This window comes from Streptomyces sp. SAJ15 (genome assembly GCF_007595705.1).
Classification (GTDB): Bacteria; Actinomycetota; Actinomycetes; order Streptomycetales; family Streptomycetaceae; genus Streptomyces.
This window is the reverse complement of sequence record NZ_NISY01000002.1, coordinates 1028961-1079809: the sequence shown is the minus strand read 5'-3', so window position 1 is coordinate 1079809 and position 50849 is coordinate 1028961. Positions and strand designations below refer to the sequence as shown.

General features: G+C 75.0%; 31 protein-coding genes and 2 pseudogenes (1 of these 33 only partly in view). 17 read left to right on the top strand and 16 right to left on the bottom strand.

What is annotated here, in order from left to right; translation table 11 throughout:
• The first annotated feature begins 412 nt into the window (after positions 1 to 412).
• Entirely contained in the window at positions 413 to 862 is a 450-nt protein-coding gene (locus tag CD790_RS10095) for a PTS glucose transporter subunit IIA (RefSeq protein WP_144382680.1), read from the top strand.
• 83 nt (positions 863 to 945) lie between these two features.
• Positions 946 to 2616 (top strand): phosphoenolpyruvate--protein phosphotransferase, encoded by a 1671-nt coding sequence (ptsP, locus tag CD790_RS10090; protein WP_144382679.1) that lies wholly within the window; start codon positions 946 to 948, stop codon positions 2614 to 2616.
• An 84-nt stretch (positions 2617 to 2700) separates the two neighbouring features.
• On the opposite strand, the gene CD790_RS10080 is transcribed toward ptsP, so the two are convergent.
• Positions 2701 to 3750 (bottom strand): hypothetical protein, encoded by a 1050-nt coding sequence (locus CD790_RS10080; RefSeq protein ID WP_260867452.1) that lies wholly within the window; start codon positions 3748 to 3750, stop codon positions 2701 to 2703.
• Between the two features lie 151 nt (positions 3751 to 3901).
• Positions 3902 to 5977 carry an acetoacetate--CoA ligase gene (locus CD790_RS10075; RefSeq protein WP_144382678.1) on the bottom strand — a complete coding sequence of 692 codons (2076 nt, stop codon included), beginning with the start codon at positions 5975 to 5977 and terminating at the stop codon, positions 3902 to 3904.
• 282 nt (positions 5978 to 6259) lie between these two features.
• Here CD790_RS10075 and CD790_RS10065 point away from each other — a divergent pair, with 282 nt between their 5' ends.
• Together CD790_RS10065 and CD790_RS10060 are read left to right on the top strand one after the other, a co-directional pair.
• Positions 6260 to 9271 (top strand): TIM-barrel domain-containing protein, encoded by a 3012-nt coding sequence (locus tag CD790_RS10065; protein ID WP_399217225.1) that lies wholly within the window; start codon positions 6260 to 6262, stop codon positions 9269 to 9271.
• 98 nt (positions 9272 to 9369) lie between these two features.
• Entirely contained in the window at positions 9370 to 9951 is a 582-nt protein-coding gene (locus CD790_RS10060) for a hypothetical protein (RefSeq protein WP_144382677.1), read from the top strand.
• Here the strand turns inward: CD790_RS10060 and CD790_RS10055 are convergent.
• Positions 9948 to 10817, bottom strand: coding sequence for a M15 family metallopeptidase (locus tag CD790_RS10055; protein WP_399217252.1), 870 nt, complete (start codon positions 10815 to 10817; stop codon positions 9948 to 9950). The genes CD790_RS10060 and CD790_RS10055 overlap by 4 nt on opposite strands.
• Positions 10818 to 11199: 382 nt before the next feature.
• Between CD790_RS10055 and CD790_RS35160 the strand changes: the two are divergent.
• The 4 genes and pseudogenes from CD790_RS35160 to glpK all read left to right on the top strand — a co-directional run.
• Positions 11200 to 11607: pseudogene (locus tag CD790_RS35160) on the top strand (Zn-ribbon domain-containing OB-fold protein); the annotation flags it as partial.
• 351 nt (positions 11608 to 11958) lie between these two features.
• Positions 11959 to 13272: a lipid-transfer protein gene (locus tag CD790_RS35155; RefSeq protein ID WP_313956492.1), complete on the top strand. Its 1314-nt coding sequence runs from the start codon at positions 11959 to 11961 to the stop codon at positions 13270 to 13272.
• Positions 13273 to 13925: 653 nt separating this feature from the next.
• Positions 13926 to 15440 (top strand): EAL domain-containing protein, encoded by a 1515-nt coding sequence (locus CD790_RS10040; protein WP_399217222.1) that lies wholly within the window; start codon positions 13926 to 13928, stop codon positions 15438 to 15440.
• A 444-nt stretch (positions 15441 to 15884) separates the two neighbouring features.
• Complete coding sequence (gene glpK, locus CD790_RS10035) at positions 15885 to 17417, top strand: glycerol kinase GlpK (protein ID WP_144382676.1); 1533 nt, start codon at positions 15885 to 15887, stop codon at positions 17415 to 17417.
• A 250-nt stretch (positions 17418 to 17667) separates the two neighbouring features.
• On the opposite strand, the gene CD790_RS10030 is transcribed toward glpK, so the two are convergent.
• From CD790_RS10030 to CD790_RS10015, 4 genes are read right to left on the bottom strand one after another with little or no spacing between them, the layout of a single operon-like run.
• Positions 17668 to 18264 (bottom strand): ATP/GTP-binding protein, encoded by a 597-nt coding sequence (locus CD790_RS10030; RefSeq protein ID WP_144382675.1) that lies wholly within the window; start codon positions 18262 to 18264, stop codon positions 17668 to 17670.
• Positions 18245 to 18631: a DUF742 domain-containing protein gene (locus tag CD790_RS10025; protein ID WP_144382674.1), complete on the bottom strand. Its 387-nt coding sequence runs from the start codon at positions 18629 to 18631 to the stop codon at positions 18245 to 18247. Before CD790_RS10025 ends, CD790_RS10030 begins: the two co-directional genes overlap by 20 nt.
• Before the next feature lie 9 nt (positions 18632 to 18640).
• Positions 18641 to 19066, bottom strand: coding sequence for a roadblock/LC7 domain-containing protein (locus CD790_RS10020; RefSeq protein ID WP_144382673.1), 426 nt, complete (start codon positions 19064 to 19066; stop codon positions 18641 to 18643).
• Positions 19063 to 22356 (bottom strand): nitrate- and nitrite sensing domain-containing protein, encoded by a 3294-nt coding sequence (locus tag CD790_RS10015; protein WP_144382672.1) that lies wholly within the window; start codon positions 22354 to 22356, stop codon positions 19063 to 19065. The genes CD790_RS10020 and CD790_RS10015 overlap by 4 nt, the downstream gene beginning before the upstream one ends.
• Before the next feature lie 368 nt (positions 22357 to 22724).
• On the opposite strand from CD790_RS10015, the gene CD790_RS10010 reads away from it, so the two are divergent.
• From CD790_RS10010 to CD790_RS09990, 5 genes are all read left to right on the top strand, one after another.
• Complete coding sequence (locus CD790_RS10010; protein ID WP_260867450.1) at positions 22725 to 23249, top strand: hypothetical protein; 525 nt, start codon at positions 22725 to 22727, stop codon at positions 23247 to 23249.
• 110 nt (positions 23250 to 23359) lie between these two features.
• Positions 23360 to 25840 (top strand): FAD-dependent oxidoreductase, encoded by a 2481-nt coding sequence (locus tag CD790_RS10005; protein ID WP_144382671.1) that lies wholly within the window; start codon positions 23360 to 23362, stop codon positions 25838 to 25840.
• Between the two features lie 96 nt (positions 25841 to 25936).
• Complete coding sequence (gene solA, locus CD790_RS10000; RefSeq protein WP_144382670.1) at positions 25937 to 27100, top strand: N-methyl-L-tryptophan oxidase; 1164 nt, start codon at positions 25937 to 25939, stop codon at positions 27098 to 27100.
• A gap of 16 nt (positions 27101 to 27116) precedes the next feature.
• Positions 27117 to 28403 carry an aromatic ring-hydroxylating dioxygenase subunit alpha gene (locus CD790_RS09995; protein WP_144382669.1) on the top strand — a complete coding sequence of 429 codons (1287 nt, stop codon included), beginning with the start codon at positions 27117 to 27119 and terminating at the stop codon, positions 28401 to 28403.
• Positions 28396 to 29970: an APC family permease gene (locus CD790_RS09990; RefSeq protein WP_144382668.1), complete on the top strand. Its 1575-nt coding sequence runs from the start codon at positions 28396 to 28398 to the stop codon at positions 29968 to 29970. Before CD790_RS09995 ends, CD790_RS09990 begins: the two co-directional genes overlap by 8 nt.
• Positions 29971 to 30061: 91 nt before the next feature.
• On the opposite strand, the gene CD790_RS09985 is transcribed toward CD790_RS09990, so the two are convergent.
• The 7 genes and pseudogenes from CD790_RS09985 to CD790_RS09955 form a co-directional block, all read right to left on the bottom strand.
• Positions 30062 to 35200: a hypothetical protein gene (locus CD790_RS09985; RefSeq protein WP_144382667.1), complete on the bottom strand. Its 5139-nt coding sequence runs from the start codon at positions 35198 to 35200 to the stop codon at positions 30062 to 30064.
• A 107-nt stretch (positions 35201 to 35307) separates the two neighbouring features.
• The gene (locus CD790_RS09980; protein ID WP_144382666.1) at positions 35308 to 36210 is read right to left on the bottom strand and encodes a hypothetical protein; all 903 of its coding nucleotides are present in this window, start codon (positions 36208 to 36210) and stop codon (positions 35308 to 35310) included.
• Positions 36211 to 36355: 145 nt separating this feature from the next.
• Positions 36356 to 37879 carry a hypothetical protein gene (locus tag CD790_RS09975; RefSeq protein ID WP_144382665.1) on the bottom strand — a complete coding sequence of 508 codons (1524 nt, stop codon included), beginning with the start codon at positions 37877 to 37879 and terminating at the stop codon, positions 36356 to 36358.
• A gap of 68 nt (positions 37880 to 37947) precedes the next feature.
• Entirely contained in the window at positions 37948 to 38592 is a 645-nt protein-coding gene (gene pcp / locus CD790_RS09970; protein WP_144382664.1) for a pyroglutamyl-peptidase I, read from the bottom strand.
• A 32-nt stretch (positions 38593 to 38624) separates the two neighbouring features.
• A complete protein-coding gene (locus CD790_RS09965) occupies positions 38625 to 39593 on the bottom strand; it encodes a DUF979 domain-containing protein (RefSeq protein ID WP_144382663.1) in 969 nt (322 codons plus the stop codon).
• A pseudogene (locus CD790_RS09960) lies at positions 39590 to 40310 on the bottom strand (DUF969 domain-containing protein). The gene CD790_RS09965 and the pseudogene CD790_RS09960 overlap by 4 nt, the downstream one beginning before the upstream one ends.
• Before the next feature lie 156 nt (positions 40311 to 40466).
• Entirely contained in the window at positions 40467 to 41186 is a 720-nt protein-coding gene (locus tag CD790_RS09955; protein ID WP_260867449.1) for a GntR family transcriptional regulator, read from the bottom strand.
• Positions 41187 to 41351: 165 nt separating this feature from the next.
• Here CD790_RS09955 and CD790_RS09950 point away from each other — a divergent pair, with 165 nt between their 5' ends.
• The 3 genes from CD790_RS09950 to CD790_RS09940 all read left to right on the top strand — a co-directional run bounded on the left by CD790_RS09950 (position 41352) and on the right by CD790_RS09940 (position 44094).
• Positions 41352 to 42152, top strand: coding sequence for a LamB/YcsF family protein (locus CD790_RS09950; RefSeq protein ID WP_144382662.1), 801 nt, complete (start codon positions 41352 to 41354; stop codon positions 42150 to 42152).
• A 314-nt stretch (positions 42153 to 42466) separates the two neighbouring features.
• Positions 42467 to 43222, top strand: coding sequence for a 5-oxoprolinase subunit PxpB (gene pxpB / locus CD790_RS09945; protein WP_313956491.1), 756 nt, complete (start codon positions 42467 to 42469; stop codon positions 43220 to 43222).
• The gene (locus tag CD790_RS09940) at positions 43219 to 44094 is read left to right on the top strand and encodes a biotin-dependent carboxyltransferase family protein (RefSeq protein ID WP_144382661.1); all 876 of its coding nucleotides are present in this window, start codon (positions 43219 to 43221) and stop codon (positions 44092 to 44094) included. Before pxpB ends, CD790_RS09940 begins: the two co-directional genes overlap by 4 nt.
• A gap of 326 nt (positions 44095 to 44420) precedes the next feature.
• On the opposite strand, the gene CD790_RS09935 is transcribed toward CD790_RS09940, so the two are convergent.
• Together CD790_RS09935 and CD790_RS09930 are read right to left on the bottom strand one after the other, a co-directional pair.
• Positions 44421 to 48059, bottom strand: a complete 3639-nt coding sequence (locus CD790_RS09935) for a hydantoinase B/oxoprolinase family protein (RefSeq protein WP_144382660.1) — start codon at positions 48057 to 48059, stop codon at positions 44421 to 44423.
• 603 nt (positions 48060 to 48662) lie between these two features.
• Positions 48663 to 50213: a HEAT repeat domain-containing protein gene (locus CD790_RS09930; RefSeq protein WP_144382659.1), complete on the bottom strand. Its 1551-nt coding sequence runs from the start codon at positions 50211 to 50213 to the stop codon at positions 48663 to 48665.
• A 311-nt stretch (positions 50214 to 50524) separates the two neighbouring features.
• Between CD790_RS09930 and CD790_RS09925 the strand changes: the two genes are divergently transcribed.
• Positions 50525 to 50849, top strand: partial view of a PP2C family protein-serine/threonine phosphatase gene (locus CD790_RS09925; protein ID WP_144382658.1) — the start only. It continues 1160 nt past the right edge of the window; 325 of the gene's 1485 nt are visible here — the first part of the coding sequence; it begins with the start codon at positions 50525 to 50527; its stop codon lies beyond the right edge, outside the window.

Below are 50849 nucleotides of genomic sequence, written 5' to 3'. Positions count from 1 at the left end.
ACTTTTGGCACGCTGTTGAGTTCTCAAGGAACGGACGCTTCCTTCGGCCCCGTTTCACCGGGCCCTCCGGGCGCTTCCCTTCGGTGTTTCACACTCTATCAGGGCTTTTCCCTCGCTCTGAACCACTCTCATCTGCAGGCATGCAGAAGTGGATCTGAGATTCGGATCTTGCATCTGAATGAGCGCCGCTCCCGTAGCCACCGCATCGAGTGCGGTGTCTCTTCCGGGGCAGGCATCCGACAGTACAGCTCTCGCTCAGCCGAGGCAAATCGAATCCGCCCCTTGCGGGCTGTCGAGAGACGACAGTTCATGCGGAATCCCCAGTTCCTATGACTTACGCTTCTGGACAGTACGCCGTCCGGGACACGGAGTGACGGCCACGAGATCGATCTCCACGCCTGGGAGGCCTCCCATGACCACCGTGACGTCCCCGATCGCCGGACGCGCCATCGGACTCGCGGCAGTGCCCGACCCGGTGTTCTCCGGCGCGATGGTGGGCCCCGGCACCGCGATCGACCCGGTGCGCGAGCCGTCCGATGTGGTGGCCCCCGTCGACGGCATCGTGGTCTCGCTCCACGCGCACGCGTTCGTCGTCGTCGACCCGGAGGGCCACGGCGTTCTGACGCACCTGGGCATCGACACCGTGCAGCTCAACGGTGAGGGCTTCGAGCTGTTGGTGAACAAGGGCGACACGGTGACCCGGGGCCAGGCCCTCATCCGCTGGAACCCGGCCGCGGTCGAGGCGGCCGGCAAGTCCCCGATCTCCCCGGTCGTCGCGCTGGAGGCCACCGCCGAGGTCCTCGGCGAGCTCCGTGAGGACGGCGACGTGAAGCCCGGGGACACCCTCTTCACCTGGCGTTGAGCCGCACGCCGGGCTGACGGCGAGTACGACATCCACCGCGGCGGCGCGGGCGCGATCCGCCGCAACGACCGGAGACGGGTGACATGGAGACAACGCTGCGGGGCGTCGGCGTCAGCCACGGTGTGGCGATCGGCGAGGTGCGGCACGTGGGGACGGCCGTCCTGGAGCCGCCCGCGAAGCAGATTCCGGCGGATGAGGCGCCGCGCGAGCAGGGGCGGGCGCGTAAGGCCGTCGAAGCGGTCGCGGCCGACCTCATCGCCCGTGGCAACCTGGCGGGCGGCGAGGCGCAGCACGTCCTGGAGGCCCAGGCGATGATGGCCCAGGACCCGGAGCTGATGGCCGACGTCGAGCGTCGCGTCACCGTGGGCAGCACCGCCGAGCGCGCGGTGTACGACGCCTTCGCCGCGTACCGGGCGCTGCTGGCCGGCGCCGGGGAGTACCTGGCGGGGCGGGTCGCGGACCTGGACGATGTGCGGAACCGGATCGTGGCGCGGCTGCTGGGTGTGCCGATGCCGGGTGTGCCGGACAGCGACGAGCCGTATGTGCTGATCGCGCGGGATCTGGCGCCCGCGGACACCGCCCTGCTGGACCCGACGCTGGTGCTGGGCTTCGTCACCGAGGAGGGCGGGCCGACCAGCCACAGCGCCATCCTCGCCCGCGCCCTGGGCGTCCCCGCCGTCGTCGCCCTGCCGGGCGCCAGTGAGATCGCCGAGGGCACCGTCGTCGCCGTCGACGGCAGCACCGGCGACCTCTTCGTGGAGCCGAGCAAAGCCAAGCGCGCCGAGCTGGCCAGGGCCGCCGAGGAGCGTAAGGCGGCGTTGGCGGCCTCCAGTGGTCCCGGTGCCACGTCCGACGGGCACAAGGTGCCGTTGCTGGCCAACATCGGCGGCCCGGGGGACGTGCCGGCCGCCGTGGAGGCCGGGGCGGAGGGCGTGGGCCTGTTCCGCACCGAGTTCCTCTTCCTCGACGACAGCCGCAACGCCCCCTCCGAGGCCAAGCAGATCCACGCCTACCGCAGCGTCCTGGAAGCCTTCCCCGAGGGCCGCGTGGTGGTACGCGTTCTGGACGCCGGCGCCGACAAACCGCTGGACTTCCTCACCCCCGCCGACGAACCCAACCCCGCCCTCGGCGTCCGCGGCCTGCGCACCCTCCTGGACCACCCCGACATCCTGGCCACCCAACTCTCCGCCCTGGCCAAAGCCGCCGAAGGACTCCCCGTCCACCTCGACGTCATGGCCCCCATGGTCGCCGACCGCCACGACGCCCGCGCCTTCGCCGACGCCTGCCGCACCGCCGGACTCAACGCCAAGTTCGGCGCCATGGTCGAGATCCCCTCCGCCGCCCTCCGCGCCCGCTCCCTCCTCCAAGAGGTCGAGTTCCTCTCCCTGGGCACCAACGACCTCGCCCAGTACACCTTCGCCGCCGACCGCCAGGTCGGCACCCTCGCCCGCCTCCAGGACCCCTGGCAACCCGCCCTCCTGGACCTCATCGCCCTGGCCGCCGACGCCGCCCGCGCCGAAGGCAAAAGCTGCGGAGTCTGCGGCGAAGCCGCCTCCGACCCCCTCCTGGCCTGCGTCCTGACCGGCCTCGGCGTCACCAGCCTCTCCATGGGCGCCACCGCCATCCCCTACGTCCGCGCCACCCTCGCCAAACACACCCTCGCCCAGTGCGAACGCGCCGCGGCCGCCGCCCGCGCCACCGACACCCCCGACGAAGCACGCCGCGCCGCACAAGCAGTCCTCTCCGGGGAGTGAGCCCGGCCGTCTGACGGGTTCACGGCCGCGGTCGTCCGGGGGCGTGTCCCGCACCAGGGGTGCGGGACACGCCCCCGCGTCGTCTCACTCCTCTCCCCCCGGCTCCCGCTCCTCCCGCTCCTCTTCCTCTTCCTCTTCCTCTTCCTCTTCTGCTTCCGCTTCCTCTTCTGCTTCCGCTTCCGCTTCCGGTGCCGGGTCCGGCTCGGCGCGCTCCTCCGGCCGGGGCAGGAGGAAGCCCGCGGCGTACTCCACCCCGTGCTCGGGCGGGATGGGCTCTCCGGTGTCGGCGTCCGTGCAGTAGGCCGTGAAGACCTCGCCCTCGGAGAGGGGGCGCAGCCAGCCGGCGTGCAGCACCCAGCCGCGGACCCGGTCGGGCTCGCCGGGGACGGTGGAGCGCAGCACGATGCCGCCGGGGCTGTCGGCGGCGATGGCCACCGACAGCACGGTGCTGAAGACGGCGGCCTCGGCCTCGACCAGTCGCGGCGAGTCGTCCGCCGGGTGTTCGACGTGGAGGACGGCGTTGAGCGGGCCGCCGGCCGCGGGGACGCTGCACACGTAGTGGTGCACGCCCGGCCCCGCCGCCGCGAGGAGCTCGCGCAGGGCCGCGGAGGCGCGGCGGAAGGCGGCGTCGGCGACGTCCGCCCCGCAGTCGGCGCAGTCGCCGAGGCGGGACAGCAGTGCCGTGGCGTACTCCGCGGTGCTCTGCTGCTCCGCCGCCTCGATGAGTCGCGGGACGAGGAGCTCGACGGGCTGGCCGGTGTAGGGCACGGTGGGCCCGGCGGCGGCGAGCTCGGCGACATAGCGGGTGCGGCTGTGGGGGTGGTCCGGTTCGAGCCCGGCGTCCTCGCAGAACTCCTCGTACTCGACGGGGTCGAACAGGGCGACGGTGATGTGCGGCTGCCGGGCGGCGAGCTCCCGGAGCAGCCCGTCCATCTGGTGGAGGTAGGCGGCGTGGTCGGTGAAGCCGAACGTCGCGTACCGCCGCATGGCGGCGAAGTCCTCGGCGTCGGTCAGCAGGCCCACGGTGCTGGGCACCTCGCGACGCAGCGCGCGCCGCGAGGTGCCCGGCCTTCGGGACCGGCCGGGTGGTTGCGGACCGTGATGACGTTCGCCGCCGTTTCTGGTGTGTGCCATGGCTCCCCCTCAGCGTCGGTCGACCAATGCTCACTCACCGTAACCGAGGGCACTGACAACGCAGGGTGACCGTGGCACGGCGCCGGTGTCCGGCGGCCGGGTGGGGCCGGTCGTCGGGGCCCGGTCGCCGGGCCCCGGTCGAACGGCGGGGTCAGTCGGCGGCGCGCTCCCGGGCGATGCGCTCGTAGAAGCGCACCAGCTCCATGTCGTCGACGGAGCCGGGGTTGACGGCCTTGTCCAGCGGAGTGCCCTGCATCAGCCGCTTGACGGGCACCTCGATGCGCTTGCCGGTGAGGGTGTGCGGCACGCCCGGCACCTCGATGATCTCGTCGGGGACGTGCCGTGGGGAGAGCTGCTCGCGGATGGTGCGCTTGATGCGGTCGCGCAGTTCGTCGTCGAGGGAGACGCCCGGGGCGAGGTGGACGAAGAGCGGCATCCAGTAGCCCCCGTCGGGCTGTTCGACGCCCAGGACGAGGGATTCGCGGACCTCGGGGAGGCGCTCGACGGCCTCGTAGATGTCGGCGGAGCCCATGCGGACGCCCTGCCGGTTGAGGGTGGAGTCGGAGCGACCGTGGATGACGACGCTGCCGCGCGAGGTGAGGGTGATCCAGTCGCCGTGCCGCCAGACGCCCGGGAACATCTCGAAGTAGCTGTCGCGGTAGCGGCTGCCGTCGGGGTCGTTCCAGAAGTGGATGGGCATGGAGGGCATGGGTCGGGTGACGACCAGCTCGCCGACCTCGTCGACGAGCGGCTTTCCCTGGGGGTCCCAGGCCTGGAGGTCGACGCCCAGCGCGGGCGCCTGGAGCTCGCCGATGTGGACCGGGAGGGTGGGCACGGCGCCGGCGAAGCAGCTGCACACGTCGGTGCCGCCGCTGACGGAGGCGATCCACATGTCTCCGCTGGTCGCCACGAACTCGTCGTGGAGCCAGCGGAACCCGTCGGGCGGGAGCGGCGAGCCGGTGGTGGCGACGCATCGCACGCGGGAGAGGTCGAAGTCGCGCCCCGGGTGCACGCCGGCCTTGCGGCAGGCCATCACATAGGCGGCGGAGGTGCCGTAGAGGGTCGCGCCGGTGCGCTCGGCGATCCGCCACTGGGCACCGGTGTCGGGGTGGCCGGGGCTGCCGTCGTAGAGCACGACGGTGGCGCCGACGAGCAGGCCGGAGACGAGGAAGTTCCACATCATCCAGCCGGTGGACGTGTACCAGAAGAAGCGGTCGCCCGGCGCGAGGTCGCAGTGGAGGCCCAGCTGCTTGAGGTGTTCCAGCAGGATGCCGCCCTGCGACTGGACGATGGCCTTCGGGAGCCCGGTGGTGCCGGAGGAGTAGAGCACCCACAGCGGGTGGTCGAAGGGCACCTGCTCGTAGACCGGCGCCGCCTTCTCGGCCGTCACCGCGGCCCAGTCGAGCGCGCCGTCGGGGGTGGGGGTGCCCAGCAGCGGGATGTGGACGACGGCGCGCAGCGTGGGCAGCTCGCGGCGCAGCTCGGCGACGGTCTCCGTGCGGTCGTGCTCCTTGCCGCCGTAGCGGTAGCCGTCGACGGTGAACAGCACGACGGGCTCGACCTGCTGGAAGCGGTCCAGAACGCTGCGTGCGCCGAAGTCGGGGGCACAGGAGGTCCACACGGCGCCGACGGCCGCGGTGGCCAGCAGCGCGACGGTGGCCTGGGGGATGTTGGGGAGGTAGCCGCTGACCCGGTCGCCGGGGCGCACCCCGAGGCGGCGCAGCTGTGCGGCGACCGCGCCGACCTGGTCGCGCAGCTCGGCCCAGCTGACCGGCACCGGCTCATGGGTCTCGTCGACGCACAGCAGCGCCGGGGTGTCCGCGCGGTCCGGGTCGTCGGCGGTGCGCAGCGCGTGCTCGGCGTAGTTGAGGGTGGCGCCGGGGAACCAGGTCGCCCCCGGCATGTCGGCACCGGCCAGCACCGTCTCGTACGGATGGGTGAGGCGCACCTCGAACCACTCCGCGACGGCCTGCCAGAACCGGCCGAGTTCCTCCACCGACCAGCGGTGCAGCGCGGCGTAGTCCGCGGCCGGGCCCTCCAGGCCGGTGAGACCGCCCAGGGTGCCCGGCCCGCCCTGCCCGCTCGCCCCGGACCCCGCGGCCGGGGCGCCGTGCCGCTCGGCCGCCCACTGCTGGAAGCGGGTGAGCTGGGCGCGGGCGATCCGGTCCGGGCCGGGCTGCCAGAGAGGCTCCGGTTGCTGGGCGGGCTGGGGTGCGGCGGTCGTCATCTTCGGCTCCCGGGCTGGACGGCGGTACGCGTCGTGGGCGACACCGCGCCCTGTGCGGGGTGTGCTGCTGACGCGGCTCAGCCAGACGATGCCATGTGATCACCGCACACACCAGGGCCGCCGCCACACAGGGAGACATGGCGCGATGTGCGCTACCCGTGAGTGAACGGGAGTTGAACGGTGCACGGTCCGCCCTTCGGCAATGGCAGGCTGAGCAGCATGGATGCGCGTGACCTGGTTCGGACGGTGAGGTCTGTTGGGACGGCTCAAGGACTGCGTTCGGTGCGCTCGGCGTGGCGGCGCAGCCGCGCCGACGCGGTCGGACTACCGCCTCGCGGCCCGGAGCGCGCCCGGGTCCCGGGGGTGGCGTTGACGGCGGAGCCCGAGCCGGGTGGCGGGGTGGTGCGGTTCGCACGGTCGACGCTGCGGGTGCGGGTGGCGGCGGGCGGCGCCGTCTTCTGCGGCTGGGACGGCGCCGGCCCCGAACCCTCGTACGCCCTCGCGGGTCCCTGCCCGGATGCGGACGAGCGGGCCGTTCTGGAGCCCGACACCGACGGGGGCTGGCGGGTCGTCTCCGAGCGGGTCACGGTGGTCGTCTCCCGGCTCGGCGCGGTCGAGGTCCGGACTCCCGGCGGCGTCGTGCTCCGCCGCGACCTGCCGCCGCGGTGGTGGGAGCCGGCCGAGGACGTCCCGGTGGGCCGGACGGGTCGATCCGTCGGGCGGGCGAACCGGCCGACCGACCGGGCGGAGGCGGCGACCGGGCGCGGGGGCGTCTCCTCCGGCCGCGCGGAGGGCACGACGGCCGGCGCGGACCGCGCGGTCGGGTCCGCCGACGGCGCGACGGAACAGGCGCCGGTGCGCCGCCGCCGTCCGGTCGCGGCCGACTTCCCGGGGCGCGCCCACGCCGCCGTCGCCCGGGTCCTCGGCCCGGCACGGGGCGAGGACCCGGCCGGCGACAAGGGCGGCGCGGGCGACGCGCGGGCGAGCGACCGCCCCGGGGCCGTGGCGAGCGACGCGGCGGACGGCCTGAGGGACCCCTTGGCGGACGCCGTGGGGGACGCGGTGGGGAACGCCGTGGGGGCCGGCCGCCGCGCGGGAGAGGCGCGCGTGGGGAAGGCCATAGAGAGCCGCGACCGCGCGGAAGGCGACGGGACACGGAGGCACCGCGCGGGAGCGGACGAGGCGCGGGGCGACCACGCGGGGGCCGTCGCGCGTACGGCTGTCGTCCATGACGACCGCGCGGGGAGCGCCGCGAACCCCGGTGCCCTGCCCGACGACCGCGCGGGGGCGGCCGCCGGGTCCGGCGCCGGTCCCGCCCCGACGTCCGCCGAAGCCGGTGACGCCGCCGGAGCCGGTGAGGCCGCCGGCGCGAGGTCCGAAGCCGGCGCGACCGCCGAAGTCGGGGTTGCCGTCGAGGGCGGGGCCGGGCGGGCGCGTTGGGTGCAGCGGTCCGAGGTGGCGGCGGACGCGCGGTTCTTCGGGCTGGGCGGACGGTCGCGGGGGCCGCGGCTGCGCGACGGCTCCTACCGGCTCTGGAACACGGACCCGGGCGGCAGCTTCGAGCCGGGTGACGATCCGCTGTACCTGACGATGCCGGTGCAGCTGGTGGTGGCGGACGCGGGCACCCATCTGGTCTTCCACGACAACAGCTGGGACGGCGTGGTCACCCTGCGCGAGGGTGAGGAGGGCGCGGGTTCGGGCCACGACCGTCCGGGCGCCTGTCAGGTGCGCATGGACGGCGGGCCGCTGCGCTACTGGGTGATCGTGGGCACCCCGGCGCGGGTGCTGCACGGCTGGACGGCGCTGACCGGCGCGCCGGCGGTCCCTCCGAGCTGGGCGCTGGGCTACCACCACGCGCGCTGGGGGTTCGGCGACGAGCGCGAGGTGCGGCGGGTGGTGGCGGGCTATCGGGAGCGCGACCTGCCGCTGTCGGCGCTGCACCTGGACATCGACCACTACCGCGGTCACCGCGTGTTCACCGTCGACACCGAGCGGTTCCCGGACTTGCCGGGGCTGGCGGCGGAGCTGCGCGCCGAGGGGGTGCGGCTGGTGTCGATCATCGACCCGGCGGTGAAGGTGGAGCCGGGCAACGAGACCTACGACGCCGGAGTGGCGGCGGACGCGTTCGTGCGGGACGCGCGCGGCCGCGCGGTGCGCGGCGTGGTGTGGCCGGGTGAGGCGGTCTTCCCCGACTTCACCGATCCACGGGTGCGCACGTGGTGGGGCGGGCTGTACCCGGAGCGACTGGCCCAGGGGTTCTCCGGCTTCTGGCACGACATGAACGAGCCGGTGTCGTTCGCGGCCTTCGGCGACCCCACGCTGCCCCGCTCGGCCCGGCACGCGCTGGAGGGGCACGGCGGCGACCACCGCGAGGCGCACAACGTGTACGCGTTGGCGATGGCCCGCGCCGGGTACGAGGCGCTGCGCGAGCTGCGCCCGGCGGAGCGCCCGTTCCTGTTCTCCCGCTCCGGTTGGGCGGGCATGCAGCGCTACGGCGGCAGTTGGTCCGGTGACGTGGCGACCGGCTGGGCGGGGTTGCGTGCCTCGCTGGCGCTGGCGCTGGGGCTGGGACTGTGCGGAGTGCCGTACTCCGGGCCGGATGTCGGCGGGTTCACCGGTTCGCCCTCCCCCGAGCTGTATCTGCGCTGGTTCCAGATGGCCTCGTACCTGCCGCTGTTCCGTACCCACTCGGCGGTCTTCGCGGGGCGGCGCGAGCCGTGGGAGTTCGGTCCGCGGGTGCTGGAGCACGCGACCGCGGCGCTGCGCGAGCGCCGACGGCTGCTGCCGTACTTCGTCACCCTCGCGCACGTGGCGCGGCGCACCGGGGCGCCGTACGCCCGCCCGGTGTGGTGGCGGTGGCCGCAGGACCGCGCGTTGCGCGACTGCGAGGACGCGTTCCTGCTCGGCGACTCGCTGTTGGTGGCGCCGGTGCTGGAGGAGGGCGTGGAGCGGCGTGCGGTGCGGTTGCCGCGCGGCCGCTGGTACGACACGGCGACCGGCCGCGCGTACGAGGGTCCGGGCCGGGTGTGGCTGGACGCCCCGCTGGCACGGGTCCCGGTGCTGGCCCGCGCCGGTTCCGTGGTGCCGGTGGCGGGGGCGGACGGCGGAGTCGAGCTGGAGGTGTGGACGCCTGCCCCGGGGCGCACCGGCGGCGGGATGCTGATCACGGATTCCGGCGACGGCTGGGAGCCGCCGACCGTGGCCCGCTTCACCACCCGGCTGCGGGGCGGTGGCGTGGTGGTGGAGCAGCAGGGGTCGCAGGAGGTGACGTACCCCTTCCGTGTGCGCGGCTAGCCGGTGCCCCGCGCGGAGCGAGGTCTCGGGGCCGGGTGAGGTGAGGGCGGCGGACGTGTCGGGCGGCGATGTCGGTGCCCCGTGCTATCCAGGTTCGTATGACGGAGACGACCCACCGCGACTACCCGGAACTGCTGGATGACATCGACGAGTTCGCCGGTCACCTGGACCCGCGGGAGCGGGTCGGCGCCCTCTACGGCCTGATCGCCCCACTGCTGGATCGCGCGGAGCAGGAGGACGAGGAGATCAGCGACGATCCCGCGTTGTCGAGCGCGGGGGTGGTGCGGGCGCTCCGCGCGGCGGCCGCCGGCGAGCCGACCGACGCCGACGCGCTCCATGAGGCCCTGATCATTCTGGGCCTGGCGTTCTCCGAGGACCAGGACCGGGAGCGAGGGCCGGTGGCCCAGTCGGCGTTCTCGGCGGCGGGTTGGCTGCGCCTGCGGGCGGGACGGGACCTGCGTGCGGGCGACCTCGCGGACGACGAGGATCCGGTTCCGCCGTACGCTTCGTCGCCGTTCACGCGGATCGTCGATCTCCTGGCCTGGACTCGATCGGGGCAGCTGTACGCGTGCTGGGAGGACGCCCCCGCCCATCCCGAGCTGGGCGACCTGCCGGCCGCGACCCGCGAGCTGAGGGCGATACGCCGGGAGATCGCCGGCTGGGCGGTCGGCGGCGGCTAGCCGCGCGGGAAGAGGGAGCGGGAGGACACGGGGAAGTCGAAGTAGGTGTCGGGGAAGGGTTCGGGCTGGTAGGTGAAGTGCCACCACTCCTCGGGCAGGTTCACGAAGCCCTGCCGCTCCAGGGTGCTCTTGAGCAGCGTCCGGTAGGCGCGCTGCTCGCCCTGGACACGCGGGTCCTCGGTGTGCGCGAGGGTGTCGAAGCAGTCGTAGCCGGTGCCGGTGTCCACGGAGTTGTCGGGGAACCGCTCGGCGCGCGGGGCGTGGCAGGGGCGGAGCGGTTCGCCGGGGATGTACGGCCGGGTGGGCTTGGCCGGAAGCCTCACGAGGGTGAGGTCGACCGTGGAGCCGCGGCTGTGCCCCGACTTCTCCGCGATGTAGCCGTCCAGGAACAGCCTCGACTTGTCGACTCGCGGATAGAACTCCGCCTTCATGCGCTGGTCGTCCAGGTCCTTCGCCCAGCGCACGAAGTGGTCGACGGCGCGCTGCGGGCGGTAGCAGTCGTAGACCTTGAGGGAGTAGCCGCGGCGCAGCAGCTCGCGCTGCGCCCGGTGCAGCGCCTCGGCGGCGGGGCGGGTGAGGATGCACACCGGCTGTCGGTAGCCGTCCACCGGCACCCCCGTGAAGTTGTGCCGGGTGACGTACCTGATGTCGTGGAGGATGGTCGGGTCGGTGGACCGCAGGGCCACGAACCCGTCGGGGGCCTTCGGCTCCGACTCGGCCCGGCCCGGGACGGTGGCCGCGGAAGTCGTGGAGGGCGCGGAAGGCGAGGAGCGCGTGGAGGGCGTTGACGCCGCCGACGGGGCAGCCGTCACGGTAGTCAGGGCCGTGACGACGGTGGCGCAGAGGGCGGCGCCCGCGGCGGTCAGGGCACGGAGCCGGTGCGGCCGAGAGGAGAGCCGGTTGGACAGCCGGGAGGAGGGTCGTCTCATGCCCCCTTCCCTACCCAACGGCCGAACGGCTGACCGACCGCTACGGCCGCCGGCTGCCGCCGCCGGCTCGGCCGGCGCCGAGTCGAGCGACGGTGGCACCGACGGAGCCCCACGGGGCCCTACGGGCGACGGCGGGAGGGGTGACCGGTCGATCGGAGCCACCCCCGTGAGCCCCGGTCGACCGGTCACGCTCATGTGGACGCACGAGGCCCGTCGCTGGTTGCCCCCTGTTCGCTCATCGCCGGCCCTCGTACACTCGTCATTTTCTGACGGCTCGTCAGGTGCCGGGAGGTCCACTGTGTCGAAGGGGCGGAAGCCGGTGGTGCCGGGGTGGTTCACCGAGGACGCGACGGGCTTCCGGCTGCTGGGGACGCGATGCCGGCGGTGCGCGGCGGTCTTCTTCCCGCGCGAGGACGCCTTCTGCCGTAACCCGGACTGCGGGGCCGCGGAGCCGGAGGAGGTGCCGCTCTCCCGACGGGGGCGGGTGTGGTCGTACACCGACGGGCGCTACCGACCGCCCGCGCCGTACCCGGGGCAGGCCGGGCGGCCCTGGGAGCCGTACACGCTGCTCGCGGTGGAGCTGGCCGCCGAGGGGATGGTGGTCCTCGGTCAGGGGGTGCCGGGGCTGGCGACGGACCGACTGTCCGTCGGCATGGAGGTGGAGCTCGTCCTCGGCGTGCTCCGCGAGGACGACGACCAGGTCTGGACCACCTGGCACTGGCGCCCGACGCGTGAGCCGGGTCCGCCGACGCGGCCGCGGACGCGGGCCGGAGGCGAGCCGCGGGCCGAGGCGCCCGTAGAGCCGCCCGGCGCCCCGCGGGCGGACGACCTCCTCCAAACCGCCCCCGCCGCGCCCGCCCCGGCGAGCCCGGACCTGGGGACCGGGGCCGGGACGGGCGTACGGGCGGCCGCGCCCGAGGAGGGCGTACGGAGCGGACCCGGGGAGGGCTTACAGAGCCGGCCTGCGGGAGGCGTACGGAGCGGGTCCGAGGAGGGCGTGGGGAGCACTCGGGGGCGGGTCGGCGACGCCGACGGGGCCGACCGGGCCGCCGACGGCCGCGGGGAGGTCGGGGAGGTCGTGGTGCTCGGTGTCGGCATGCACCCCTGGGGCAAGTGGGGGCGGCCGTTCGCCGAGTACGGCGTCGTGGCGGCGCGGGCGGCGCTCGCCGACGCCGGACTCGGCTGGTCCGCCATCCCGTCCGTCATCGGTGCGCAGACCGTGCGCGGCGGCTATCCCGGACATGTGGCGGGCGCCACCTTCGCGCGAGCGCTGGGCTGGCAGGGGGCACGGGTCGCCAGCGTGTACGCGGCCTGCGCCTCCGGCGCCCAGGCCATCGCCGCCGCCCGCGCGCAGTTGCTGTCCGGGCTGGCCGACGTGGTGCTGGTGGTCGGCGCGGACGCCGCGCCCAAGGGCTTCTTCGCGCCCGCCGGAGGGGATCGCCCCGAGGACCCGGACTGGCTGCGCTTCCGGATCCTCGGCGCGACCAACCCGGCCTACTTCGCGCTCTACGCGCGGCGGCGGATGACCGTGTACGGCGATACGCCGGCGGACTTCGCACGCGTCAAGGTCAAGAACGCGGCCGCGGGGGCGGCCAACCCCTACGCGCGCTACCGCCGGCGCGTGACCGCCGAGGAGGTCACCGGCTCCCCCGTCGTCGCGGACCCGCTGCGGCTGCTGGACGTCTGCGCCACCTCCGACGGGGCCGCGGCGCTGGTGCTGGCCACCGCGGACTTCGCCCGGAGACACGGCGTGGCGCGCCCGGTCCGCCTCCGCGCGGTCTCCACCGTCACCCCGCGCTATCCGCGCACCGAGCTCGACCTGCCGGACCTCGCCACCGACTCGACCACCGCCAGGGCCACCGTCGGTCCGGTGCCCGACGCTCCGGCGGTGGCACCCGCCCTCGCGCCCGCGTGGGCCGGCGACCCACCCACGCCCCCCGTCGCCGTGGTCGCGGGGCCCGACAGGGGGGCCGTGGAGTCCGTCCGCTCCTCCGCGCGGTCGCCGGAAGACTTCCGGGCCTCCCTCGTCCGGGCCGCCTACGAAGAGGCCGGTCTGGGCCCCGAGGACCTGTCACTGGCTGAGGTCTACGACCTCTCCACCGCCCTGGAACTGGAATGGTACGAGGCCCTGGGGCTGTGTGCCCCGGGCGAGGGCGCGCGGCTGCTGCTCAGCGGCGCGACGGCCCTGGGCGGCCGCGTCCCGGTCAACACCAGTGGGGGGCTGGCCTCCTTCGGGGAGGCGGTCCCCGCCCAGGCCATCGCCCAGGTCTGCGAACTCACCCGACAGCTGCGGGGAGCGGCGGGCGAGCGGCAGGTGGCCGGGGCCCGGGTCGGGCTCAGCGCGTGTCAGGGGCTGTTCGGCCACGGCGCGGCGGTCGTCGTGACGGTCTAGCGAGACACCGCACGGCCCGCTGGGAGTCGTGGGCGACCGAAGGACGGCCGACCCCGGGGGCGTCGTGGTCCCGGGGAGAGCGGGCGGAGGAGAGCGCGGCCCGCCCGCGCGGTGGCGGCGCGTCGTCGTGGACGACGGTCAGCTTGACGGCGGCGCGCGGCCCGCCCGCGCGGTGGCCGCGCAGGGTACGCGACACGCTCCGTCGAACGCTCCCCCGCGCACCGCCGGCGCCGCCGAAAGCCGCGTGAACTCCGCGTGAACCATCTCCCGTGACCGGCCGTGACAGGCCATCCTGCTTCCGTGCGCTCCTGGACGGAAGATCTTCGCTTCGCCTACCAGCCCGTCGTGAACCTCACGACGGCGTCGGTCACCGCGCTGGAGATCCTCGCCCGCCCGGAGTCCGGGGACGTCCTCGCCCGAGCCCGCCGGGACCCGGAGCTGGACGCCGAACTCGCCGCGCTGGCGGTGCGCGCCGCGGCCCGGCAGGAGGCGCTGCTGCCGCTCCATGTGAACGTCTTCGCGACGACCGTCGCCGAACTGCCCCGACTGCGGCCGTTGAGCCAGGCCGTGGAGGAGACCGGGCGCCGGCCCTGGGAGATCACGCTCGACGTCGGTCCGCCCTTCACCCCGGTCCCAGCCGAGGGCTGGCGGCCGTGCGGGGGCTGCGCGCCGCCGGCTACCGCATCAGCGTCGACGGCGTCGGCGACGGCGACCTGCCGCTGCGGCTGCTCGCCGGACTCGCCCCGGACCTCGTCAAGCTCGACGCCTCGGTCATCGCCGGGCTGCCCCGGGATCCCGGGTGCCGCGCCGTCGTCGCCGCGATGCGGCGGCTGTGCGACGGCTTCGGCGGACTGCTCACGGCGGAGGGGGTGGAGACCGAACGGCAGTACGCCGCCGCCCGCGACGCGGGCGCGCAGCTCGCCCAGGGCGACCTGCTCGCACCCCCGGCGCGCCGTCCCGCCACCGAGGTCTTCCAGCCGGCCGTCCCCACCCCCGTCGCGGCCGTGCCCGACCCCGCCGGGCCGCGCATCGCGCAGTTCGTCCAGCCCGCCGCGCTGCTCCCGCTGTCCGCCTCGGCGGGGCGGGTGCACTCACTGCTCACCGGCTCGCCCGGCATCTCCAGCGTGGTGCTCGTCGACCCCGACGGACAGCCGACGCGCGCGGTGCACCGTGACCGCTTCCTGCTGTCCCTGTCCAGCAGGTACGGCCACGCGCTCTACGCCGACCGGCCCGCCACCCGGCTGGCCGACTCGCCCCGTACGGTGCCCCTGCACGCCACCGCCTGGGAGGTCCTCGACGTCGTGGCCGCCGATGAACGGGCCCGCACCGGTGACGACGTGGCGGTGGTCGACCCGGCGGGCCGCTGCGTGGGCGTGGTGCACCTCGCCGACATCGTGCGGGCGCTGACCGAATCCCGGGTCGAGGAGGCGGTGCGGCTCAATCCGCTGACCCGGCTGCCCGGTTCGGACACCGTCAACGCGGAGGTCGACCGGCGCATCGCGGACGGTCGCGGCTTCGCGCTGAGCTGGCTGGACGTGGACGGCTTCAAACAGGTCAACGACGGGGCCGGGTTCGCCGCCGGGGACGAGCTCATCCGGGCCGTGGGACGTGCGCTCAGCGAGGCCGCGGCCGGTCACCGCACGGCCCGGGTGGGCCACATCGGCGGGGACGACTTCCTGGTGCTGACGGACACCACGGGTTTCGAGGGCCCGGACCGGACCGACGGGACCGACGTGTCTGAGGCGTCTGAGGCGTGGGAAGTGGCTGCCGAGACGGCAACCCGTGCCCGCGCGAACGGCGACGCGCCCGTCGATGACGGGCTGCCCGCGCGGGCCGGCGCGTACGGCGGTGTCGGCGGGCTCGCCGCCATCGCCGCGCGGGTGCTGGACGGGCCCTGGTCGGCCGGCGGGCTTCCGGTCACCCTGTCCCTCGCCACCGTGGTGTGCCCGCCGGGGAGCGTGGCCGACCACCACGAGGCCGCGGCCTGCCTGGCCCCGCTGAAGAAGAGCGCCAAGTCGCTGACCGGTACGAGCTGGGTACTGGCACGCCCCGGTTCGTCCCGTCCTGAGGTGCGGCTCGGGCCGGCCGGCGGCGTACCCGGCCCGAGCGCCGCCACGTCCCCGACGACCGCCCCCGTCGCGCCTTCGGTCGCCTCCCCCGTTCCCTAGGCCGCCACCTCCCCGCCCACCTCCGCCGCTTTCCCACCCGCCCCCGGCACGCCGCGGGACCGCGGGGACGCCGCGCCGGTGGCGCCGGTTCCGGCCGTCGCGCCCGCCGGGCGCCTCGAACGGGCCGGGGCCGTCGGGCCGACGAGCCCGACCCGTCCGACGGACGCGCCGCGCCGGGCCCACGCGCCCGGTTGAGACGGGACGCTCGACCGGGCCCGTGAGACGGAGACGCCGGTTTGCCGTCGACGTCCTTGACGCTCCCACACCGCCGGACGACACTTCTCGGTTGTCAGTCGGCATCGCCGCGCGCGGGCCCGTCCGTGCCGCCGGCGGTCATTCGGCCGTCTTCCTCCCACCGGCGACCCCGTGGGCCCGCGCACGCTCGCACACGACCAGCACGGAGCGCCGGGACGACGCACCCGGGCGAAGCTCCAAGGAGCCGTCATGAGCCAGTCCACGCGCACGGGTCGGACCGCCGGCCACGTCGCCGCGATCGACCAGGGCACCACCTCGAGCCGCTGCATCATCTTCGACCGGGACGGCGGGATCGTCGCCGTCGACCAGCGTGAGCACCGCCAGATCTTCCCCAAGCCGGGCTGGGTGGAGCACGACGCCACCGAGATCTGGGCCAAGGTGCGGGCCGTGGTGACCGGCGCGCTGGCGAAGGCCGGGCTGCGGGCCGACGAGCTGGCCGCGCTGGGCATCACCAACCAGCGGGAGACGACCGTCCTGTGGGACCGGTCGACGGGCAAGCCGGTGCACAACGCGATCGTCTGGCAGGACACCCGCACCGCCGCGCTCTGCGCCGAACTCGCGGGCCGGGACGGCCAGGACCGCTTCCGGGAGACCACCGGGCTGCCGCTGGCGAGCTACTTCTCCGGCCCGAAGATCGCCTGGCTGCTGGAGCACGTGCCGGGGCTGCGGCGCCGCGCCGAACTGGGCGAGATCGCCTTCGGCACCATCGACTCCTGGTTGATCTGGAACCTCACCGGGGGTCCCGAGGGCGGGGTGCACGTCACCGACGTGACCAACGCCGGGCGCACCCTGCTGATGGACCTGGAGACCCTCCAGTGGGACGCCTCGATCCTCGCCGCCATGCACATCCCGGAGACCGTGCTCCCGGAGATCCGGTCCTCCGCCGAGGTGTACGGCACCGCGGTGGGGCAGCTCGCCGGCGTGCCGGTGGCCGCCGCGCTCGGCGACCAGCAGGCCGCCGTCTTCGGGCAGACCTGCTACGGGGTCGGCGAGGCCAAGAACACCTATGGCACCGGCAGCTTCCTGTTGCTGAACACCGGCAAGCGACCGGTCCCCTCCACCCACGGGCTGCTGACCACTCTGGGCTACCAGCTCGACGGCGACGCCCCCGTGTACTGCCTGGAGGGTTCGATCGCGATCACGGGGGCGCTGGTGCAGTGGTTCCGCGACCAGTTGGGCATCATCCGGTCCGCCGACGAGATCGAGTCGCTCGCGGCGAGCGTGGACGACAACGGCGGCGCGTACGTCGTCCCGGCGTTCTCCGGGCTCTTCGCCCCGTACTGGCGCGCGGACGCGCGGGGCGTGATCACCGGGCTGACGCGGTACGTCACCAGGGCGCATCTGGCGCGGGCCGTACTGGAGGCCACCAGTTGGCAGACGCGCGAGGTCGTCGACGCGATGTACGAGGACTCCGGGGTGCGGATCACCTCTCTGAAGGTCGACGGCGGCATGACCGCCAACGGGCTGTTGATGCAGCATCAGGCCGATGTGCTGGGTGTGCCGGTGATCCGTCCGGTGATCGCCGAGACCACCTGTCTCGGCGCCGCGTACGCGGCCGGACTGGCCACCGGCGTCTGGCGGGACCTCGACGAGCTCGGGTCGCACTGGCGGCGCGCGGCGGAGTGGACGCCGCGGATGCCGGCCGAGGCGCGTGAGCGGGAGTACCGCAACTGGCGCCGCGCGGTGGAGCGGTCGTTCGGCTGGCAGGAGGAGGGAGCGTGACCGCGGGCGGGCGGGCGCCGGCGTAGGATCGCGGCCCGTACCCCGGACGGCGGGGTACGGGCCGTGTGAAGCCCGAACGCGATCCGGGCCGGGGGGCCGGCATGGACAGCGATCCCGGCCGGGGCCGGCCTGGACGGCGATCCCAGCCTCGTGGCCGGTGTGATGCCCGGACGGCGATCCCAGCCCGTGGCCGGCGCGACGCCGGACGGCTTTCCCGGCCCCGTGGCCGGCGCGACGCGCCGCCGCGCGGTCAGCGCCTGGTCGCGGACACCATCATGGCGTGCTCGACCACCGATATGAGTACCTCCTTGACCGACTCCCGCGCGCGGGCGTCGCACATGACGACCGGGGTGACCGGGTCGAGGTCCAGCGCGTCGCGCACCGCCTGCTCGGGGTAGCGGTCGGCGCCGTCGAAGCAGTTGACGGCGACCGTGAACGCGATGCCGCGCCGCTCGAAGTAGTCGACGGCGGCGAAGCAGTCCTCCAGGCGTCGGGTGTCCGCCAGGACCACCGCGCCCAGTGCGCCGGTCGCCAGCTCGTCCCAGAGGAACCAGAAACGATCCTGCCCGGGGGTGCCGAACAGGTAGAGGACGAGATCCTCGCGCAGCGTGATGCGCCCGAAGTCCATGGCGACGGTGGTGGTGCGCTTGCCCTCCACCCCGACGGTGTCGTCGAAGGGGCGGCTCGCCTCGGTGAGCAACTCCTCCGTGCGCAGCGGCTTGATCTCGCTCACCGCGCCCACCAGGGTCGTCTTCCCGGCCCCGAAGCCACCCGCCACCAGGATCTTCAGCGTGACCGGCTCGACGACCGGAGCACGGCCGGCCCAGTCAGAGTGCCCGTAGACCATTGATCACCTCGCGCAGAATCCTCTCGTCCGGCAGTTCCGCCGGAGGAACGGGCCGGGACACGCGCACCAGCTCCGCATGTAACAGATCGCCGATGAGCACGCGGACCACCCCGACGGGCAGGTCGAGCTCGGCGGCCAGTTCGGCGACGGACAGGGGGGTGTCCCGGCTGAGATCGACGATGTCGATGTGCTCCGGGGACAGGGTCTGGTCGGCGACGGACCGGGTGTCCACCCGGTCCGCGACGACGACGGCGATCAGGTCGAGCTTGCCCTCCGCGGCACTGCGGGTGCGGCCCCGCGTCATCGCGTACGGCCGCACCACCGGTCCCGCCGCGTCGTCGAACCAGCCCTCCGCGGTCTCCGTCATGTCACCTCGTCATCCGCCGGCGCGGGTGGGCGTGCCCAGGTGCGCCCCCACCCGCTTGACCAGCAGCGTCATCTCGTATGCGACCTGTCCGACGTCGGAGTCGGCGTCGGCGAGCACGGCCAGGCAACTGCCGTCGCCCGCGGCCGTGACGAACAGGAAGGCGTCGTCGAGCTCGACGATGGTCTGCCGGACCCGGCCGACGTCGAAGTGCCGGCCGACGCCCTTGGCCAGGCTGTGGAAGCCCGACGCGACGGCGGCCAGGTGCTCGCCGTCCTCCCGGGACAGGTCGCGCGAGCCGCCGGTGGGCAGCCCGTCGCCGGACAGCACCAGCGCCTTGCGGATGCTGCCCACGCGCCCGACCAGCTCGTCGAGCAACCAGTTCAACTCGCCCGTCGCCGCCGGTGTGTTGCGTGCCGCTGCGTTCGGTGCGGTCATCGACCGTCCCCCTCGTAGTTCGTTCCAGGTGCCGTCTGATCCCGGCCGCCGGGTCTGGCGGCGGTGTCCCGGCTGCCGCCGGGTGTCGCCCCCTGCCGGCGTCCGCGCTGCCATCCCCGTTGGAGCGAGGCCATGGTGGCCCGCGCCTGTTCCGCGTCGCGTTCGGGATCGGTCTCGGCAGGGTATCGCTCCGCCTCGGTCCGTGTGGCGGGGGCGTTCTTCAACTGCGGTGCGAGGTTGGCCTGTCGTATCCGCCGGGGCAGCCCCTCCGGCGTCCTGCGCGGGAGGGCCAGGGTGGTCTCGTCCGGCAGGGTGGGGTCGTCCGGCCGCGGACGGACCGGCTCCGGTGCCGCGGGCCGCCCGGCGCCCGGGCCCTGGCGCGGCACCGACGGGCCGGAGGCCGGCGGGGCGGGCTGGCCCGCGTGCGGGTCCCAGCCGCGCTGTCGGGGCAGCGGGACGGGGTCGTGGCCGGCGGGGTCGTGGCCGGTGTCCGACGCACCGTGGCGCGCTCCGGACCAGCCGGCGTCGCCGGCTCCACCGCCGCCGTGGCCGTGGCCGCCCTGGGCCCCCTGGGTGCCGTTCGGGTGTCCGGCGCCGCCTCCGTGGGCCGCGCGGGGCGCGTTCCCGGGCGCCCCGGCGCCCTGGCCGGGCTCGCCGGCCCGGCGGGCGTCGCCGTCACGGTGGTCGATACCGCGGGCGTCGACGCTCCGCGGGCCGTTTCCCGGGGCGTCGTCGGCAGGGCCGCGGGCATGGCGGCCGACGGGTCGGCCGTGGTCGGAGACCAAGACCGGCGGCACGCGGCGCGGCAGCGGCGGCGCGGGCTCGGCGGGCCGGCCCGACCCCGAACCCTCGGGCGAGGGCAGACGCTCGGCGGCGGGCGCCGGGGCGGATCGCGTCGGCGGGGTGGACGAGGCGGACGGCGTCGGGGGCTCGGGCGCCAGGGGACGGGCCGGGGGCGAGGACTGCGCCAGGGGCCGCGCCGGGGGCTCGGGCGCCAGGGGACGGGCCGGGGGCGAGGACTGCGCCAGGGGACGGGCCGGGGGCGAGGACTGCGCCAGGGGCATGCCGGTCAGGCCGCGGCTGCGGAACAGGCCGCCCTCCTCCTCGTCGTCGTCCAGGTCCGCCGGATCGGGTGCGCCGTGTGCCCCGGGGACCGGGTGCGGCCGGGCCGCCAGGTCGAACCGGGAGGCCGGCGCCCCCCGTTCGGCCGGCCGGTCCGCGTCCCATCCGTCCAGCCGCGCGGGGGTGGGCGCCGCCCGGTCGGTGCGGCCGGCGGGGTCGTCGACGCTCTGCAGCCCGATGGACGCGGCGGTGCCGCCCGACGCCCCGGCCAGGGCCTCGAAGATGCCGCCGTCGTCGGGCGCCGAGCCCTCCTCGACGTCGCCGTCCGGATCGGTGCCGGTCAGCAGCGTGGCCGGGATGAGCACGACCGCGGTGGTGCCCCCGTACGGGGACGGCTGGAGCGAGACCCGTACGCCCTGCCGCTGGGCCAGCCGGCTGACCACGAACAGTCCGAGCCGGTCGGTGTCGGAGAGCTCGAAGTCGGGGGTCTCGGCGAGTCGCAGATTGGCCTCCAGCAGCGCGTCGCCCGCCATGCCGAGGCCCCGGTCGTGGATCTCCAGGGTGAAGCCGTTGGCGACGCGCTCGCCGTGGACCTGCACGACGGTGTGCGGCGGGGAGAACACGGTGGCGTTCTCCAGGAGCTCGGCGATGAGGTGGGTGAGGTCGGCGACGGCGGGGCCGTTGACGGCCAGCCGCGGCAGCCGCCGCACCTCGATGCGCTCGTAGTCCTCGACCTCGGCGACGGCGGCGCGCACCACGTCCATCAGCTGGATGGGTTTGCGCCACTGTCGGGAGGGGGCCGCTCCGGAGAGGATGACCAGACCCTCGGCGTGCCGCCGCATGCGGGTGGTCATGTGGTCCAGGCGGAACAGGTCGGCGAGCTCGTCGGTGTCCTCGGTGCGCCGCTCCATCTCGTCCAGCAGCGTCAGCTGGCGGTGGAGCAGCACCTGGCTGCGGCGGGCGAGGTTGACGAAGACCTCGGAGACGCCGTGGCGCATGTCGGCCTGTTTGACGGCGGCCTCGACCGCCGCTCGCTGCAGGGTGTTGAGGGCCTGGCCGACCTGACCCATCTCGTCCGAGCCGTACTCCAGGCGGGGCGCCTCGGTCTCCACGTCGACCTGTTCGCCGGCCCCGAGCCTGCGCATGACGCTGGGCAGTCGGACACTGGCCACCTCGTGGGCGTCCTTGCGCAGCCGGTTCAGGTCGCGGACCAGGTTACGGCCGATGCGGACCGAGACGAAGATCGAGGCGACCAGGGCGAGGAAGCCGGCGATGCCGGCGATGCCCGCCTGGAGCAGCACGCTCTCGGCCTCCGGCTCGACGCGGTCCTTGAAGCGGTCGGTGGCCTCGCTGTTGAGCCGGTCGTAGTCGTCCAGCACCGGCTTGGCGGCGGCCTCCCAGCGATCCTGGTCCATGACCTTCAGCGCGCGCGAGGCGCCGCCGGTGAGGATCTTGTCCTCGGCGATGCGCAGCGCCTCGGGGGCGGCCGTGTTGCGCCGGTAGTCCTGGAAGACCTTCTGTTCCGAGACCGGCAGGATCGGCATGTTGGTGGCGTAGAGCAGATTGCGCTCGGCGATGAGGTCGGAGATCGCCCGCATGTCGCGCCCGGTCATCTTCTTGGCGGTGAGGGCGCCCATGAACAGCGCGTCCTCGCGGGAGAGTGCCTCGCGGGCGCGGATCATGGCGACCAGGGCGCGGCCCTGCTTGTCCAGGTCGGCGTCGGGCACCGCGTGCAGCGAGCTGCGGAAGGTGTAGCAGAGGTCGACCAGCTTGTTGTACGCGTCGTAGGCGGCCAGGCTGGTGATGGTGCGGTCCTCGACCTTGCGGCGCAGGGTGTCCAGGCCGTCGGCGCCTTCGAGGATCGCGGCGAGCTGGGCCTTGGACTCGCCGCTCATCTTGTCGCGGATGTCGCCGTCGGAGGCGTTGGCGCGCAGCTTGTCCATGACCTGGTTGGTCTCGCGCTGCCGCGCGTGCAACACCGGGAGCGCGTCGGCCTGCTCGGGGTCCGCGAGCCGGATGAGCGTCTGGCGGCGCTCCTTCTGGAGGGCGTGCACCGCGTCCTCGACGGGATAGCCCACGTCGTCGACGATGTCCGCGGCGTCCAGCAGTTGCATCGCCTCGCGGCCGGTGATCACTGTGGCGAAGGCCCACAGTGCCGTCAGCGAGAGGAGCGGCACCAGCAACAGCGCCACGATCTTCCGGCGGATGGACTTCCCGCGAAAGCGCATGGCCTCCCTAACGTCAACCCCGAAAGACGGGTGTGCAGTTCCGACAACAAGCGGCGTGAGCCTACTACCGGGAATTAACCAACTCGAAGGCCGTGTCCGGTTCATGACGGACCGTTGACTTCGCGCTTGATCACCAAGTGTCCGGGGATTCTCCGACTTACCCCCTGCGATTCCCGGGGTCGGTGGCCGGTTCCTGCGCGTTTCACGCCGCCCACTTCTGGCCGGAATTCCCCTCCCTCCGGGAACCTTCGACCCCCGAAGTTCGTGCCTCCGGGAGGGAGACTGAGGGGAATGGGACCCATGTCCCGCCTTGTGCGGCGGCGGGAACGGGGTGGGCCCGAGCGGCCACAGGAAGGGGTACGGAGGCCATGGGCAAGGATCGCGACATCCCAGGGGAGGTTCCGACCGACGTCGCGGTGGGCAGGGTCCGGCCATTGTGGGTCGAGGAACCCGCCCGCCGACGGCGGCTGGCGGACCCGGTGCGTACGGCGGCGGTCCGCGCGGTCGTCATCATCGCGGTGACGCTGGTGCAGGCGATGATCGCGGCGCTGTACACCCTCGCGGGGGCGTGGCTCGCCTTCCCGGCGGTGCTGTTGACGGTGGCCGGCACGATCGCGTCCACCTGGGGCGTCTTGGACGTGTGGGTCACCCGCCAGGTCTGGAACCAGCGCCACGGCGTGGAGTCCCGGCCGAGCAGCACGGCGCGGGCGCGGCGGCGCGAGCGCCGTCGGCAGCGCGCCGCGGAGCGGGCCGCCGCGCGGGCGGCGAGGCGTAGAGCGACCGCCCGCGCGACGTGGCGGGAGGCGGCCGCGGTCACGGATCGCGACGGGGAGCTCCGGCCGGCGTCGAACCCGCGCCAGGAGACCGACCGGAGCCTTACCACGGCCTCTTGACGCGGATCAGGCGCGGCTTCAGAGTTATCGACCGTCGCCCTTCTCCTTCGCATTCCGACCCGCCGGCCGGCGACGCAAGCTCCCTTATAACGCCTTATAAGGAGTGAGCCATGCCGCAGGAAGTCCGCGTCGTCATCATCGGTGCCGGGATCGTCGGCTGCTCGCTGGCCGACGAACTGACCGCCCGCGGCTGGCGCGAGGTCACGGTCCTGGAGCAGGGGCCGCTGCCCCGGCCCGATGACGGCGCCTCGCTCGCCCCCGGCGGCTCCACCTCGCACGCCCCCGGCCTCGTCTTCCAGACCAACGTCTCCAAGACGCTCACCGAGTTCGCCGCGTACACCGTGCGCAAGCTCTCCTCGCTGACCGTGGGCGGGCTGCCGGCCTTCCACCGGGTCGGCGGTCTGGAGGTGGCCACCACCGAGGAGCGCTGGGCCGATCTGCACCGCAAGGCGGGGCTCGCCGCGTCCTGGGGCGTACGGGGCGAGCTGGTCGACCCCGCGCGGTGCGCCGCTTTGTGGCCGCTGCTCGACGCCGGGGAGGTGCTCGGCGGCTTCCACACGCCGGACGACGGGCTGGCCCGGGTCCAGGCCGCCGTCTTCGCCCAACGGGCGCGGGCCGTCGGGCGCGGCGCCCGGTTCCTCGGCCGGCACGCCGTCACCGGGATCGCACGGCGCGGTGGCCGGGTCACCGGGGTCCACACCGACCGGGGCGACCTCCCCGCCGACATCGTGGTCTGCGCGGCCGGCCTCTGGGGGCCGGTGATCGGCGCGATGGCCGGGGTGGGCGTGCCGCTGCTGCCGCTGGCGCACCAGTACGCGAAGACCGCGCCGCTGCCCGCGCCGCGCGGGGTGAACGACCCGGGGGCCGAGGCCGGCCGGCCCATCCTGCGCCACCAGGACCGCGATCTCTACTTCCGGGAGCACGGCGACCGGCTCGGCATCGGCTCCTACGCCCACCGGCCCATGCCGGTGGACCCCTTCGCCCTCCCCCGGTACCGGGAGGGGGACGCGCCCGCCACCGCACCCGCCGTGCTGCCCTTCACCCCGGAGGACTTCGGGCCGAGCTGGGAGGAGAGTGTCCGGCTGCTGCCGGGCCTGCGCGACAGCGAGGTCGCCGAGGGCTTCAACGGCGTGTTCTCCTTCACCCCGGACGGCCTGCCGCTGCTCGGCGAGTCACGCGAGCTGCGCGGCTTCTGGCTGGCCGAGGCGGTGTGGATCACCCACTCGGCGGGCGTCGCGAAGGCCGTCGCCGAGTGGCTGACCGACGGCCGGCCGGGGACCGATGTCCATGAGCTGGACCTGCACCGCTTCGAGGACGTCCAGCGCTCTCCCGCGTACGTCGCCGAACGCGCCACCCAGAGCTTCATCGAGGTCTACGACGTCGTCCACCCGCTCCAGCCGATGGAGCGGCCCCGCCCGCTGCGGGTCAGCCCCTTCCACGCCCGCCAGCGGGAGCTGGGCGGGTACTTCCTGGAGGCGGCGGGCTGGGAGCGGCCGCAGTGGTACGAGGCGAACGCGCCGCTCGCCGAGGGCGTGGAGCTGCCCGCGCGGGACGCGTGGGCGGCCCGCCACTGGTCGCCGATCTGCGCCGCGGAGGCGCGGGCGACGCGCGAGCGGGTGGCGCTGTACGACATGACGTCGCTGAAGCGGCTGGCGGTCACCGGTCCCGGCGCGCTCGACTTCCTCCAGCGCATGACCACCAACCAGTTGGCGAAGCCGCCCGGTTCGGTGACCTACACGCTGCTGCTGGACGCCGCCGGGGGTGTGCGCAGCGACCTGACCGTCGCCCGGCTCGGCGAGGACCGCTTCCAGGTGGGCTGCAACGGCGAGGCCGACCTGGACTGGCTGCTGCGGCACGCGCCCGAGGACGTCTCGGTCCGCGACATCACCCCGGGCACCTGCTGCGTCGGGGTGTGGGGGCCGCTCGCCCGCGATCTGATCGCGCCGCTCACCCGCGACGACTTCTCGCACGGGGGCTTCGGCTACTTCACCGCCAAGCGGGCGCACATCGGGCACGTCCCGGTGACGGCGCTGCGGCTGAGTTACGTCGGCGAGCTGGGGTGGGAGCTGTACGCCGACGCCGACCTGGGGCTGCGGTTGTGGGACACGCTGTGGGAGGCGGGGCAGCGGCACGGCGTGGTCGCCGCCGGCCGCGGCGCCTTCAACAGCCTGCGGCTGGAGAAGGGCTACCGCGCCTGGGGCCGGGACCTGACCGCCGAACACACCCCGTACGAGGCCGGACTGGGCTTCGCGGTCCGGATGGGCAAGGGCGACTTCATCGGCCGCTCGGCGCTCGCGGCGCTCGGCGGGCAGCCGGCCGTGCGTCGGACCCTGGCCTGCCTCACGCTCGACGACCCCGCGGCGATCGTGCTGGGCAAGGAGCCGGTGTACGTGGGCGGCACGGCCGTGGGCTACGTGACCAGCGCGGAGTACGGGTACACGATCGGTCGGACGATCGCCTACGCCTGGCTGCCCGCGCGGGCGGCGGTGCCCGGCAGCGCCGTCCACCTCGAGTACTTCGGCGAGAAGGTGCCGGCGACGGTGGCCGCCGAGCCGCTGTTCGACCCGCGCGGTGCGCGCATGCGCCGCTGACCCCGGCGGCCCCGACGCACGGCGTTCGATCCGGCACCTCCCGGCCCCGCCCCGCGCGGGGCGCGTTCGGATACGCCACCGACCCTGGAGGCCAGTTTGTCCCCCAGCTATGACGTGATCGTGCTCGGTCTGGGCGGCATGGGCGGTGCCGCCGCCTACCACCTCGCCGCGCGGGGCGCCCGGGTGTTGGGGCTGGAGCGGTTCGGCCCGGTGCACCGGCACGGCTCCAGCCACGGCGGTTCCCGGATCATCCGCCAGGCGTACTTCGAGGACCCGGCGTATGTGCCGCTGCTGCTGCGCTCCTACGAGCTGTTCGAGCGGCTGGAGCGGGACACCGGTCGCGAGGTGGCCACGCTGTGCGGCGGGGTGATGGCCGGCAGGCCGGACAGCCGGACCGTGGCGGGCAGCCTGCGCTCCGCCCGCCGCTGGGACCTGCCGCACGAGGTGTTGGACGCCAAGGAGATCCGCCGCCGCTTCCCCACCATGGCCCCGGCCGACGACGAGGTGGCGCTCTACGAGGAGCGGGCCGGCCTGGTGCGGCCGGAGCAGACGGTGGCGGCCCACGTCCAGCTGGCGCTGCGGCACGGGGCCGAGCTGCGCTTCCAGGAGCCGGTGACCCGCTGGGAGGCGCTGCCCGGCGACCGGGGGGTGCGTGTCCACACCGCCGAGAACAGCTACACCGCGGGCCGTCTGGTGGTCTGCCCGGGCGCCTGGGCCCCCCGGCTGCTGGCCGGGCTGGGTCTGCCGATCACCGTCGAGCGTCAGGTCATGTACTGGTTCCAGCCCGAGGGCGGCGTGGCCCCCTTCGAGCCCGGACGCCACCCCGTCTACATCTGGGAGGACGCCGAGGGGGTGCAGATCTACGGATTCCCGGCGATCGACGGCCCGCGCGGGGGCGCGAAGGTGGCCTTCTTCCGCAAGGGCGGCACCCCGTGCACCCCGGAGACCATCGACCGCGCGGTGCACGACCACGAGGTGGCGGCCATGGCCGCCCAGGTGGGCCGCCCGCTGCCCACCCTGCCCGGCACCTTCCTCAAGGCCGCCACCTGCATGTACAGCACCACGCCCGACGAGCACTTCGGGATCGGCCCGCACCCGGAACACCCCGGTTCCACCACGGTCGCCTGCGGCTTCTCCGGGCACGGGTTCAAGTTCGTACCGGTGGTCGGGGAGATCCTCGCCGACCTGGCGCTGGACGGCGCGACGGCGCACCCCATCGAGCTCTTCGACCCGCGGCGCCCCGTCGCCGCGCCCGCCTGACGAAGGTGGTCCCGCAATGACACAGGCTTCGGAATCCCCCAGTCTGCTGGCCACGCTCCCCGGCCGCTGGTACACCGATCCCGCGGTCTTCGCGCGGGAACAGGCCGACGTCTTCGAGGCGTTGTGGTTCTGTGCGGCGCGCGAGGCGGAGCTGGACCGGGCGGGCGCCTTCCGTACCGTCGCGGTGGGCCGCGAGAGCGTGCTGATCGTCCGGCACCGGGACGGCGGGCTGCGCGCCTTTCTCAACGTGTGCCGGCACCGCGGGGCCCGGCTGTGCGTCGAAGAGGCCGGGGCGGTCCGCGGCAGCCTGCGCTGCCCGTACCACGCCTGGACCTACGACCTGGACGGGCGGCTGGTCGCGGCGCCCAACCTGCGGAAGATGCCGGACATCGACCGCGAGGAGCGCGGGCTGGTGCGGGTGCGGCTGCGCGAGTGGCTGGGCTACGCGTGGGTGTGCCTGGCGGCCGAGCCGCCCTCCTTCGAGGAGACGGTGGTCGGGGCGGTCACCGAGCGGCTCGGGGACCCGGAGGCGATCACTCGCTACGGCGTCGCGTCACTGGCCCTGGGGCGTCGGATCCGCTACGAGGTGCGGGCCAACTGGAAGTTGATCGTCGAGAACTTCATGGAGTGCTACCACTGCGCGGCGATCCACCCCGAGCTGACCCGGGTGCTGCCGGAGTTCACGGAGGGCCTCGCGGCCCAGTACCACGTCGGGCACGGCGCCGCGTTCGCGTCGGGTGTGCGGGGCTTCACCGTCGACGGCGGCCCGGGCTTCGGCCGGCTCGCCGGCGTCGCCGACGAACAGGACCGCCGCTACTTCGCGGCCACCATCCGGCCTCAGGTCTTTCTGAACCTGGTGCCCGACCATGTGATCGTGCTGCGGATGACCCCGCTCGCCGTGGACCACACGGTGGTGGAGTGCGACTGGCTGTACGCCCCGGAGGTCGTCGCCTCGGGGCGGGACCTGACGGCGTCGGTGGAGCTGTTCCACCGGGTCAACACCCAGGACTTCGCGGCCTGCGAGCGCACCCAGCCGGGGATGGGCTCACGGGCCTACCGCGGGGGCGGGGTGCTGGTGCCCAGCGAGCACCACATCGGGGGGTTCCACGCCTGGGTGGCGGGGCGGTTGGCGGGGCCGGGCGGCTCGGACGGCGACCGGGCGGGTGCGCGGGGCGGCGCGGCGAGTGCCGGTGGCGGTCCGCCCGGCGCGGGTAGCGGTCCGGCAGGAGCGGACGGCGGTCCGGCAGGAGCGCAGAGCGGCCCTGCGAGTGCCCAGGGCGGCGCGGCGGGTGCGCATGGCTGAGCGGGACGGCGGCACGGGGGACGCGTCGGCCGACGCCTCGCTCGCGGAGTTCGGCTATCGCCCCGAACTGCAGCGCACCCTGGGGAGCTTCCACACCTTCGCGGCCGGTATCAGCTACATCTCCATCCTCACCGGCACCTTCCAGCTCTTCTACTTCGGCTTCGGACAGGGCGGGGCCGCGTACTGGTGGTCCTGGCCGGTGGTGTTCGCCGGGCAGCTGCTGGTGGCGCTGTGCTTCGCCGAGCTGGCGGCCCGCTACCCGGTGGCCGGCTCGGTCTACAACTGGGCGAAGCGGCTGGGCAACCCGCATGTGGGCTGGCTGGCCGGGTGGATGATGCTGGTGGCCTCGATCGTGTCGCTGGCCGCGGTCGCGCTCGCCTACCAGATGACGCTGCCGCGGATCTCGTCGTCCTTCCAGATCGTCGGGGACGGCGAGGGGCGGTACGACGCGGCCACCAACGCCGTGCTGCTGGCCTCCGTGCTCATCCTCTTCACCACGCTGGTCACCGCCTTCGGGGTGCGGCTGACGGCCCGCATCAACACCGCCGGTGTCTTCGTCGAGCTGATCGCCACCGTGCTGCTGATCGTGCTGCTGGCCGCGCACGCGGTGCGCGGGCCGGACGTGGTGCTGGACACCGGGGGTGTCGGCGCCGGGCAGGACCTGGGCTACCTGGGCGCCTTCCTGACGGCCTCACTGGCCTCCGCGTACGTCATGTACGGCTTCGACACGGCGGCCTCCCTGGGCGAGGAGTCGCTGGACCCCGCGCGCAACGCGCCACGGGCGATCCTGCGGGCGCTCGTCGCCTCCTTCGTGCTGGGTGGGCTGGTGCTGCTGCTGGCGTTGATGAGTGTGGGCAGCCTGGACGCCGAGGAGCTGTCCTCAGACGGGTTGCAGTACGTGGTGCTGGACGTGCTGGGCGGGGCGGCCGGCAAGGCGATGCTGTGGTGCGTGGTGATCGCGGTGACGGTGTGCGCGCTGGCGGTGCACACCGCGGCCGTCCGGCTGGCGTTCGCGATGGCCCGGGACACCAACCTGCCCGCCGCGCCGCTGCTGGCCCGGGTCAGCCCACGGTTCCGCACGCCGGTGCTGCCGGCGGTGGTGGTCGGGGTGCTGGCGCTCGCCGTGCTGGCGGTCAACATCCGCCAGCCGCAGATCTTCTCGGTGGTCACCAGCATCGGCATCATCATGATCTACCTGGCCTATCTGCTGGTGACCGTGCCGATGCTGGTGGCCAGGGTGCGCGGCCGGTGGCGGTCGGAACCGCCGGGCGAGGGCCGCGGGACGGCGGGCGCGCGGCGGTTCACGCTGGGGCGGTACGGCCTGCCGGTCAACGTGCTGGCGGTGGTGTGGGGCGCGGCCATGACCCTGAACCTGGCCTGGCCTCGCTCGGCGGTCTACAACGCCGCGCCCCCGCACCACTGGTACCTGCGCTGGGGCGCTTTCCTCTTCGTCGGCACCGTCGCCCTGGGCGGCTTCGCCTACTACTGGTGCGTCCAGCGGCACCGCACGGGCGTCCTCGCGGAGCACGCCGCCGAGTCCGCCCACGCGGACCGCCGAGACCCGTAGGACGCGTAGGACACGTAGGACGCTTGGGGCCCGGGAGCCGCGTGGGTCCCGGGAGCCTGGTGGGTCCCGGGAGTCTCCGGCACCGCCACCGCTAGGAGGCCGGGGCGGCCGGGGCGGCCGGGGCCGCTTCCGGGCGGCGGTACATCCGGGTGGCGGTGATCTGCCCGTGGACCTGCTGCTCGCCCTCGGCCGCCGCGGTCGGCAGACCGGGGCGCAGATGCTCCTCCACGCTGATGTACTTCAGCCCGGCCCGCAGGTCCGCGTCGTTCCGCAACCGGATGACCAGCGGGAACTCGGCCAGCGCGGTGGTGTCGAAGAGCCCGGTGGTGTAGAGCAGCTGCACGCCCAGCGCGTCGGCGACCGCCCGCTGAAGCTCCAGCAGATAGGTGGCGTTGGCGCGGCCGATGGGGTTGTCGAGGAACAGCGTGCCCGCGTGCCGCTGCTTGTCGCGGCCCCGGTCGTTGCTGCGCAGCGCCGCCATGGTGCAGTACAGCGCGATCGCCGCGGTGAGCAGCTGGCCGCCGGAGAACACGTCGCCCATCTGGCCGACGGGCACCCGCTCGGCCCGCAGCACCGCGTCCGGCTTGAGGATCTCCACCGCCACGCCGCGCGGCTGGAGCGCCGCCTGGACGCCGCGCAGCAGCAGGGTCATGCCGTCTCGACGCAGGTCGGAGTTCTTCTTCACGGCCGCGCGGGTCGCCTCGTCGATGACCTCGCCGAGGCGCTCGGTCAGCGTGGCCTGGTCCGGGTCCTCGAAGCGGATGCGGAGGAACTCCTGCCCGGACCACTCGCCGAGCCCCTCCGGCAGCCGGGACAGCCGCTGCGCGGAGCGCAGGGTGGCCAGGCAGGACTCGACCAGTCCGCGCAGCCGGTCGACGATGCTGTCGCGGTTGCGCTCCAGCTGGGCCAGCTCGTCGGTGAGCACCCGCAGCCGGGGCGCGAACGCCTCCGACCAGGCGCGCGCGTGGTCGGGCAGCGCGGCGGCGGGGAGTTCGCGGATCTGCTGCCGGGCTGGGGTGCGCACCTGCTCGAAGCGGGTGGAGTTGGCGTGCCGCACCAGCACGTCGCTCGCCTCCCGTACGGCCGCCTCCGCCTGGGACAGGTCGCCGGCGCAGCCGCGCAGCGAGCGCCGCGCCTCGGCGGCCGCCTGCCGGGCCTCGGCGAGCGAGCCGGTGTACGGCTCCGGCCGCTCCGCCGCCTCGTCCTCCTGCTGGTGATCCCGGAGCAGGTCGCGCAGCATGGCCGCGGTCTCGTCGAAGCCGCCGGCCGCGTCCTCGGCCGCATGGTGGGCGCGCTGCAGCTCGCCGTGGGCGGTGCGGGCGGCCTCCAGGGCGTCGGTACGGGCGGCGAGTTCGCCGTTGGCGGTGCGCAGCAGCTCCTTGGCGCGGTCGGCGTCGCCCGGGACCAGTTCCTCGGGGAGCTCGGTGTGCGCCTCCTCGCCGTCGGCGGGGGCCAGCCGCTCGGCCTCGCCGCGCAGTCGGCCCAGCTGCTCGCTGGCGGTCGAGGCGCGCGACTCCAGCATGTGCACCAGCGACTCGGCGCGCGCGGCCGCCGCCTGCCGGGACGGCCCGTCGGCGCCGTCGGGGCCCTCGAGGAGCTGGGCGGCGCGGGTGCGGACCTTGTTGGTGAGCCGGTCCAGCTCGGCCAGCGCGGCGCTCTCGTCGCTCTCCGCGCGGGCCTGCTCGGCGCGCAGGTCGGCGCCGACGCCGACCTTCTCGTACACCTGGGAGGCCGCGCGGTAGGCCTCGCGCAGCGCCGGCAGCGAGGCGGTGGGACGCTTCGCCGGCTCCTCGCCGAGATCGTCCGGTGCGCCGGCGATCTCGGCGCGCTCGGCGCGCAGCGCGCGGGCGGTGCGGTGCGCGTCGTCGGCCGCGCGCTGGGCGGCGCGGCGGTCCTCGTCGGCCGCGCGGGCGCGGTCCACGCAGGCCGCCGCCCGCTCCTCGTACTCGGCGGCCTCGTCGGCGAGCTCGCGCAGCCGCGTCTGCCAGGCGGCGCGCTCCCGCAGCCGGAAGGCGAGGCCGGCCAGCGCGTCGGCCGCGCGGCGGGCCCGCTGGGCGGCCTCCTGCCGTTCGTCGCGCACCCGCGCGGACTCGGCCGCGGCCTCGTCGGCCTCGACTCGCGCGGTGCGCGCCGCCGTCAGCCGCTGGTGGGCGGCGTCGGCGGCCGCGCGGGCGGCCTCGGCGGTCGTGGCCAGTTCGGCGAGCCGGCCCGGCGGGCAGCCCTGCCGCCAGGAGGACAGCCGTGCGGCCAGTGCCCGGTCGCCGCCCAGCCGGGCGGCCAGCGCGCGGATCTCCTCATCCCGGGCGGTGGCGCGGGCGCGCAGCGCGTGCCGCTCGTCGTCCGCCGCCCGCTCGTCGTGCATCGCCGGGTTCGGCGGCACCAGGAACACCCCGGAGTCCCCCGCCTCCGGACCCGGCACGGGCTCCAGCAGGGCCGCCGCCGTGCCCACCGCCACCGCCGACCGCGGCAGCAGCGACGCCCCGCCGAGCACCTCGCGGGCGCGCGCGTGGGTGTCCGGGTCGGTGATGATCACACCGTCCACCAGCTCGGGGCGCGCGGCGAGCACCGCAGCGTGGTCGGCCGGGTCGACGGCCTGGGCGAGGTAACGCCAGCCGGGCAGCGCGGGGATGCCGTGCTCGCCCAGGTACTCCACGGCCGCCAGCACGTCGGCGCTCGGCGGCAGCAGCCCGCCGTCGCCCAGCGCCCCGAGGATCCGCGCGTCGTCCGCCGCGGCGGTGCGCAGCTCGAACAGCTGACGCTCCGCCGACGCGACGCTCTCGTCCAGCAGCTCCCGCAGCGCGTCGGCGTTGCGGTCCAGCTCCTCGGCGGTCAGCGGTCCCTCCGCGCGGGGCGGGCCCGCCGGGCGCGGGTCGCGCGAGGCGGAGCCGGCGCGGTGTCCGCCGCGGGCCGCGGCCGCGGTGGCGCCGCCCGCGGGGGCGGCGTGGTCGGTTGCCGTGCCGCCCGCGGGCTCGACGCCGTCGGCGTCGTCCGGGCAGGCTTCGCCCGGCAGGTCCTCGTCGGCCGGGTGCGCGGCGGAGGCGGTCACGCCGCCGGAAGCGGGCGAGCCGTCGGAGGCGGCGGTCCGCTGGCCGGTGGCCCCGGGTCCGACCTCGACGGTCGTCGTGGGCTCCTCGCCCGCGCTCGCGTCCTCGACCCGGGCGGTGACCTCACCGGGCGGGCGGGCCTCGGCGGGGAGGGCGGCACGCCCCCGAGGACGCTCGGCGGGCGCCTCCGTGAGCTCGGCGGGGGCCGCGTCGGCGTCGGCCTCGTCGACGCGGACGGTGATCCGTCCGCCGGGCCGGGACTCGGCGGCCTGGGGGCGCCGGGAGTCACCCGGCCGCCCCGCGCGGGGGCCCGGGAGCTCGACGGCGACCGGGGCCGCCGCCTGGGGCAGGCCCAGGAGCTCGACCAGGCGCTGTTCGGCGCCCAGGGACTCGGCGGCGCGCCGCTCGGCCTCATGGGCGGTCTCGGCGGCCTGCGCCGCGTCCACGGCGCGGGCCGCGGCGAGTTCGGCGCGGGAGTGCTCGGCCGCGGCCTCGCGGGCCTGCTCGGCGTCGAGTCGGGCGGTCTCGCGGGCGCTGTCCCAGGCGGCGACGGCGGTCTTCTCCGCGTCGCTGGCGGCCAGGGCCGCCCGCGCGGGGTCGGCGTCGGGGGCGGAGTCGTCGAGCCAGCCCGCGCGGACCGCCTCGGCGGTCTCCTGGGCGACCTCGGCGAGCCGCTGGCGCAGGTGGTCGGCCTCGCTGCGGGCGCGCTGGGCGTCGGTGGCGGCCTGGGTGGCGTCGCGGTGTGCGGCCTCGCCGGTCTGCTGGAGGACCGCGGAGCGCTCCTCCTCCTCGTTGGCGAGCCGCTCGCCGTCCGCCGCGGCGGCGTGCAGGGCGCGCACCAGGTCGGCGGCGGCCTCGGCACGGGCGGCGAGGGCGGGGGCGGCGTCGCGCTCGGCCTCGCGGATGGCGACGGCGACCCGCGCGGAGCGGTCGGCGGCGGCGCGGTGGCGCAGCACGGTCTCGGCCGCCTGCCAGGCGGAGTGCAGGGTGCGGGCGTCGTTGAGCTCGCGGCGCTGCGCGGCGGCGCCCTTCTCCGCCGCGGCCAGCGCCAGCGAGGCGTGGCGGTAGGCGATCTCGGCGGCGATCAGCGATGCGCGGCCGCGGGACCGCTCGGCCTCGGTGACGGCGTCCGCGGCGGCGGCCACCTGCTCGGCCAGCTCGACGGCGCGGCCGCGCTCCTCGGCGCCGCGGGCGGAGAGCCGGCGGGCCAGCGTGCGGGTGCGGCGCTCGGCCCCGGCGTGCACCCCGCGGGCCTGTTCGCGCTGGTCGGCGGCGGTCGCGATACGGGTCAGCAGGTCCAGCGAGCCGGCGGTGAAGTCGCGCTCGGCGGTCAGTTCGGCGCGCCGGCCGAGCTTGTGCGCGAAGCCGTGGACGAGGTCGGCCAGCCCGTCGGTGTCGCGGGTGTCGGTGACCGCGCGGAGCAGCAGGTCGGTGAAGTCGGAGTCGTTCTTGACCGCGAACAGGCCGGCGGCCTCGCCCTCGTCGGCGTTCATCTCGCGCTGGTAGCGGAAGAGCTCCGGGTCCAGGCCCAGCTCGCCGAGGTGCTCGTTCCAGCGCTCGTGGATCTCGATCCAGACGACGTCCAGGTGCGGATACGCCTTACTCGCCTCGGTGATGGCGTCACGGAAGCCCTTCATGGTGCGGCGGCGGCCGCGGGCGGTGGAGGCGCCCTCGACGGCGGGGCGCACCGCGGCGGACTCGGCGACCGGCAGCGAGTCGAGGCTCAGCCCCGGGCCCGGCCGGAAGGAGTACCAGGCCTCGGCGAACTTCCGCGGGTCGTTCGAGACCTGTCGGCCGCGCCACTCGCTGACCTTGCCCACCACGACCGTCTCGCCGGTGACGGTGTGCTGCCACTCCAGGGCGACGTGCCCGCAGTCGTCGGCGAGCAGGAACTTGCGCAGCACGCCGGAGCTGGCGCCGCCCAGGGTGTTGCGGTGGCCCGGCAGCATCACCGAGAAGATCAGCTTGAGCAGCACGGACTTGCCGCCGCCGTTCTCCAGGAAGAGCACGCCGGCGGGGGCGGGGCGGCGCGGCGGGCCGACCGGCTCCTCCTCGAAGAACTCCGCCTGCGCGGGCGCCGGGCTGGGCACCGGCGCGCCGACTCCGCGAAGGTCCAGCACGGTGTCGGCGTAGCGCGCACCGGCGGGCCCGATGGAGTAGAGGCGGACCCGGGACAGCTCGTACATGGCGGCGGACTCTCGTTGTCGTGGTCGTAACGGGCAATCACAGAACGTGCGGGGTGCCGGGGCGCGGCCCGGCGGTGCCCGCGCGGAAGCCCCGCGCGGGCACCGGCTCAGGAGTGGAAGGGCAGGCCGGCGTCGGCGACCAGGTCGAGGTCGTCGCTGTCGTCGGGCGGCAGCAGGGTGGCGCTGCCGTCGCCGACCGGCACCACTCCCAGCTCCAGGAGCTCCGCCATGGCGGCGCTGCCCGCCATGTCGCGCACCTGGAGCTGGTAGCGCGCGGTGGTGCGGAAGGCGCCGCCGGCGTCGTCGCCGGTGCGCTGGAGGAAGCCGGAGTCGACGAGGAAGGCCACCGCCTTGCCGACGATGCCGGTGGTCGAACCGGCCAGCCGCCGGGCGTCCTTGGTGGCGCCGGTGGCGCTGCGCCGCGCGTACACCCGCCAGGCCGCCTCCAGGCCGGGGGCGTCGGAGGCCGGGTCGGTGTTCTCGCCCTCCGTCTCGGCGCGCTCCTCCAGCCGGCGGCAGGCCTGCCGGACGAAGGCGTCCACGCCGTTGACCGTGATCCGGCCGATGTAGCCGTCGTCGGCGAGGTCCTCGGGGCGGGGGAAGGCCATGGCGGCGACCGCGAGGTGGGCCAGGCCGTGCAGGAAGCGGTCGGCGGAGTCGGCGGCGGTGCGACGCGCGTAGTCACCCATCCGCACGGCGAAGACGGAGTCCTCGGCGGCGGTGACGGCCATCCCCGCGCGGGTGGAGACCTCCAGCACCACGAGGCCCAGCCCGGCGGCGATCGCGTCGGCGAGGCGCGCGAAGGCCGGGTCGTCCCGGTGCCGGCGCAGCAGCTCGGCGTATTCGACGTCCCGCGCGGGCAGCAGCTTCGGCTGGAGCCCGAAGGCGACCAGCCGCGCGGCGTCCGCCGCGTCCGCGGGGGTCACCGCGCTCGGCGCCGCGTGGTGCGCCTCCGCCGCACGGGGCGGCTGGGCCGGCTGTGCGGTGTCGTCGGCGTCGTACGGGTTCATGCGGGGAGCTCCTGGGGGCGGGCGAGGACAGGGGTTGCGGCCGGTGCGGCACCGCCGGCCCGCGCCGTCCACGGGGCTCGCCGGCGCGGTGGGACGGGGTGGCCGCCCTGGCCGGAGGCCGCGGGGTGCGCGCGGTGTGTCCTGGTCACGACGCCTCCGCGCGGTCGGCGGCCATGGCGGCCGCGTCCAGCAGAGCGGTGCCGACGATGAGGTCGGCGCCGCCGAACTCCGGGTCGTCGAGCGCGGTGCCGTCGTCGACCGCGAAGAGCAGCCGGGGCTCGCCCTGGCGGTAGGCGGTGCCAACCGGGGGGCTGGCGGCGTGCACGGCCAGCAGGGCGAGCAGGTAGGGCAGCTCCGGGTCGGTGCGCCGGGCCTCGGCCAGCAGCCCGGAGAGCCGGCGCGGGGCGTCGGGCGGCAGGTCGAGCAGGTCCATGGCGGCGGCCAGCTGCTCCTCGCTGAACCGGCTGTCGTCGGGGGTGGCGATCAGGTCCGGCTCGGGCATCTCGGCGCCCAGGTGGGCGCGCTCGACCGGCGGGGTGAGCAGCAGGTCGACCAGGTCGCCGACGCGCACCGAGGCGGGGGTGCGCAGCCCGGTGCCGTGCGCGAAGAAGGCGTCGGTCACCCGGATCGCCTGCTCGACGGGGAGCGGCAGCACGGGGGCGACCAGTTGCCCGTACAGATCGAGGCCGGCGCGGGCGGCCGGGGCGGCGAACGCCTGCCGGTCCTGCTCCGCGCGGAACAACGGCCCGGCCTCCAGCAGCCGGGACTGGAGCTGGGTGTGGCGCCGGATGCAGTCCTTGACGATGTCCACGAGCTCGGCGGCGCGCCGCTTGTTCTCGGGTCCCTCGGCCTCGTCGCGGGCCTTGCGGATGTTGGTCAGGATCGCGTTCTCGTGGCGGTAGCGGTCGGCGACGTGCTCCAGCGCCTCGGCGATCATGTCGGGCACGCCGCGCAGCCAGTCCACGGCGCGCACGTTGCGCCGGGTGGCGTCGAGCGTGCGGCGCAGCGTCTCCGAGTACTGCACCGTGCGGTAGCGGGCCTGCTCGGCGGCGAGTTGTGCGTCGGCGAGCCGGCCGCGGCTGATCAGCACCTCCAGCTTCACCTCGGCGGCGATCTGGGCGCTGGTGACGTCGGTGTCCAGGGCGCCGACCAGGACGTTGACGGCCTCGTCGGTGGTGCGCAGATAGACCCCGCCGCCCGGACCGGGCACCTCCTCGATCAGCTTGAAGTCGTAGTCGCGGCGGACGTAGCCGCCGTCGGCGTCGAAGGTGCCGTAGACCGCGCGGAAACCGCGGTCCACGCTGCCCACGTTGATCAGGTTCTCCAGCACCCAGCGGGCGACCCGCTCGTGCTCGGCGGCGGGCCGCTCGGGCGTCTGGGCGGCGACCCGCGGCACCAGGCGGGTGACTATCTGCTCGTGGTCGGCGCCGGTGTCGAAGTCCATGTTCAGCGTGACCAGGTCGATGGCGGCCAGCGCCACCTCCGCCATCGCGTAGACCCCGAACTCACCCGCGAGGTTGGCCTTGCGCACGTCGAGGTCGTGCAGGGGCGCGGTGCACGCGAGCGCGCGCAGCCGACGCGCCAGGCCCTCGTCGGCGGCCGGGCCCGGGGCAGCACGGAACTGCCCGTTGAGCTGGGGCGCAGCGGCCCCCGGGGGTGCAGAAGTCACGTCGCACAGCGTAGGCGGTCGCACCGACAACGGACGAAACGGCACGGCTCCGCCGGGCGCCCCGCGGGTCAGTGTGTGGCACCGCCCACAGCCCGGATGTCGGAGCTCCGGGCGACGGCGGCGGCCGTGATCGCCCGTAGGCCCTCGGCGACGGCCGCCACCGGAAGCGAGGGCTCCGGCCGGTCGGTGACCTGGTCCGGAGCATACGGGACGTGGACGAAGCCGCCGCGCAGCGCCGGCCGCTCGGTGGCGATCAGATGCATCAGCCCATAGAAGACGTGGTTGCAGACGAAGGTGCCGGCGGTCTGGGAGACGGCGGCGGGGAGCCCCACCGCGCGGACGGCCGCGACGCACGCCTTCACCGGGAGGGCGGCGAAGTAGGCGGCCGGCCCGCCCGGCACGATCGGCAGGTCGATGGGCTGGGCGCCCGCGTTGTCGGGGATGCGGGCGTCGTCGAGGTTGATGGCGACCCGCTCCACGGTGATGCCGGGACGCCCGCCGGCCTGCCCGACGCACAGCACCAGCAGCGGGTCCTCCGCCTCGACGGCCGCGAGGAGCGTCTCCCGCGCCGCCCCGAAGACACAGGGCAGCTCGACGGCGGCGAAGGAGACGCCGGGCAGCGGTCGTGCCGTCGCGGCGCGGACCGCCTCCCAGGAGGGGTTGGTCCGCTCGCCGTCGAAGGGTTCGAATCCGGTCAGCAGGACGCGGGTCATCTGCGGCTCCTCGGGGGGCGTGGACCGCGCGGTCAGAAGGCGAACGCGGCCATGATCACGATGTTGCAGCCGAGCAGCGCCACGGCGGTGGGCAGCTGGGCCTTGATCGGGCCGTACTGGTCCTTCAGCTCCAGCAGGGCCGCCGGGACGATGTTGAAGTTGGCCGCCATGGGGGTCACGAGGGTGCCGCAGAAGCCGGCCAGCATGCCGATCGCCAGCACCGCGGCGGGGGTGCCGTCGAAGTGCTCGACCAGCACGGGCCAGCCGACGGCGGCGGTCATCACGGGGAAGGCGGCGAAGGCGTTGCCCATGATCACGGTGAACAGCGCCATACCGACGCAGTAGACGACGACGGCGATGTACAGCGAGTCCTCCGGGAGCACCTTGGTGGTGAGCTTGCCGACCTGGGTGCCCACTCCCGCGACGGAGAAGATCGAGCCGAGGGTGGCGAGCATCTGCGGGAGCAGCATCGCCCAGCCCATGGCCTCCAGCATGGAGCGGCCGGCGTGCACCGGGGTGGCGACGCGCCGTTCGCGCAGCATGACCATGCCGACCCCGAGGGCGACGACCGCCCCGATGCCGAGCCCCAGGATGGTCTCGCTCCCCTTCTGGAGGATGGGTTCGCCGCCGATCGACAGCTCCTTGACGCCGACGGCGCAGGCCATGGCGACGACCGGGATGGTGAGGGCGGGCACGAAGAGCCGGTTCCCCAGGCGGGCCGCGCTCGCGGCGCGCTGCCGCGGGGTGGTGGTGCGCACCTCGCCGCGCCCGGTGAAGCCGAAGCCGGCCAGCGCGGCCATGGCCAGTACGGCGACGCCGAGGGGTTCGGCCGGGGCCCGCTTCTCGGCGACCCAGCTGCTGTAGACGAAGCCGGCGCCCAGCAGCCCCCAGAAGGCCGCGGTGCCATACCGCTTGGGGTTGGTGCGGTCGGCGGCCATCTGGGCCGCCATCACCAGGAAGATGGCTCCCACCAGCCAGAAGAACCACTCTGCCTTGATCACTTGATGACCTCCGGGGCGTCGTCGGCGGTGCGGACGGGGCCGGCGTTCGCGGCCAGGAGCTCGCGCTCCAGCTGCCGGTCCAGCCGCAGCAGCCGCCAGCCGTGGACGACCAGGGCGCAGACCGCGGTCGGGATCGCCCACAGGGCGAGGTGCAGGGGCTCCAGGTGGGTGTCGTACGTGGTGTTGACGAAGCCGGTGATCAGCAGGATCGAGCCGACCGCGAGGAAGACGTCCTCGCCGAAGAAGAGTCCGACGTTGTCCGCGCTGGCGGAGAAACCTGATCTTCTCCCTGGCCTTGTCGGGCAGCGGCCCGAAGCGGCGCTCCGCGGCGCCCTCGGCCATGGGGGCGACCAGCGGGCGCACGGTCTGCGCCGGGCCGCCGACGCTCACCAGGCCGACGGCCGCCGTGATCTGGCGCAGGGCGAGGTAGAGGGTGAGGAAGCGGCCGGTGGTGAGCTTGGCGAAGCGGGCGATGAGGGTGCGGGCCTGCTCCTGGAGGCCGTAGCGCTCCAACAGGCCGATGACGGGCAGGGTGATGGCGAAGATGGTCACCGCACGGCTCGACGCGAAGCCGTTGCCGAAGGCCGCGAGCACTTCGCGGGGCGACAGGCCGCCGAGCAGTCCGGTGGCGATGCCCGCCACTCCCACCACCAACAGGGGGTTGCGTCTCGTGGCGAAGCCGACGACGACCACGAGCACGCCGAGGAGAACGATCATGCGTCCGCCTTCCAGGCAGGACCTCACGGAGGGGTGAGGAGGCTGCGACGGAGGCTAGGCGATTGTTCAACGATCCGACAAGAGGTTGATTCGGGTTCTCTTTTCGGCGTCTCGGCGGCCACCACGCGGCGGCTCCCGGCCCCGGCGGAGCCGCCCCTACGGGGCGACGCGCTCCGCGTACGCCCCCGACAACTGCCGCCGGGAGTCCTCCAGATAGGCGGCGAGCAGTCGCTCCGCCTCGGCCGCGTCACCCGCCTGGAGCGCCTCCAGGATCTGCCGGTTGCGGGTGAGGTACGGCGCGTGGAAGCGGCGCGGGTCGTCCATCACATGGAAGACCAGGCGCAGTTCGGCGAGGACGCCGCGCATCAGCTCGTCGGTGCGCGCGCTGCCGGCCAGCGCCACCACGGCCTGGTGGAAGCGGATGTTGGCGGTGGACAGCTCCTGCCACTCCCGCGCCGCCGCGGCCCGCTCGCCCGCGGCGACCGCCGCCTCCACCGCCTCCAGCGCGTACGGCGGCCGCCCCAGACCGCGGACCGCCCCGCACTCCACGAGCAGGCGCACCCGGTAGATGTCGAGGATGTCCTCGACCGTGACGACCCGCACGAAGACCCCGCGGTTGAGCTGGTGCACCAGCAGCCGCTCGTGCGTGAGCAGCCGGAACGCCTCGCGCAGGGTGTTGCGGGAGACGCCCAGCGCGCCACCGATGCTGTCCTCGGACAGTCGGGTGCCGGGCGGGAAGAAGCCCTCCGCGATCCGGTCGCGCAGGATGTCGGCGACCCGCTCGGCGGTGCTGGTGCGACCGAGCAGCGCCCGGTCGTCCGCGAGCCCCGACACCGCCACCGCCTCGGCCAGCCGCTGTTCGGCCCCGTTCGTCACGCTTCTCTCCCTTTTCACCCCTCGGCACCGACCCGTTCGTGTCCGCGCCGCACCCCTGTGCCCCGAAGCCCCGAAGCCCCGAAGCAGGGGAAGTACAGCCGAGATATCAGACCGAAACAACATTCCTCTTGTCGGATCGTTCAACAATCTCTACGTTAGGCCGACATGACCACCATGGAAACGAGCACGGCCGCGCGCGGCGCAGACCTGGTGATCGACCTCAACGCCGACCTCGGCGAAGGCTTCGGCCGCTGGCGGTTGACCGACGACGACGCCCTGCTCTCCATCGTCTCCAGCGCCAACGTCGCCTGCGGCTTCCACGGCGGCGACCCCTCGACGATGCGGCGGGTCTGCGAGCTGGCCGCCGAGCGCGGCGTGACCATCGGCGCGCAGGTCTCCTACCGCGACCTGGCCGGCTTCGGACGGCGCGCCATGGACGTGCCGCCGCGCGAGCTGGCCGACGAGATCGCGTACCAGATCGGCGCCTTGGAGGTGTTCGCCCGCGCCGCCGGATCGCGCGTGCGCTACGTCAAGCCGCACGGGGCGCTCTACAACCGCGCGGTCCACGACGAGGAGCAGGCCGCCGCCGTCGCCGAGGGCGTACGGCTGGCCGCCGCCGAGCCGCTGCCGGTGCTCGGGCTGCCCGGCTCCCGGCTGCACCACGCCGCCCGCGCCGCCGGGCTTCCGGTGGTCACCGAGGCCTTCGCCGACCGCGCGTACACCGCCGCCGCGACCCTCGTACCGCGCGGCACGCCGGGCGCCGTGGTCAGCGACCCCGACACCGTGGTGTCGCGCGCCCTGGCGATCGCCCGCGACCGCGCGGTGGACTCGATCGACGGCGACCGACTGGCGGTGGAGGTGCGGTCCCTGTGCCTGCACGGCGACACCCCCGGCGCCGCCGCCCTCGCGCGGCGCGTCCGGGACGAGCTGGCGACCGCGGGCGTTCGGGTGGAGGCTTTCGCGTGACCGGCGCGGCCCCCGGCCCCGGTGCACCGACGGCCACCGCCCCCGCCCTACGCGACGTCTCCGCCGCGGGCGAGGCCGCCGCCGTAGGCGAGGCCGACGTGGCATGCGAGGCCGTAGGCGAGGCTCCCGCCGTAGGCGACGCCCGCGCGGCACGCGAGACCGTGGGCGACACCCCCGCCATGGGCGACGCCCGCGCGGGCCGCGACGCCCGGCCGCCCGTGGGCGTCCGTACGGTGCCCGGTGGCCTGGGGGACCGCGCGGCGAACGCGGAGGCTGTCGCGTCCCCGCGATCCCCCGGTGCGCCGGAGATCCGGGTGCGCGGTCTGCCGATCGGCGAGCACGCGCTGCTGCTGGAGGTGGAACCGGCCGAGGGTGCGGACGGACCCGAGGCGGCCGAGGCGCTCCACGCCGAAGTGCTGCGCCGCGCGGAGGCGCGTGAACTGCCGCCCGTGCGCGTCGTCGTCCCGGCGGCGCGCACCGTGCTGCTCGACGGGGTCGCGGAGCCGGCCCGGCTCGCCGCCGAGGTGGCCGAGTGGCGCGTCCCGCCGCTCGCCCGCGACCACGGCCCCACCCTGGAGATCCCGGTCCGCTACGACGGCCCCGACCTGGCCGACGTCGCCGCGGTGTGGGGGGTGGCGCCCGAGGAGGTGGCACGGATCCACGCGGCCACCGAGTTCCGGGTGGCCTTCTGTGGCTTCGCGCCGGGCTTCGGCTACCTCACCGGCCTCCCGCGCGAGCTCCATGTGCCGCGCCGGGACACGCCCAGGACCCGGGTGCCGGCCGGCTCGGTCGCTCTGGCCGGCCCCTACACCGGCGTCTATCCGCGCTCGTCCCCCGGCGGCTGGCAGCTGATCGGCACCACGGACGCGGTGCTGTGGGACACCGCGCGGACCCCGGCGGCCCTCCTCTCTCCCGGCACCCGCGTGCGCTTCGTGCCGCGCGGGGGCGCCGATGTCCCTGAGAACGTCGAAGGCCGCGAGGCCACCGGAGACCCGGAGGACGCGGTCGACGCCGCGCGGGCCCTCGGGACGGAGCCGCCGAGGACCCGGAAGGGAGCGCGGGCGAAGTGACGGACAGCGCCTTCGCGGTGGTGCGGGCGGGTGCCCTGACCACCGTCCAGGACCTGGGCCGGGCCGGCCACGCGCACCTGGGCGTGCCGCGCTCCGGCGCGCTCGACCTGCCCGCGCACCGACTGGCCAACCGGCTGGTCGGAAACCCCGAGCGGGCCGCCACCCTGGAGACCACGCTGACCGGCTGTGCGCTACGGGTGCGCCGCGCGGTCACGGCGGCCGTCACCGGCGCCGCCTGCGCGGTCACCGTCGACGGCCGCCCCGCGCCGTGGGGCGCGGCGTTCCGGGTGCCCGCCGGCGCGGTGCTGGAGGTGGGCCCGGCCATCCACGGCGTACGCGGCTATCTCGCGTTCGGCGGCGGGATCGACGTGGAACCGGTGCTGGGCAGCCGCGCCACCGATCTGCTCTCCGGTCTGGGGCCCGCTCCCCTGGCCGACGGCGCCGTGCTGCGGCTCGGCGCCGCCCACGGCCCGCCGCCGGCGGTGGACGCGGCCGCCGGTGCCGGACCGGCGCCGGAGCTGGTGCTCCCGGTGCTCCTCGGGCCGCGCGACGACTGGTTCACCGCGCGGGGCCTGCGCACCCTGGCGACCGGGGACTTCCGCGTCTCGGCGGCCAGCAACCGCATCGGACTGCGCACCGAGGGACCGGCGCTGGAGCGGGCCCGGGACGGGGAGCTGCCCAGCGAGGGCATGGTGCTTGGCGCGCTCCAGGTGCCACCCGCCGGCCGCCCGGTGCTCTTCCTCGCCGACCATCCGACGACCGGCGGCTACCCGGTGGTCGGCGTCGTCCCCGAGCCCTGGCTCGCGGCCGCGGCGCAGGCGGTGCCCGGCACCCCGCTCCGCTTCGTCCCGCGTCGCCCGTACGGCCGATGAGCCGGTCACCCGGAGGGCCGCTGAGCCTCCGGGCGCCGGCCTGGAAACGCGGTCGGCGGCCAGGCGCAGGCAGCACTCGGCTGCACGGGTATCGGCCGCCGCACGGCCCGGGTCGGAGCCCCGCCCCGCCGGACCCGGGGCCGGAGCGCGACGGCGGGGCCCAGGTCGGGGCGCGACGGCCGGACCCGGGGAACACCCGCCCGGGCCGGAGCGTGACCCCGGCCGGGCCCGGGCGGGAGCGCGCCCCGGCGGGGCCCAGGTCGGCCGCAAGGCCGGGCCCGGGTCGGAAACCGGCCGTCCCGGCTCGGGAAACGGGCCGCCCAGGGTCAGAGCGCCGGTGGGCCGTAGCCACCGCCGCCTGGTGTGCGGATGACCAGGACGTCGCCCGCGGCGCACTCCGCGGCGGCGCGGCCGGCCAGACTCTCGACGGTGCCGTCGGCCCGCTCGATGCTGTTGCGACCCAGCTCGCCGGGGCCGCCACCCGCCATGCCGTACGGCGGCACCCGGCGGTGGCCGGTCAGCAGCGCGACCGTCATGGGTTCCAGGAAGCGGATGCGCCGGGTGACGCCGCAGCCGCCGTGCCAGCGGCCGCGGCCGCCGCTGCCCGCGCGGATCGCGAAGTCCGCCACCCGCACCGGATAGCGCCACTCCAGCACCTCGGGGTCGGTCAACCGCGAGTTGGTCATATGGGTCTGCACGGCGTCCGCGCCGTGGAAGCCGTCGCCCGCCCCGGACCCGCTGGCCACGGTCTCGTAGTACTGCACGCAGTCGTTGCCGAAGGTGACGTTGTTCATGGTGCCGGACCCCTCGGCCTGGATGGCGAGCGCCGCGTAGAGCGCGCCGGTGACCGCCTGGGAGGTCTCGACGTTGCCGGCGACGGTGGCGGCGGGGTGGGCGGGCGCGAGCATCGAGCCCTCGGGGACGCGGATCTCCAGCGGCTTCAGACAGCCGCTGTTGAGGGGGATGTCCTCCGCGATCAGAGTGCGGAAGACGTAGAGCACCGCCGCCATGACCACGGAGGTGGGCGCGTTGGCGTTGCCCTCCTGCTGCGCGGAGGTGCCGGCGAAGTCCAGTACCGCCGACCGCGCGGCGGGGTCCACGCGCAGGGCGACCTGGATGACCGCGCCGTCGTCGGTCTCGTAGCGGTACGAGCCGTCGCGCAACGCCGTGATGACGCGGCGCACGGACTCCTCGGCGTTGTCCTGGACGTGCCGCATATAGGCGTGCACCACGTCCAGGCCGAACTGGTCTACCATACGGCGCAGTTCGCGGATGCCCTTCTCGTTCGCGGCGACCTGGGCCCGCAGGTCGGCCAGGTTGGCGTCGGGCGCGCGGGAGGGGTACGGGCCCGAGGTGAGCAGGGCGCGGGTCTCCTCCTCGCGCAGCCTGCCGTCCCGCACCAGCAGCCAGTTGTCGAAGAGCACGCCCTCCTCCTCGATGGTGCGGCTGAAGGCGGGCATGGAGCCGGGGGTGACGCCGCCGATCTCGGCGTGGTGCCCGCGCGAGGCGACGAGGAACAGCAGCCGGTCGCCGTCGTCACCCTCGGCACCCTCGTCATCTTCGGCGTCGTCGAAGACGGGGGTGACGACGGTGACGTCGGGCAGGTGGGTGCCGCCGTGGTAGGGGTCGTTGATGGCGTACACGTCGCCCGGCCGCATCACGTCCCGGTTGCGGCGCAGCACCTCCTTGATGGACTCCCCCATCGAGCCCAGGTGCACCGGGATGTGGGGGGCGTTGGCGATCAGGTTGCCGTCCGCGTCGAAGAGGGCGCAGGAGAAGTCGAGGCGTTCCTTGATGTTGACGGAGTGGGCGGTGTTCTCCAGCCGCACGCCCATCTGCTCGGCGATGGCCATGAAGAGGCTGTTGAAGACCTCCAGCAGCACCGGGTCGACATCGGTGCCGACCGCCGTGGTGCGCGGCCGGGGGCGCGCCCGCGCGAGCAGCAGGTGGCCCCGGTCGCCTACGGTGGCCCGCCAACCGGGGTCGACGACGGTGGTGGCGTTCTCCTCCGCGATGATCGCGGGTCCGGTGACGGTGTCACCGGGGCGCAGCGCGGAGCGCTCGTGGAGCTCGGTCCGCTGCCAGCGGCCCTCGCTGAACATGCGGACGCCCCCGGCGGGGCGCGGCGGCCCCTCGCGCGGCGGCAGGTCGACGGCGTAGCCCTCGGTGTCGGAGGCCGCGCCGACGGCCTCGACCGATACCGCCTCGGCGACCAGCGGCTTGTCCATGGTGAAGGCGTAGCGGGCGCGGTGGGCGCGGACGAACTCCTCGCTCATGGCGGTGGCGTCGGCCAGCGCCACCGGGATGGCGGAGTCGGTGCCGGCGTAGCGCAGGTGGACCCGCGCGGCGGTGCTGATCGACTCCTCGGGGACGCCGTCGGCGAGCAGCTCCGCGCGGGTGCGCTCGGCGAGTCCGGCGCAGACCTCGCGCACGCGCGGAAGCGCCTTGGCGTCGCCCAGTTCGGCCTCCACGGCCTGCTCACGCATGGCGGTGGCGTCGGCGACCCCGATGCCGTACGCGGAGAGCACACCGGCGAGCGGCGGCACGATGACGGTGTCGACCCCGAGCGCGTCGGCGACCGCGCAGGCGTGCTGACCGCCGGCGCCGCCGAAGCTGGTGAGGGCGTAGCGGGTGATGTCGTGGCCGCGCTGCACGGAGATCTTCTTGACGGCGTTGGCCATGTTGAGCACGGCGATGTCAAGGAAGCCGGCGGCCACCTCCTCGGGCCCGCGGCGGTCGCCGGTGGCGGCGGTGATCTCCTCGGCGAGTCGGGCGAAGCGGGCCTGGACGGTGTCGGCGTCCAGCGGCTGGTCGCCGTCCGGCCCGAAGACGGCGGGGAAGTGGGCGGGCTGGATCCGCCCGAGCATCACATTGGCGTCGGTCAGGGTGAGCGGACCGCCCCGCCGGTAGCAGGCGGGGCCGGGGTCGGCGCCGGCCGAGTCGGGGCCCACGCGGTAGCGACGGCCGTCGAAGTGGAGCACCGATCCGCCGCCCGCCGCGACGGTGTAGATGTTCATCATGGGGGCGCGCATCCGCACGCCCGCGACCTCGGTGCCGTAGACCCGCTCGAACTCGCCCGCGTAGTGCGCGACGTCGGTGGAGGTGCCGCCCATGTCGAAGCCGATCACCCGGTCGTGTCCGGCCTCCCCGGAGGACCGGGCCATGCCGACGACGCCGCCGGCCGGCCCGGACAGCACCGCGTCCTTGCCGCGGAAGTGCGCGGCCTCGCGCAGGCCGCCGTTGGACTGCATGAACATCAGGCGGATGCCGGGCAGTTCGGCCGCCACGTCCTCGACGTAGCGGCGCAGGATAGGCGAGAGGTAGGCATCCACGACGGTGGTGTCCCCGCGCGGTACGAGCTTCATCAGCGGGCTGACCTCGTGGGAGCAGCTCACCTGGGTGAAGCCGGCCTCGCGGGCGGCCGCTCCGACCGCCCGTTCGTGCGCCACGTGCCGATAGCCGTGCAGCAGCACCACCGCCGCGCTGCGGAACCCGTCGTCGTGGGCCCTGCGCAGATCCCGGGCGACCGCGTCCAGGTCCAGCGGCCGTACGACGCCGCCATGGGCGTCCACCCGCTCCGGCACCTCGATCACCCGGTCGTACAGCGCCTCGGGCAGCAGGATCCGCCGGTCGAACAGGCGCGGCCGGTTCTGGTACGCGATGCGCAGCGCGTCCCGGAAGCCCTCGGTGATGACGAGCACGGTGGGGGTGCCCTTGCGCTCCAGCAGGGCGTTGGTGGCGACCGTGGTGCCCATCTTGACCACGGCCACACGATCGGCCGGCACGGGTTCGTCGGGGCCGAGGCCCAGGGTCCGCCGGATGCCCGCGACGGCCGCGTCCCGGTAGCGCTCGGGATGGTGCGACAGCAGCTTGCGGGTGACGAGCCGTCCGTCCGGCCGGCGTCCCACCACGTCGGTGAAGGTGCCGCCGCGATCGATCCAGAACTCCCAGCGCTCCGTCGTCATCCCGCCATTGTCGCAGCGGAATGTCCCGATATGGGAGGACGGCGACGGGCGGCGGTACAGGGAACGGCGGGGCGAAGGCGACGGAGATCGGGCCGCGGGACACGGGCGACGCGGGTGAGCGTCGGCACGCCGACGACGGCAGGCCGACGGCGGAACGCCGGCCCGAGCGCGCGGCCCGGCCCTGAGCCACGACGGGACGCCGGACGGCTTCCGCCGGCACGCCCCTACGCCGCGACGGTCGTACGAGCGGGCGCCCTCCACGGCCGCGAGGGCCTCCTCCGTCGCGCGCCGGACCCGGTCGTCGAGGAGGTGATCGGTGCGCGGGAGGCGGTGGCGGGCCTCCGCGGCGGCGAGGGAGAGCAGCCCCGCAGCAGGTCGATGCAGCGGTCGACGACTGCGTCCCCGGTCCCGCGGCTCAGGACTCGGCGCTCGGGCCTCGGCGCTCGGGCCCGGGATCCACGGCCTCCGGGGGTGCGTCCCCGGTCCCGCGCCTCAGGACTCGGCGCTGGGCAGCGGCCCTCGGGCCTCGGACAGCCGGTGCTCGGCCCTCGGGCCTCGGACGGCCAGTGCTCGGACCTCGGGCCTCGGGCCTCGGGCCTCGCGTCAGACCGACGTGGTGTCGGGGCCGAAGCGGCTGCGGACCGCGGTCTGGACCTCGGCCTCCTCGGCCGGGTCGGTGGCCAGCCGGCGGAGTTGGGTGACCACGCGGTCGTCGGCGGTGGCGGCATGGCGGGCGGCGAGTTCGCGGGTGCTCTCCTCGCAGTCCCACAGGCACTCGACGGCGAAGCCGGCGGCGAAGGAGGGATCGGTGGCGGCCAGCGCGTGGGCGGCGCGGCCGCGCAGATGGGAGGACGAGGTCTCGCGGTAGATGTGCCGCAGCACGGGAGCGGCGCAGCCGATGGCGAGGCGGCCGGCGCCGTCGACGAGCGTCCACAGCACGCGGGCGTCGGGCCCCTCGGCGCGCACGGTCCGGCGCAGTGCGGCGAGCACGAGGCTCGCGTCGTACTGTCCGCCGCGGCAAGCCAGCATCGCCGCGGCCGCCTCGCCGAGGGCGTCCGGTCGGGGCGCCCAGACGCGGGCCCGGTCCAGGGCCGCGACGCTGCGCATCCGGGAGAAGGCGGCGAGGGCGGCCTCGGCGACCAGCGGCGAGGTCGGGCCGATGACCGGCGACGACACCTCAAGGGCGAGGTCGTCGCCCCGCTGCCGCAGGGGCTCGGCGGGCGACTCCGGCGCGGAGCCGGGGACGCCGGTGCGGGCGGCCCGCACGGGGACGAAGCCGGTGACGGCGGCCTCGATCAGATCGAGGACCTCGGGGTCGCCGGTCTCCGCCAGGTGGCGCAGGGCCGCCGCGCGGGCGGCGTCCGGGGCGCCCGCGGCGGCGGCGAGCAGTTCGGGGCGGTCCTCCGGGCCGGCGACGGCGGCCAGGCAGCGCGCCGCGGCGTCGTGTCGGCGCGCGCCGGGGAGCGCGTCGAGCGCGTCCTGCTCCCCTTGGGCCCATCGCAGCACGTCGCGAACGCTCCAGCCCGGGCGCGGGCCGGTGGGCCGCAGCTGGCGCTGCCAGCGGTCGAAGGCGCCGCGCTCCTGGGCGGCGCGCACCCGGGCGCCGAGCTGCGGATCGTCCGCCCACAGCCGCCAGGGCCGGGGCTCGTACGCGCCGCGCACCGCGGCGGCGAGCTCGGCGTCGCCCTCGGGTGAGGCGGGGAACCGGCCCAGGATCGCCGGGGCGAGACCGCGCAGCCCGCCGTCGTCGTCGCGGAGCGCCAGCTCGTCCAGCGCCCAGGTCCAGTTGGTCCCGGAGGCCGCGTAGCGGCGGAGCAGCAGCAGGGCGTCGTCCCGCCCGTAGGAGGCGAGGTGTCCGAGGACGGACAGGGCCAGGCCGGTGCGCTCCTCCGCGTCGTCCAGGAGATCGTCGGGGTGAAAAAGGTGCTGTTCGATTTCGCCGAGGTCACATTGGAGATCCAGGCAGAGGCGCGCGTAGTAGAGCGAGCGGTTCTCGACCTGCCAGTCGCGGCGGGGATCACGCAGCACACAGTGGTGCAGCGCCGCGAGCGCCTCGGCCCGCGGCGCCGCGAGGGCGTGCAGGGTCCCGTCGCCACGGCCTCTCTGCAGGAGGCCGAGCAGCGTGCCGCTGGGCGCTATGTCTGGATCGAACATGAGGTCAGCATCCGGTGCGGGGTATTGGGGTGGCAACGGGATTTCCGTCGACCGCCATTCTTGCCGGTGTCCGGCCGTGTATGCCCGATGAACGGCATGGCTGCGGTTTTCCCGAGGCGCCGCAGCCTACCGGAAGGGCCCGCTCCGCAGGGGCGCGACCGATATGCCAGGGAGAGGCCGATGGCATATACCAGGAGCACCACCGTATCGGGTATTGCGGAATCCCTTACGTGATGTCGCAGCCTGTGCAACAGTCGTAACCGGTCCCGTCCCTCAGACCAGCCGGCGCCGCGCCTGTATCGGAGTACGTCATGCCGTCCCCTCGATCTGCGGACCATCCCGCCGCCCAGCCCCCTGAACGGGGCAGGGTCGACGCGCTCATCTCGCAGACCCGGCGGCTGCGCGGAGGCGTCGACGCCGTCCGCCGCTCCACGGCGACCGTGGGCGTCGACCGCCTGGACGACCCGCGGCTGCGTTGGCGGCGAGCCCTGTGTGATCTCGCGGTGCACCAGCTCGACGACCTGGGCCGGCATCTCGGGCAGCTGCGCGAGGGGCTCCCGACGGAGCTGACCGAGGACGGGTCGGGCGCCGCACCGGACCGGGACGGAGCCAGCGATCTCACGGCGCCCACGACCG

Excerpts from the sequence above, each read along its gene's own strand:
- CD790_RS10025 (WP_144382674.1), bottom strand. The coding sequence starts at position 18,631 with ATGACGGAGACCGCGGAGGGCTGGTTCGACGACGCGGCGGGACCGGTG.
- CD790_RS09935 (WP_144382660.1), bottom strand. The coding sequence starts at position 48,059 with ATGACGACGGAGCGCTGGGAGTTCTGGATCGATCGCGGCGGCACCTTC.
- CD790_RS09980 (WP_144382666.1), bottom strand. The coding sequence starts at position 36,210 with ATGAACCCGTACGACGCCGACGACACCGCACAGCCGGCCCAGCCGCCC.
- CD790_RS10030 (WP_144382675.1), bottom strand. The coding sequence starts at position 18,264 with ATGGTCTACGGGCACTCTGACTGGGCCGGCCGTGCTCCGGTCGTCGAG.
- CD790_RS10010 (WP_260867450.1), top strand. The coding sequence starts at position 22,725 with ATGGGCAAGGATCGCGACATCCCAGGGGAGGTTCCGACCGACGTCGCG.
- CD790_RS09985 (WP_144382667.1), bottom strand. The coding sequence starts at position 35,200 with ATGTACGAGCTGTCCCGGGTCCGCCTCTACTCCATCGGGCCCGCCGGT.
- CD790_RS10060 (WP_144382677.1), top strand. The coding sequence starts at position 9,370 with ATGACGGAGACGACCCACCGCGACTACCCGGAACTGCTGGATGACATC.
- pcp (WP_144382664.1), bottom strand. The coding sequence starts at position 38,592 with ATGACCCGCGTCCTGCTGACCGGATTCGAACCCTTCGACGGCGAGCGG.
- CD790_RS10015 (WP_144382672.1), bottom strand. The coding sequence starts at position 22,356 with ATGCGCTTTCGCGGGAAGTCCATCCGCCGGAAGATCGTGGCGCTGTTG.
- CD790_RS10005 (WP_144382671.1), top strand. The coding sequence starts at position 23,360 with ATGCCGCAGGAAGTCCGCGTCGTCATCATCGGTGCCGGGATCGTCGGC.
- CD790_RS09930 (WP_144382659.1), bottom strand. The coding sequence starts at position 50,213 with ATGTTCGATCCAGACATAGCGCCCAGCGGCACGCTGCTCGGCCTCCTG.
- CD790_RS09950 (WP_144382662.1), top strand. The coding sequence starts at position 41,352 with ATGACCACCATGGAAACGAGCACGGCCGCGCGCGGCGCAGACCTGGTG.
- CD790_RS09990 (WP_144382668.1), top strand. The coding sequence starts at position 28,396 with ATGGCTGAGCGGGACGGCGGCACGGGGGACGCGTCGGCCGACGCCTCG.
- CD790_RS09995 (WP_144382669.1), top strand. The coding sequence starts at position 27,117 with ATGACACAGGCTTCGGAATCCCCCAGTCTGCTGGCCACGCTCCCCGGC.
- glpK (WP_144382676.1), top strand. The coding sequence starts at position 15,885 with ATGAGCCAGTCCACGCGCACGGGTCGGACCGCCGGCCACGTCGCCGCG.
- CD790_RS10075 (WP_144382678.1), bottom strand. The coding sequence starts at position 5,977 with ATGACGACCGCCGCACCCCAGCCCGCCCAGCAACCGGAGCCTCTCTGG.
- CD790_RS10095 (WP_144382680.1), top strand. The coding sequence starts at position 413 with ATGACCACCGTGACGTCCCCGATCGCCGGACGCGCCATCGGACTCGCG.
- CD790_RS10020 (WP_144382673.1), bottom strand. The coding sequence starts at position 19,066 with ATGACCGCACCGAACGCAGCGGCACGCAACACACCGGCGGCGACGGGC.
- ptsP (WP_144382679.1), top strand. The coding sequence starts at position 946 with ATGGAGACAACGCTGCGGGGCGTCGGCGTCAGCCACGGTGTGGCGATC.
- CD790_RS10080 (WP_260867452.1), bottom strand. The coding sequence starts at position 3,750 with ATGGCACACACCAGAAACGGCGGCGAACGTCATCACGGTCCGCAACCA.